This window comes from Bradyrhizobium sp. in8p8 (genome assembly GCF_000426845.1).
GTDB classification, from domain to species: domain Bacteria; phylum Pseudomonadota; class Alphaproteobacteria; order Rhizobiales; family Xanthobacteraceae; genus Bradyrhizobium; species Bradyrhizobium japonicum_C.
In genome coordinates this window covers 1-57,671 of record NZ_AUGD01000008.1, presented here as the reverse complement: position 1 = coordinate 57,671, position 57,671 = coordinate 1, and the positions used below count along the sequence as shown (strand labels likewise).

Below are 57,671 nucleotides of genomic sequence, written 5' to 3'. Positions count from 1 at the left end.
CGAGAACATCGACTTCTTCGGCCGCCTGTTCGGACACGGCAGGGCGGAGCGGCACAGGCGCATTGCCGGCCTGCTGCGCGATACCGGGCTCACGCCCTTCTCCGACCGGCCGGCGGAAAAACTCTCCGGCGGCATGAAGCAGAAGGTCGGCCTGTGCTGCGCCCTGATTCACGATCCCGAGCTTTTGATCCTGGACGAACCGACCACCGGAGTGGACCCGCTGTCGCGGCGCCAGTTCTGGGAATTGATCAGCGCGATCCGCAACAGCCGGCCCGGCATGAGCGTGATCGTCTCGACCGCCTACATGGAAGAGGCTGCGCAGTTTGATTTCCTGATCGCGATGAATGCCGGCCGCGTGCTGGCGACCGGCACGCCCGCCGAACTGAAGCGACAGACCGGCGCCGATACGCTCGACCAGGCCTTCATCCGTCTGCTGCCGGAAGCGGATCGCGGCAACCATAGCGACGTCGTGATTCCGCCGCGCGGCCCGGATCATGATGAGATCGCGATCGAGGCCGATCACCTCACCCGGCGCTTCAACAGCTTCGTTGCCGTCGACGACGTCAGCTTTCGCATCAGGAAGGGCGAGATCTTTGGCTTCCTCGGCTCGAACGGCTGCGGCAAGACCACGACCATGAAGATGCTGACCGGTCTCTTGCCCGTCAGCGAAGGCACCGCGCGGCTGTTCGGCAAGACCATCGATGCCGGCGACATGTCGGTGCGGCGGCGCATCGGCTACATGTCGCAGGGCTTCTCGCTCTATTCCGAGCTAACGGTCGCGCAGAACCTCGATCTGCATGCGCGCCTGTTCGAGCTGCCGGCGGACACCATCACCGCCCGCATCGACGAGATGATCGCCCGGTTCGATCTTGCCGACATCGCAGACGCCCTGCCCGATGCGTTGCCGCTTGGACTGAGGCAGCGATTGTCGCTCGCGGTCGCCATGATCCATGCGCCCGACATCCTCATCCTGGACGAGCCGACCTCCGGCGTCGATCCTGTCGCCCGCGACCGCTTTTGGCAGATCCTGGCCGAGCTCTCCCGCAAGGACAACGTCACCATCTTCGTCTCGACCCATTTCATGAACGAGGCCGAGCGTTGCGACCGGGTCTCGCTGATGCATGCCGGCAAGGTGCTGACGTCGGACTCTCCCGCAGCAATCGTGGCTGCGCACGGCACCGAGACGCTTGAGCAGGCCTTCATCGCCTGCCTGGAAGGGGCGATCGCCGATACAGCGGAGCCGGCGGGGCAGCAGGCTGCAGCCCCGCCGCCGCCCCCGCCGGCAGTCGCCGCGCCGCCCCGGCGCCGCAACGCTGCTTTCAATCCGACGCGCATGCTCGCCTATTCCCGGCGCGAGACGCTCGAGCTGCGGCGCGACCCGATCCGCGCCACGCTCGCGATCCTCGGCAGCGTGCTGCTGCTGTTCGTGCTCGGCTACGGCATCAGCATGGACGTCGAGAACCTGACTTTCGCAGTGCTCGACCGCGACGACACAGCGATCAGCCGCGACTACAGCCTGCAGATCGCGGGCTCGCGCTATTTCACCCAGAAAGCTCCGATCGCGGACTACGCCGATCTCGACCGCCGCATGCGCGCCGGCGAGATCGGCCTTGCCATCGAGTTGCCGCCGGGATTTGGCCGCGACGTCAGCCGCGGCCGCCATGTCGAGATCGGCGCCTGGGTCGACGGCGCCAACCCGACGCGGGCCGAAACGCTGCGGTCCTACGCACAGGCGATTCATGCTACGTGGCTCGCGCAGAAGGGCCGCGAACTCTATGGCGAGGCGGCGGTCGCCGGCGCCTATCAACTCCAGTTGCGCTACCGCTACAATCCTGATGTCATCAGCGTCGTCGCCATGGCACCGGGCATCATCCCGCTGCTGCTGGTCCTGATCCCGGCAGTGCTCGCCGCGCTGGCCGTGGTGCGCGAGAAGGAGCTGGGCTCCATCGTCAATTTCTACGTGACGCCGGTGACGCGGCTGGAGTTCCTGCTCGGCACGCAGCTGCCTTACATCGTGCTGGCATTCGCCAATTTCCTGCTCCTGGTCGGCTTCGCGCTCACCGTCTTCGGCGTCCCCTTCACCGGGAGCTTTTCGACCTACGCGCTCGCCGCGCTGCTCTACGTCACGGCAACCACCGGCATGGGGCTGGTGATCTCGGCCTTCATGAACAGCCAGATCGCCGCACTGTTCGGCACCGTCCTGATCACGCTGATTCCCGCCATCCAATATTCCGGCCTGATTGATCCGGTCTCGTCGCTCCAGGGCCTGGGAGCCGCGATCGGACAGCTCTATCCCACCACCTACTTCGTCACGATCTCGCGCGGCACATTCTCCAAGGGCCTCGGCTTCGACACGCTCCACAACGATCTGCTGGCGCTCGCCGTCATGGTGCCCATTCTGGTGATCGCCGGCGCAATGCTGCTGAAGAAACAGGCCCGGTGACCATGCGCTTCGACAACGTGTTTCAGCTCGGCGTCAAGGAATTGCGCGGCCTCGTGCGCGACCCCATGCTGCTCGTCCTCATCTTCTATTCCTTCACGCTCGCGATCTATGCCGGGGCCAAGGCGCTGCCGGAAACCCTGAACCGCGCCGCGATCGCCATCGTCGACGAGGACCGTTCCCCGGTTTCGAGCCGCATCGAGCTGGCATTCACGCCGCCGTACTTTTCCGAGCCGCGCCTGATCTCGCAATATGAAATGGACCGGCGGATGGACGCGGGGCTCGACACCTTTGCGCTGAACATCCCGCCGGAGTTCCAGCGCGACCTCTTGGCCCGGAAGTCGCCGGCGATTCAGCTCAACATCGACGCAACGCGGATCTCGCAGGCCTTCAACGGCGGCGGCTATATCGAGCAGATCGTCAACGCGGAGATCGCGGAGTTCCTGGCGCGGGCGCGCAATGCGCAGACCGCGCCGATCGAGCTGGCCTTGCGGGCACGCTTCAACCCGGAGCTGAAGAAATCCTGGTTCGGCGCCGTCGACGAGCTCATTACCTCGATCACCATGCTCTCGATCATCCTGACGGGCGCGGCGCTGATCCGCGAGCGCGAGCACGGCACGATCGAGCATCTGCTGGTGATGCCGGTCACGCCGCTGGAGATCATGGTCAGCAAGGTGTGGTCGATGGGGCTGGTGGTGCTGGCGGCCTCCGCGTTGTCGATCGTCTTCGTGGTGAAGGGATGGCTGGCGGTGGCGATCGACGGCTCGGTCGCGCTGTTCCTGCTCGGCGCGGCGCTGCAGCTGTTTGCGACCACCAGCATGGGCATCTTCCTCGCCACCGTCGCCGGATCGATGCCGCAGTTCGGACTGCTCCTGATGATGACCCTGCTGCCGCTGCAGACGCTCTCGGGCAGCATGACGCCGCGGGAGAGCATGCCGCAATTCGTCCAGGACATCATGCTGGCGGCGCCCAACACGCATTTCGTGATGCTGGCGCAGGCGATCCTGTTCCGCGGCGCGGGCCTGGAATCGGTGTGGCCGCAGCTCCTCGCGCTCGCCGTGATCGGCAGCGTCTTCTTCGTGATCGCGTTGCGGCGGTTCCGGGCGTTTCTGACCTAGCCGTGGCGTACGGGCCAGAGATGATCAGCCCTGTCGAAAAGGGGCGAAAAACAACCCCATGCACAGTAGCGATCCCGTTGTTTTGGCTGCGGGATTTGTCAGAGCCGTCGGGCAAGCGAGCAGGCATCGCTCCTCCAGCCCCGCGTGCTGTCCCCAAAACAAACGTGCTGTCCCCAAAACAAAAATGGCCCGCATCAAGCGGGCCATTTTCGTCTCGGATCCGGTAAAATCCGAATTTGGTTGCGGGGACCTGCAACCATCTCAAATTGCTGCTCCAGACAGTGGCGTAAGGGACGCTAAGATTTTCTTTGATACCGGTAGCGAACCAGCGAACCAGTCTCATTTCAAGCGACAGAAGCGACGACCTGCTGGTTACGGTTCCAGCGCTTATGGCGGCGTTTCAAAGGCTTGGCTGCAAATTCCGAAGATCGAGCCCGTACTGGTCACTGTAGAGGTCCGAAGGCTCCTGCTTGATCTGCCGCCTTGCAACAATGTCTCGCCGGTTGGCCCCTGGTGGGTGCAGTTCGGACCACAACTCGGAGATGCTTTCCGCAGTTGCCCCGAAAACGCTTGCCCCGCTGGCTCGTGGATCCTTCGGAAGGTGGTTCGGACGGCGTCTCCTTTATCGGTAGTGCTGCTGCAGACGCGTTTTCGACGCCACTAAAGCAGCATGAAACCGGGAGTTGTCCACTTGAAGTATCCATCTGCGGTCTTGCGGCCGAAGGCCGTCGTCGAACCACAGATCGGAGGCTCACTAACGCGGGGAAAGCGGCTGAGCCGCAGCGATGCACTTTCAGAAGGAATGCCTGCGCGGGAAGTGCCAGTCGGAATCGAAAACAATTCCGAGCTATCGCTTTTCTGCCGGAACTGCATCCACAGCGCCCTTCGTAATATCGATATTGACGCTAGTCCGCCTGAACTCACGATGCAAATTTCCGGTGAACCAACACAAACACATTCTTATATCGCTAATGAACGACCAAATCGGGTATTTCCAGGTGGCCGGACGATTATTCTCGATCACGAAGTGCGCGACCCAAGCTGGACCATAGAAGAAGAGAAATGCCAGCAGCACGAACCACGCGATGCCGGTATAAGCTGCTGCAATAAGGCAAGCGAAGAACATCGACGTACCGAGGTAATGCCAGTATCGCGTGCTGGGCTGGCTATGCTGCGATAAATAGTATGGCCAGAATTCCTTATAACTTTTGATCAGCGCCATTGCCTAGGTTCTCCTCTAAAGATCAGACGTTCCGCAGCGCTGTGCTAACAAGTACCCAAGCACGCGTACGATGCTATCGCGACCACATGACGGAGATGTGACGCCGAACACCCGCATTCAGGCGCAAAGCGGAGTGAGGGCCATCACCCAATTCGACGCAGAGTTCGACACGGTCAGGACGAAGAGCTATGGGGTGTCGAGCAAGCCGTGCTCATCGTCGAGCGATGGATGTTGGGGCGCTTGCGGCATCGAATCTTTTACAGCCTTTTGGAAGTCAACGCGGCGATCACCGATCTGATGACGCATCTCAACGAAGCGCGCCCGATCCGCCGGTCGGCAACTGCTGGAAGAGGTTGATCACCCCGCGCTAAAGGTCCTGCCGGCCGAACCTTCGTGCCGCAGCTACGTGTTCTGGCGTCGGGTGCCGCGATGCAGTCATGCACTGTGGTTGGTCCACAGATTTGTTAACATAATTAAGGCCGCTACTCTCTCATCGGATTGACTCTCTGCGGATCATGAACCCAACGGGATCTTGATCGCAAGCTCGACCCGATCGGCGCGGAAACGCGTCACGGCGTACTCGACTGGTTTGCCGCCGGCAGCATCGACATTGACACTCTTAACCCTCAGCACCCAATGCTGAGGGGAAATGGCAAGCAGCGCGGCGTCGTTCGCCTCCACCGTCACGGTCGTGACTAGGCTCAGCACACGCTTTAGCTTCTTGGCCGTCTTGCGCGCGATCAGTGTGTGCAGCGAGCCGCCGTTGTACGCCTCGAACACCGCAGTGCCGATCGACCAGGGTAGAAAGTGTGAGATGACGCAGAACGGCCCGCCGTCGACGAGGCGCAAGGTCTCGATCGCGAAGACCTTCTCCCCATCGCGCAGGTTGAGGCGCTTAGCCACCCCTCCGCGGGCTTCGACAATCACCTTCCGAATGAGCTGACTTTCCGTGCTGTGCCCGGCTTTCACTAGGTTCTCAGTGAAGCGCGATGCGGCATCGACTAGATAATTCACGGGCTTGGCCACCACGAAAGTACCGGCTCCGTGCCGGCGGACGACGAGCCCCCGCCCCTCGAGCGTGTCGATGGCATGGCGCAAGGTGTGGCGATTGACGCCAAATCGCTCGGCCAGTTCGTGCTCGCCCGGCAGCCGCTGTCCCACTTCGTAGCGCCTGCGGATCTCTCGGTCGAACTCGTCGGCAATCTGGAGGTAGCGGGCGATCCCTGTCTCGGAGGTGATAGTACGGGTGACCATTTCGAGCGATTGTTCCCTTAGCAGGCCACCGACCTTACGCAGGTGGGCCGAGAGCAGGCTTGCGCCGTTCGTCCGCCTTGCTGACGGCGACGGGCTTTTCTAGCATTGAGTCGCGCCTCATGCGATGAGCCTTGCCGGAATTCGGGCTAATATCTTGTCGAAAAGTTTGACGGTGGCGAAGATGACGAAGATTGTACCGGACCTTGGTATGCTGGCCGATACCGCAAGCACCGAAAAGACCGATGACGGTCGCCATTCGCACATTGCGGTCGAGGCCGTAAAGCTTATCGACGATATAGGCAGGATCAACGGGGGGCCGGCAAGGCGCAAAACGCGAATTTTTGGGGCGCCGAGAGGCCGCAGTGTTTCCCGAAATTTCTTCTCGGCCACCTTAATGTCCTCTGCATAGAATTTGCCGCGAACGCCTGCGCCAAAACGCCGAAAGCATTGCACAGTTCGCTTGCGGCTTCCGGGGAACCCCACCGTCTACTATCATTCTCGCTGCTCCAAAGTTCATCTAGCGAATGTCAATCAAATTCCTTTTGAAGTTCTCCGACCTGCAGTGGAACGTATTCGCGCCCCTGCGCTTCAGAAGAGCGTCCTCGGGGTTGCCATCAGAATCTCATCGCGTGCCTCGCCTACGAGTCTTGGACGATAGTCAATCGCTGCGGGCGATCCGCTAGGCCAGATAGAGTCGAACCACGTGAGCACCCGCTCCCGTTCGAAGCGGACGGCCACAGCCTCGGCATACACACCGTCGACGACGGCGCCATATAATGAGGCAAAGGGGGCAGGGTACGTCGCGATGCGGGTAATGATCCCGCAGGGCTCCCCCGGGAAATGGCCAATGCCAGCGGCGCCGTTGTTCGCGAGCAGACGAGCGCGAGAGCCGGTCCTCAACTTCCGCATTGCGGGTCTGCCGGTATGCGTACTCGTAAGGATATCGACATTGCATACGGAGAGCATCTCTCTGAGTGACGCCCTCTGGCCGGGGGCATCGAGGCTTTCTCGAGCGAAAGCCCAGCCGCTAATCGAGGTTGTGTCGCCATGTACGATCCCGACTCGCGCCGCCCCAACCGCAACAACTAGCGTTTGCGGCAAAGCTCCGCAGCGCGCTCTCACCCCTGGGAGCGACTCAGCGGCACATTGCAGCGTAGCCATGATCGCGTCGGATCGTTTGATGACCCCAGGATCGGTATCGGACGGATAGGAACATCCGCACCCGGCGCTGCCTGCTCCTCTCGCCAGCTCCGCCTCGACATTGCCCTTGATCGCCGGATAGCGCGCGAGTCGCCTATCGAGCGCCCCGACATCATCCGTCCGCGCGTTGAGCCAGTGAGCGTCCCCATTGACGACGATTTCGACTGGCTCCGTCTCGGCCGTCGCGAACATCTCGATCGCATCGAGTGCGAATCGATTCCCGTAGAGACCGCCAACCACGTAGAGAACGTGGGTTTGTGACGCAGGAGGACCGTTCAAGGCATCGGCAGGAATTCGATAGTTCAACGGGCATGCGCTCACCTCCAAGACCTCACTCTCAACCATGCTTGACCCTTACGATATTGCGTTTGCTCATGCTGCAGGCCGATGCGCTGACATAGGTCTGTCGTGTAGCTCCGATACTGATACAAACTGAACAGTGGATTTCCGCACATGCCGCGCTTGTTCATTCAGGCTGATGGAGCACGGTAGATGTTTCTGAACCAAAAGCGCGCGATGAGGCTGCACTCTACTCTTGCCCACCTGCGGGCGACTCACCCAACGGATCAGCAGCTGGTTGATGGCGTGATCAGAGCGTTCAGCTGCGATCTTCTGAAGCAGCGCGCGACGCAATTGTCTCAATCCGCGAGCACTGCTAACCCGCTTGCAGCAGCGCTCGCCGATATTGTCACGCGCTGTCATGTCATCAATTATATCGTGGTGTTGAATGATCGGCGGGTGATCGCGCTCGAGAACAGGATTGCTAACGCCATTACAGCATCGGATCTTGCTCCGAGCGCGCTTGAGATTGCAAATGCTGTAGCCCAAGCGCTGGAGTGCTATCTCGATGCCCGGATCGCAGGCATGGTCGACGGACCAGCGTGAAACTCTGGCGCTAACGACCGACCGATTGATCCTCATGAATGGTCCTCCCGTGAAGTCGAATATACCACGATTTGAAGCTTGGAACTACGTGCGCGTTCCTCTTCGCAGGAGAACCTCCATAACCACAAATGCTGGCGAGACAACGATGGTGAAAATGACAGTCAACGCAGCGGCAACGCGGATGTCGAAGTCCATGAAGGCGCCGAGCAGCGCGACGCTCAAAGGGCGGTAGTCCGCCGACGAGAGAAAGAGTCCAGCATTGACTTCCGCGATCGAGACGACGAACACAGTCGTAGCTCCAACGATGGCGGCTCGCGCGATATTCGGGAGGATCACCAGGAAGAACGACTGCAACTGGGATGCACCGAGCGTCCGCGCTGCCGTCTCCAGCACTCGAAAATCCATCGCCGTAAGAGCGGCGCCGATCGGCCAGACGGCAAATGGAAACGCGAGCACGACGTGCGCGAGAACAAAGATCGAGAAAGTGCCAGACAGGGCTGGGTAGAGGACAATAAGGCCGATCGCCAACGCCATCGGCGGCAGGATGATGGGAAGCATCAAGATCTGCTTGACCATAAGCATGGTCGCTCCGGAGTATCGGGCGAGCGCATATGCTGTCGGCACCGCCAGCACGGCGACGATCGCCGTGACCAAGGTCGCGAGTTTCAAGCTGAATGCGATCGCGGTCCCGCCGAACTTCAGCGCCTCCCGGTAGGCCTCCGTTGACGCACCCATGAGACCACGGCTGTCCCAAACCTCGGTGAATGAGCCCACAGCCAGCATCACCAACGGCGCAATCAACAGCATCGGCGGCACCCAAACCAGGATCGGCGCGACGCCCCGCCACGCAGCAACAGCGCCCTCACGCAGGAGGCGCCCGACAACGCCCTGCTCCGACCGGGCAATCGTAACAGCGTCAGGCCGGGCAATCAGAATAGCAGCGTCAGCTGGCATGACGAAGCGCTCCCCGAACACCCTGGACGTGACCGTTGATGCGGATGTGGACCGTCTCCCCCTCCCTCACGGCGTGGGTCTTGCCCACGTCGAACATCACCTCAGCCCCTCGGCTATCGCGACCAGTGATGCGGCGACGATTTCCCAGAAAGCGAGCGCTCGTCACCGTCACGACAAGGTCGGCTTCCGCCGCGCTCGACACGACCGTCACGTCCTCGGGACGAAACAGTTCCATATCTTCGATTGAGGCAGACTCGGGCACAAGGAAGTTCGCCTCGCCGAAGAAGCGCGCGACCATCGCGCTCGTCGGCCTATGGTACATATCTTCGGGCGGTCCGCTCTGTGCAATCTGGCCATCGAGAAGAAGCACAATCTCGTCGGCGAGGATGAAAGCATCGTCGCGATCGTGCGTGACGAGAACGGTCGGGACCTTTAGAGGCGCCAGGAGTGCGCGCAGTTCCTCTCGGATGCGACGGCGAAGCTCGACGTCGAGTGCCGACAGCGGCTCGTCGAGTAGTAGCACGTTGGGCTCGATCACGAGCGCGCGTGCAAGCGCAACACGCTGGCGCTGGCCACCCGACAACGTGGAAATGCTGCGATCCGCGAGGTGATCAAGCTCGACCATCTCAAGCGCTTCCATGACGCGCTCGTGTCGTTCCTTGGGTGGGACACTGCGCACGCGAAGCCCGAACTCGACGTTACCGAAAACATTGAGATGCGGAAACAATGCATGGTTCTGGAATACGAGGCCGACCTGACGCTTCTCTGTCGGAACCCTCGTGACGTCCATTCCAGAAAAGTGAACCTTGCCCGAGGTCGGCTCCGCAAGGCCTGCGATGATGTTGAGCAGCGTGGACTTCCCAGAGCCCGATGGACCGACTAGCGCCGTGATTCGCCCCGAATGAAAGCTCGCGGTAATACCCTTGAGCACCTTCGTGCCACCAAAGCTCTTGTGAACATCCAGGAGATCGACTTGCATGGTAGAGTTCCTATCTAGCTTGCGAAGAGAAAAGCTCAAGATCCGGATAGTTTCGGCGCAGCACCATCAAGACAAGGATCACCAGCAGGCACAGCGCAATCGCCATTGCAGATGCAATGCCAAAATTGGCAAACCCAGTGAACTCCTTGAAAATGATAACAGGATAGATCGCGATTTCTTTGGCAACCAGCAGCGCTATTCCGAATGAACCGACTGACATCAGGAAGGTGAGTACGAAGGCCGCCGATAGTGCCGGCCGGAGTGTTGGGAGGATCACCATGACAGCGATCTGGAGCCTATCGGCGCCAAGTGTCCTGGCCGCGCGAATAAGGTTGGGATCCATGTTCTCGATCGCTTGCGCGATTACAAGGGCGGAACGCGGGATCTGGAATCCGAGATAGCCCAAAGCCAGCCCGCTGATCGTGTAAGCAAAACCCCGGGAATATTCGCTCGAAAATAGGATGCCCTCAGCGACAGGAATCAGCCCCGCATTGCCGAAGAGGACGAGTATGAGCATGCCATAGACAATGCTGCCGAATGCATAGTTCATCTGGCAGAAGATCCGTAAGGCGGTCGAGCCCACGCCGCCCGTCCCGATCCGCCATGCCGCCGGCAAAGCGATCCCCACAGCGATCAATGAGGTTATCGCGCAAAAGGCGAGCGTGGCCGCAAGCGAACTCACGTAATAACTGCCCGCCAACACGATTCGGTAATTCGCCAGTGTCCAGCCGGCGCTCTCATCCCTAAGACTCACTAACAAAAGTTGTCCAAGGGGTGCGATGAGCATAGCCATAGTGACAAGCACTAGCATCGCTACCGCGAAGTGCCTGGTGATAGCTCTGCTGCCCATCGCACCCATCTCTGGTTCCTGTCAGCTCGTTCGGCCTACTTCGCGAGCTCAGCGGACTTGAGCGTGCTCGAAAGGTCGCCACCGCGGCTCACGATATCGGTGAACGCGCGCTTCAGCTTTGTCACCACGTCAGCCTGGTGTTGCAAATCGAGAGCAACGACCTTCTCTACCTTAGGCATGACGTTGGCCACATCCGGAGGAACCGCCCCAGCGATGGCGGGTCGGAAATACGCCCGGGCGATAATCTCCTGCGCCTCGCTCGACAGTAGCCAATCAAAGAACGCCTTGGTCTCCTCAGGCATCGGCGCGCCCTTCGCCATCGACATGCCGACGTTGACGGACACCACGCCCTCCGAGGGGATAACGACGTCGACTGGCGCACCCTTCAACTTGTCGATGAGGATGTTCCCTTCGGCGTCGATCGTGATGGGGCATTCACCAGTTGCGAGCCGCGGCGCCACGATCTCGGTACGGAACTGCTGGCCATTCTTCTGGTAATCGCGCAGCCACGTCATGCCGGGAGTAAAATCATCCTTGCTTCCGCCGAGGATGAAGTTGATGCCATACATGAAAACCGATGCTGTGCCGGACCATGTCGGATCCATCGAACAGACGAGGCCCTTGTACTCTGGCTTCAGAAGGTCAGCCCAGCCCATCGGCGCCTTCAGATTGCGCTTGGCCAGAACATCTTTATTGACGCCGATCACGATATAAGCCGAGCCTACCGCCCACCAGTAACCTGCGGGCTCCTTAAGCGCCGCCGGAATCGCGTCGAAGCCCTTCGGCTTGTAGGGAACGGTCAAACCGGCCCGCTGCGCTTCGACCGCGATATCGAGAGCCCAATAGGCACCATTGGTCTGCGGGTTTCCGGCCTCCGCCTTCATCGCAGCAAGGGCAGTGCTCGAGCCGTTCTTTAGGTCGCGCGTGAGCTTGACGAGACCCTTCTTATCGTAGCCATCGGCCAGACCTCCCCAGTCCATGTACTTGCTAGGTAGATCGTAGATAGTCAGTAACTTCTGGGCAAGCGCCGGTGTGGCCGCGTAGGCCACAGCCAGAATAGCCAGCGTGCAACTACCCAAGAAACGTGTCATGGTTCACCTTTGCTGTGAGAGTCGAAAAGAACGGCGTAGATCGGCGTCAACTACGTTGAAACCGCAAATCGTGATAAACAATCTGTCCCTTAGCGATTGTTGCCTGAACAATCGGAAAGCCCATTTCCATCCTGACCACGGCGAGGTCAGCGCGCTTGTTGGGTTCGATGCGCCCGCGGTCGACGAGCCCGAGGGCATCGGCGGCGTTGGCCGCCAGCAACGCTGCGAGCTCCGGCCAGCTCACAAGTCGTTGCCTCAGCAGAAGGCCGCCAGCAGTCAAGAGAGAGGGGAGGTGATAGTCGGAGCAGAGGGAATCGAGCGCCAGCGCTTCGAGCGCGTCGACCGCATTGAGGTTTCCGCTCGAGGACCCGCCGCGCACGACGTTGGGCGCGGCCATGCTGACCTTCAGCCCGAGCGACTTTGCCTTCTGCGCCGCATCGAGGCGGACTGGCATCTCGGCCAGCCTACAGCCGTGCGCCGCCATGATCTCGACCTTCTCCGGAGTGTGGTCGTCGTGCGAGGCGATTAGCAGCCCAAGCAGCCGGGCCCGTTCACATACCCGAGCAACATGATCCCACTTGAGATGCTGGCGCGCTCCTTTCTCGGCGAGAATTCGGTCGAACTCCTCCTCGTCCGCCGCTGTGAGCTGGCGGTTAAGCGCCTTGTAGGCTTCAGAGGTCGCAAACTGCCCTTCACCCGGCGTGTGATCCATCAACGAGACGGCTTTGACACGCGGATGTTCGAGCGCAGTAAGGGTGTAGGTCGGATCTCCGGTGATCTCGTAGCGCAGATCGACCCAATGATCGACCAGTAGATGCTCGGCCTCGGCTAGCCGAGCTATCGAGTCCATGATCTCGCTCGACAATCGCTTGGACCGACCTTTGCTCTCCTCTTCGAAATATGCAATGGCATGAAACTTGGTCGTAATGCCCCAACCTGCGGCATTCTTGTCCGATTGAATAAGCCCGAGGTCAACCGGCATCCGACGCGCCGAGGCCTTCGGACCAAGCGCGCCGATCTCGAACTCGATGTCATCACCGTGAAGGTCAATGATGCCCGGGATCACATGCCCGCGACCAGCATCGATCACCTGGGTGGCTGACCCAGAGAACCGTTCGCCAATTGCGGCGATTTTGCCGTCTGCCACACTGATGTCGCCTTCGATAACGCGATCAGGCAGCACGATGATTGCGTTCTTGACAAGAATGTCCATACCAAAGTCTCACAGTTTACCGGAACATGCATTTGATCACGTAGCTTGCAACACCTCTGAAAACGTCCCAAACGCCTTCATTCGAGCGTCATCGATGACCATAACGCGATCGGCGAGTTGCTCGGCAGCGGCCATTTGATGCAAGATTGTGACGAGCGTACCTCCACCTGTCCGAGAGCGATGCCGCTGAAGCATGCCAACGACTTGTTGCATCATCCGCGGGTCAAGCGCGCTCACTGGCTCGTCCATCAGAAGCAGGCTCGGATTCCTCACCAGCGCGCAAGCGAGGTTGAGACGTTGGCGTTCGCCGGGGCTGAATGTCGAAGGAAAAAGCGGAAACAGCTTTCGCTTGATCTCAAGCTCGTCGAGTAGTTCCTCGGCACGCGCCCGTGCTTCTGCTTCCTCGAGCCCTGCTTCGATCCCGGTGGCGGTGACCACGTCGATCGCAGGCACGCGTGGCACGACGTGGATATGCTGGGGCAGATAGCCGACGCTGCGACGACGCAGCGCGATGAGATCAACGTCCGAGAGACTTGCAAGCTCAACACGGGAGCTCTCGGGCGACGGCTGTATCACAATCGCTCCGCTGCTCGCGCGGTACGCGCCAGCGAGCAACTTGAGTAGCGTCGACTTGCCAGCCCCCGTCTTTCCCATGATAACAAGCGAGGCGCCATGCTCGAGCGCGAATGAGGTCTCATGAAGCGCATTCAGCCGCGTCCCGCCGACCAGATGCAGCGTAAACGTCTTAGAAAGTCCGCTCACCTCGATGCAGTTCGACATAGGCGCCTCACGTGGTCGACGAGTGGATGAGAAGTTGGCTGTACGGCGCCTGCGGATCCTCGATGAGCTGCTCCACAGTCCCTCGCTCGATGACCCGCCCCGCTTTGAGCACGAGGGCGCGCGTCGCAAGCAGCCGCAGGACGTTCCAATCATGCGTAACAAGGAGCGCGGCGAAGCCGTGCTCGCGCTGCGCCTTGCGAATGAGGTCGAGCGTTCGCGCTTGGACCGAAACATCAAGCCCAGTGGTCGGCTCGTCGAACAGAATCACGGACGGGCGATGTACCAAGGCCTTAGCAATCTGAACTCGCTGCTTCATTCCGGCGCTGAGCCTACCCGTCCGGACGTCCATCAGACCCTGTAACTCCATGTAATCGAGCAGATACTGCGCGCGCGCGCGCATGTCGCCGATGCAACGCTCACCCGACGCCAGCAGCCGCTCGACCACATTGCCGCCCGAAGATATGCCCATGAGCAGGCCGCGGCTGGCATCCTGGTAGACAGTAGAAATGTGGACGTTGCTGAGATGCCGCTTCTCCTGGTCGGATGCCGAGTAAATCGAATGGAGCCCCCCGCGCCAGTTTGCCAGATGGGCCGCCCCGTAGTCGGGCACTGCCGCGAGGCTGAGGAGGTCCACCAACGTGGTCTTGCCGGCGCCGCTTTCGCCGACGATTCCGACTATCTCACCAGGAAAGAGATCGAGATCGAGACCACGCAACGCCCATACCGTCCCGCAATTCGGACACGCGTTGGCGTCAATCTCGCCCCACCTCGATTCGTCAACGCACTGTTCACATCCAGGGCCGAAGCGCTTGGTCAGCTTCCGGATACTCAGAAGGGGTTTCATGCGTTCGCTTCCTGCACGAGCGCCGCCCGCTGCTTTTCACACCAATTGCTGTCGGAACAAACCCAGGCTGGACTGCCGTCGTCGCGCCAGAACTGCGTCAGAAAGCTGTGCGAGGAGCCACAGAGATGGCACGCAGCCCCCTCGAACCGCTCTACCCGGAAGGGATGATCGGTGAAGCCGAGGGGCTCGACACGCGAATGCGGTGGAATGGCGTAGATGCGCTTTTCGCGACCGGCTCCAAAGAGCACGATGCCAGAACAGTCGTGGAGCTTCGGAAGATCCCAGCGCGGCACGTGAGTCGGATCGAGCACGTAGCGCCCGTTGATTAGAACGGGATAACGACCGCCGATCATGATCTCGTGATTGTCAACAATACTCTCGTAGAGGCGTAGCCAGAGCTTCGAGTAGTCAGCCTCGGCGTGCATGCGGCGCGCGACGGCCTCGTTGGTCTCGAAGAAGCGCAGCGCATCGGGAAACGCGGATTGCAGAACGAGGATCTGGCCCAACCGGAGCCCTTCCTCGGGAATGCGGTGGCGCGACTGGATGAGCGTTGCCTCCGCGGGGTCATTTGTCGTTGCGTTACTGGTGACATCGACAATGAAACGCCGGAGGTTGACAGCATTGACTGTCTGGTCATCGCCTTCGTCGAACACTTTGACGACGTCGTCGGCGCCGATCAGCGACAACGTGATCTGCAGGCCGCCGCTGCCGAAGCCCCGCGCAATCGGCACCTCCTCCGAAACGTAGGGCACCTGATAGCCGGGAATACACACGGCCTTCAGTACGGCCTTGCGCACGCACGCCTTCATGAACTCGTCGAGATAGGCGTACGGCAAACTCGTTGCGGGCGTCATCACGAGCCGACCTCCTTCGAGACAACACTCCCCATCAAGCGCACCTTGGCTGAGGTCACTGTGTCGGCCCCAGATGCCGGAAGGTTCCCTGATTCTGCTGCGGCCTGCGCCTCGGCCGCAGCATTGACACGATCGAGTATGGACGTGAACAGCATATAGTGCGGTAACTTCAGGTGATCGACGAAGCCCGAGCTCTCGACGCCATCGATGTGATAGAGGACAAACTCCTGGTCGTCGGCGGGGCCTTTCGCCTGGGGCTGCGAGAGATTTGCATCGAGCACCGACATGGCGATAGCCTTGGTCTCGTTCTGCCCAAACGATGCACCATAGCCGAGCTCAAATTGCGGACCGCACTTGGTATTGTGGGAGCTGATCATACCAACGCCGGTTGCTATCGACTCGCATTCGGTGAGCAATATCTCGCCAATCGAGACCTCTTCGCCGAGTTCAGGATGGATCACGCGAACCGGAACAAAGCCGACCCGCAACTCGGCGATGGTCGGATGAACGTGCCCATAGCCTCGGAGAGAGCTGTAGGCGAGCGCGGTTAGCGCGCCCGTCTCGCCGCGTGCGAGCGCCTGCAATCGGGCGCTGCGCGCCGGGCGCGGAAAGCGCATCGGCCGCATCGTGATGTCGTGGATCGGCGCATTTTCGCTTGAGTCCGGCAACGGCGCGACGAGGCCGCATCGCCGAAGAACATCGGCAACTTTTGGCATGGCGGCCGGAAGCTGTTGCAGATCCGGATCGGCTGCCAGCTCCACACCGCCTGCCTGCTGGTTGGATCCCGACTGCAGCGCTTCCTTCAAGAGCCGCACGGTATAATCGCGGGTGGGTCCGAGAAATTGGCCACCTGGTACCTCCTTGAACGCAGCAGATATCCGCCGGATCGCCCGCATCTCGGCGGTATCGGCTGGCAGCGTAGTACCCCAGCGCGGCAGGCAGGCGCGGAAAGCGCGCAGCAAGAACGCAGCCTCCATAAGATCCCCTTCAGCCTGCTGGATCGCAATTGCGGCGAGCCGCGGTGCATAGATCCCCGCCTCGGACATGACCTTGTAGACGGCGAAGCGAAGCCCACCTTCGATCGCCTCAGGTTGCGGGGCGGAAAGATCGTCTCGCTCGGGGTGAACAAGTCCCTTCCGGAACGCATCGATAAGGCCCTCGGCCTCGCGCATAGCGCGTTCACCACCTCTGACCACCGAATAACCCATATTACATCTCCACGATTGAAACCGTTGCGCCGCGCGGAAGGCCAACGATTGTACCGTTCTCGGCCAAAAGAACGGTATCGAAGCCCAAAGGAAACTCGGCACACGTTTCAGCGCGCGCTGTGAGCGCGCGTGGTGTGAGACCAGAGCAGGTGAAGGTCGAAGCCTCCGCGAGCCCGCCCGTCGAGACCTTAACGGTGAACATCGTATCCGGCTCAGTAGGTCCACCGACTTTGTGCTCGCCTAATTGAGGAACAAGCACGATTAGCGTTGCGCCCTCGTCCGGGAACATCGGAGTTCCACGATTGACGTTGGGTATCACGTCGCAAAGCTCCGAAGAGGTAGCGATGACGAGCGCGCTCTCCTCGATACTGCCGGCACTCCGGTCTGCTGCTTGACGCAGTATTGAGGCGTGCGCGAGCGCCGCCTCCGTCATATGCACAGCATCTGCCGCACTTGAGCATGCCCACAACACATTGAGGGGGGCTGGATTCGCCAATCGTCTCAGCTGCCCAGGAAAAGCAAACGCCTCGAGGACACAACGGAAGGCGGCCTGAACAGCCATCGGATCGTAGCTCGTGACCTCGCTAATCATGATCTTACCGGTCACGCGTGTAATCGGATGCCGAGTAGGCCTCGACGATCCCACCCTCAAACCGCACCCGGGTGCGAGCGACGGCCGCCCCCTGCTGTTCTCTCAGCTCGGAAACCACCTTCATCTCACCCACTAGGCGATCGCCTATCCGCTGGGATCTGTTGCCGTCAGCCCCACATAACGCCAGCACTGCTGCGGCGGCCACGGCATCCTGCGGATCCTCCCCGACCCGCAAGGCATAGCCGCGGATCCCTTCGACCTCGACAACAGCCTCAACAGCTGCGACTTCGCCGAGGTAGAATGTGGATCCCATTACCCCTTCGCGCAACGCCTGCATCAGGCGCACGCGGCGAGCTGGCTTAATGTGGACGATGCGATCAACCGCGACGCGCTCTTCGGCTAGAATGGCTGTGAGCGCAGACGGCCGCGCAGCCATGCACATCTCGAAGGTGCGTTTCATTCCGTTACGTTCCATTACGTTCCCCGACTCCCGACGGTCGCTTCAACTTGTCTAGACCTGTAACGGGATCAGATGTCAGGCATGTGACCGAGCTGGCCACGGTTTCTTTGGACACGATATTGTCCAACGAAACCGACGAGGAATGAAGCTCACGAAAGATTGCTCGGGGCGGCTGCCGGTTCTCGACGCCACCGCTGTGGCCCGTTATGCCGGCAACAAGCCTGAACTGGCGGCGTGGACCAATTCGCTTCTGGCGCGGCGTACTTGAGCGGCGATTACTTTTACGGTCCATCAAACGAGGAATATCCACCGCTTATGACGTGACATTTCGCAATCGCTTATAACGGTCTGGTTGCAGGTTCGAGTCCTGCCGGGCCCACCATGAAATTAATCGCTTATGGGGTAGCGACAAGGCACAGCATCGTCCCGAGGGATTGCAACGGTGCCATCGTGCTCGCGGCCTTCAAGGGAGGAGCGCTCGCGCGCCGGCCTGGCGGCCGCTCTTGACCGCCGCTCTGCGCGACGGCGGTGCGAGTCTTGGCCGGGACGGAGGAATGGTCCGCGTTGCGACCGAACAAAGGAATATCGGAAGGTTTGCAGGCTTGCAGCAAGATCAGTCCTCCCTGCTGGTCCAAAGAGGCACGGCCTTTCCGATGATCGCGCTTATCGGCAGCACCCCGAAATATCGCCAATCGAGCGAGTCCGCCGACTGCCAATTCATGAGGAAGACTTCGCCGTCGGCGATGACGCGGCAGCCCTGCCAGATGGGCATCGGATAGCCGCGACTGTCGTGGTCGCGTGCCGCACCCATCTCGATCTGGTCCACCGTGACGGTGAGATGGTCACGGCAAACCGTCTGGCCAGGAAGCGCCAGCACGCGCCTCAGCGGGAGAACGTGCTGGGGCAGATAGCCGCCATCGGCGAGAAAGGTTGCGAGCGGTTGAGGTGCCTTGATCGCGACCAGTTCGGTGACGAACAGTCGGCTTCAGCCGATAGAGACCGATGGGCACGCTGTCCGATCGCGGTAGGGACGCTCATTGCTGAGCGCCCCCCGCACAGAACCGTACGTGCGGCTTTCCCGCATACGGCTCCCACCTCGGGTGAATGACGGCAAACTTGCCGTATGCGCTCCAGCGCCTGTGACACGCTTGTCCGGCTCGGCGTCCGGGACGTGCTTTGCTGGCCCGCATTCCCTTTGGTCCCTGCCCTTGGCTCCACCGGCTCCGCAGCGGATCGCTCCGCCTCGTTCGTCGGTTTCACAGCTACTATGACGGGGTCTGACTTCTCACACTCGTTCATCATCGGCTACGGCTCCTCGCCTTCCCGATGCGGACCTTGGGGCATAAAGCCATCGGTCGAACGTGAGACCTCCCAGGTTCCGACGCGTTCCTTTCGTGCGTGATGACGCCTTCGATCACGGCAGAGCGTCAGCCCCTCGCATAGCGGGACCGCACATGTTGCCTTCGACGTTGCTTACCGTCTCGGCCTCTGCGATTTTATGGCTTTCGCGGCTCAATCGCTCACCCCACACGATCGCTGTGTACGCTTCGCAGCCGCCGTCACCGGCGACCACGCAACACTCGCTACCGGGCGCCCGCTACGGCTTACCCGCACCGGTCTTCCACCGGCTGGACCGCGCCAGCTTTCCTGGCGCACAAGCATTCCATATGAAGAATGCGGTCGGTTTCGTGCCGATCGAGGACAGCAAAGTCATCGCTGCCGCCAGCGTTGCGAAAAGCATCACTGCGCGGCCGGTCACGGCGCGATCCTCCGCCGCTTCAGCCACACCTGATGACGCGACCGCGTGTAAGCGCGCGGAGCTTCATTGACGGACAGGCGGTTGTGGACGTGGTGCCAGTAGTCGGGCGCGGCGTCGGCCGGGTCGATGCCAAGCCCCTCAACGGCGTCCACAATCTGCAGCACGCGTTCGACCTTCGGCCAGCCGGACGACCGCAACAGGATATCGCCGCCGGGCTGCACATAGGGCACAGTCGCGCGGGGCTCCCCGGGACCGACGGCGCGCAGAATGTCGATACGCGAGATGAGGGTGCCGAAGTCGTTCGAGGTCCAGCGCACGAAGGCGAAAATGCAGCCCGGCGCAAACGACAGGATGCGCCGCCGCTGGTCCAGAATCTGCTCCCGGGCATGGCGACCGAAGCGAATCCAGTTCTCGATGCGCTTCTCCAGCCACAAGAGCTCGACATGGGTGAGATCACTCATGCCGTTCCTCCTTCCGCCGAGAAGGTTGTGAGCCTCGTCCGAGGACGGTCCCGGTGCCGGGATCCGAGGTCGAGGTCTTGGCGCCGCGGTCCGCCCAGGCTTTCAGGTCCTCGAGCGCGTAGACGACGCGTCCGCCGAGCTTCCGGTAAGCGGGACCGGTACCGTAGGTGCGGTGCTTTTCCAGCGCGCGGCCGGACAGGCCGAGGAATCGGGCGGCTTCGGGGTGCGCATGTATGGCGGCGGCAAGCCCGCTTTCGGATCGGACATCCGAAAAACTCCGCAATCTCGTGGAGCGCCCGCGAGGGCTACCATCGCATTTGCTCTCGTCTATCGTGACATTGGTATGTGGACCGACCGCGAACTCGCCTACCTGGAGCCGTAGGAAGCACGGGCCGAGGCTGCCCGAGCAGAGCGTGCGCCGCCGCTGGATGGCCAACTGATCGCTGACATCATCCACTGGCACCACAAGCTCACGGCGTATGCCGGGCCCAATGCCACGATCATAAATGCGGTACAAAAGGCTGACTGGATCGATGCCACTGAGGGGCGCGTGCGCAAAGGACTGTCGCGGGCACAGATCGCGGCCGTCTCCGCCGCGATCCCGCCGCTCGGCTTTGCCGACACGCTTATGCGGCTCGCCGCCGATCTCAACCATGGACGCAAGCTCGGCGGGTTGTTGCGGGTGCTCTCCCAAGTCTACAAGTGGTGACGAACATGCAATTGAATAGCGCGATGGCGGGCAGCGCTGCGATATTTGGAGTCTCCGCGCCGCCCGCCATCGATCATGCCCTATCCTGCGGCGTTTCCTGCAAGATGGTGGGCGCATCTGTCGCCCGTTCCACAGCGAATGCCTCCTTTCCCTTTGCAGCCCAGAGCGCTCTCGCCTGTTCGCCTTGATTGCTTTTGAGCCTGTCTGCCATCCAGAGCAGCGCGCCGAAGATGATGGCGCGATCATCGCCGGTCAGGTCCACGATCCTGGCTTTGACGACAAGGCCGCCCAATTCGATAAGGTGCCGCGTGCGCTTGCGGCGCTCGACCTGCCAGGTGCGCATATCATGCCGCGCCCTTGCTGCCTGTTGACGGTGGCGCGCCGCCCGGTTGCGCCCGAGCGCCGCCAGTGTGGCGCTCAGCTGCCGGTGCAGTTCGCCGCACCCGGCTCTGAAAGAACGCAGCTCCTCGCCTGGCCCACGCCTCCCTCTTTCCAGCATCTTTGGCCTCAGTCAGCACGATCAGCGCGCCTGCCAGCTCATCGACGTTGAGGCTATCTGCCCCGGTGGCGATGACCAGCTCGCCGAGCTGCTGCACCTTGCGGCTCTTGAGGTCGCGCGCCTTGTCCTGAAGCGCTTTCAGTTCCCCGTCGAAATCCCGCGGCTTGCGCATCACGTCCTCCAGCAATGTTGATGAGGGGATGATAGTTGAGCCCTGGGCATAATGCTGTAGGGTCGCCGGGACGGTTTGAGACGGTGTAATCCCGCCCGAGAATTTTTCGAGGGAGGGCGCGCTTATACGTCGTTCCGACGTGCGCTCTGCCGTGCCACTGATCTGATCGCGATGGCGATCTATCATCTTCACGTCAAGGTCATTGGCCGCAAGTCCGGCTCCAGCGCGGTGGCGTCGGCCGCCTACCGCTCGGGCTCGCGGTTGCGCGACGAGCGCCTAGACCGCAGCCATGACTTTTCCAGCAAGCGCGGCGTCGTCCATTCCGAGGTGATGCTGCCGGAGAATGCACCGGAGGCGTGGAGCGACCGCGAACGGCTCTGGAACGATATCGAGGCATTCGAAATCCGCAAGGACGCCCAGCTTGCCCGCGAAGTGGAATTCGCCCTTCCGCGCGAGATGACACAGTCACAGGGCATCGAACTCGCCCGCGACTTCGTACAAGCCGAGTTCGTCGATCAGGGCATGATCGCCGATCTCAACGTACATTGGGACATCGGTGAAGACGGCCTGCCCAAACCCCATGCGCATGTCATGCTGACGATGCGGGCGGTGGCCGAGGACGGCTTTGGCCCGAAGGTGCGGGACTGGAACCGCACGGAGATGGTCGAGCGCTGGCGCGAACGCTGGGCCGAGCTTGCCAACGAGCGGCTAGCCGAACTCGACATCGACGCGCGCATCGACCATCGTAGCCTGGAAGCACAGGGCGTCGCGCTGGAGCCGCAAAGCCAGATCGGCGCGTCCGCGCTTCGCATTGAGGATCGGGGCATCGAGGGCGAGAGGATCGAGGCCGACCGCGCAGAAATGCATCGCGAGATTGCGCGCGGCAATGGCGAGAGGATCATCGCGAATCCCGATCTGGGGCTGGACGCGATCACGCGGCAGCAATCGACCTTCACGCTCCGCGACATGGCAAAGTTTGCGCACCGGCATAGCGATAGGATCGAGCAGTTCAACGAAGTTATGGGCGCGATGCGCAATGCCCCTGATCTAGTCGAACTTGGCAAGGACGTTCGCGGCGAAGATCGCTTCACAACTCGCGCCATGATCGAGGCGGAACAGCGCCTGCACCGCGCCGCCGAACTCATTGCAGGACGCGAGCGCCATGAGATGAACGACACTCACAGGCGGGCGGCGTTCGAGCATGCAGAAGTGCGCGGTCTCGTCCTTTCGGGCGAACAGGTCGACGCTCTGGCGCATGTCACGGACGGGCGCGATCTCGGTGTTGTGATCGGCCATGCCGGAACGGGAAAGAGTGCGATGCTGGGCGTGGCGCGGGAGGCATGGGAAGCGGCGGGCTATGAGGTGCGGGGCGTGGCGCTGTCCGGCATCGCCGCGGAGAATCTCGAAAGCGGATCGGGCATCGCGTCACGCACCATCGCCAGCCTAGAGCATGGCTGGGGACAGGGCCGCGACCAACTCACCGCGCGCGATGTTCTGGTGATCGACGAGGCGGGCATGGTCGGCACGCGGCAGTTGGAGCGCGTGCTATCCCATGCTGCCGAAGCTGGCGCAAAAGTGGTGCTGGTCGGCGACCCCAAGCAGTTGCAGTCCATCGAAGCAGGCGCGGCCTTCCGGTCGATCCATGAGCGTCATGGCGGCGCGGAAATCGGCGAAGTGCGCCGTCAGCGGGAGGACTGGCAGCGCAACGCAACGCGCGATCTGGCGACCGGCAGAACCGGCGAATCGATCCGTGCCTATGAAGCGCATGGCATGGTGCATGAGGCGGCGACAAGGGATGAGGCGCGCAACGATCTGATCGACCGCTGGGACCGCGACCGGCAGTCTGCGCCGGAGCGCAGCCGGATCATCCTCACCCACACCAACGACGAGGTCCGCGCACTGAACGAGGCAGCGCGCGAGCGGATGCGGGCCGCCGGCGATCTGGGCGATGAGTTACGCCTGACGGTCGAGCGCGGCGCGAGAAACTTCGCCAGCGGGGATCGCGTCATGTTCCTGCAAAACGAACGAGGCCTTGGCGTCAAGAACGGCACACTCGGGACCATCGAACAGGTGAGCGCGCAGTCCATGACCGTTCAGACCGACGACGGCCGATCCGTTCGCTTTGACCTCAAGGATTATAACCGTATCGACCATGGCTATGCCGCGACCATTCACAAGGCTCAGGGCATGACGGTAGATCGCACCCATGTGCTGGCGACGCCGGGTATGGATACCCATAGCAGCTATGTGGCCCTGTCACGACACCGCGATGGCATCGACCTGCATTATGGCCGCGACGATTTTGCCAATCCGGACCGGCTCGTCAGCACCCTGTCGCGTGACCGGGCCAAGGACATGGCCTCAGACTACGAGCAGCGTGATCCGGCCCAAGGCTATGCCGAGCAGCGCGGGATCACCTTCCGCGAGCGCGTGGCCGAGATCGTGCGCAAGGTCGTGCCCGAGAAGCTACGCAACATGTTCGACGGCCTGCGCCCGTCCGCGGATCGCGCGCTCGGGCCAGATAGGGAGGAAGCACACCGAGAGTCTCCTGCGGCAACGAGAGAGACTGTCGATAATCGCGAGGCGGCGTTGCGGAACGCCCGAACCGACGCCCTCAAGCGCCATGCTCGCGCCGTGGACGCCATATTCAGCGCCCAGGATGCGGGCGGCAAGGCCAGCCCCGAGCAGGTGAAGGAATTGCAGGAGGCCCGCAAGGTCTTCGAGGAGTTGCGGCCCTATGGCTCGCAAGACGCCGAAGCCGCCTACAAGAAGGATCCGGAACTTGTCCGTGAGGCGGCCGGCGGCCGGGTCAACCGCACCATCCGCGCTCTCCAACTCGAAACCGAAATCCGCACCGATCCGAGCCGCCGGGCCGACCGTTTCGTGGACCGCTGGCAGAAGCTCGACCAGAGCAGCCTACGCCAGTATCAGGCGGGCGACATGGCCGGCTACAAGACCACGCGCTCGGCAATGGGCGCCATGGCCAAGAGCCTCGAACGCGATCCACAACTGGAATCCATACTCGCCAACCGCAAGCGGGATCTCGGCATCGCGTTCGAATCAGGCCGTCGGCTCGGCCAGGAGTTGGCCTTCAGCCACGGCATCGACCTCGGCAGAGGCCGGGGCCTCGGACTTTAACTCCGACTATTTTCGGCCGGCCGCACGCCACCGTACGACGACGCAAAAAAAGCGATTGCGCGCGCATAACTGCTTGCTCTGTCTGGATCAGGAGCAGTCAGCAGGGTGCAGCGTTACCATGCCCGAACCAGACCGGATCATCCGCCTTAAAACCGTCCTTTTCCGAACCGGGCTATCCCGGTCGACCATCTACCGCAAGATCACTGAGGGGACATTCCCACCCCAGATCAGGATCAGTATCCATGGCGCTGGCTGGCGCGAATCCGACATCAACCGCTGGATCGCCGATCCGGTATCGTGGCGTCCGAAAGGCCAGTTCGATGAGGTCTGTTGAGGCCGTTGCGGACTTCGAGAAGGCCGGCGTCCGGTCGCTCACAGCATCATCGGAGCAGCTTGAGTTTCTATTGCTGTCCCCTTGCTAGCGGGGAGCGGCGGGCATGGCCTGCTTACGGGGATGGGACCGGAGCGCCACCATCCCGTCAATGCCAAGCCGCTCTCGCGGTGGCGCTTCGCGCCAGCATTGACTGGATGTCGTCGCCCCGGTGATAGCTTATCAGGCAGACCAGGGGGGATTGGAGGCGCGATCGCGCTCTCATCTCGGAATGGGATTGGCAGCTGTGAGTAAGCCCGCAAGTGAGCCCTCCGCCGCTAATTGGATCAATAGCTTGACGTGCTGATCGGCGCCGGGAGCCCGAGCCGATTAACAGTTTTGGGAAGAAACGGGCTTGGGGCTATCGCCGTACCCAGGGGCTATCAATATCCCAAACGTATCACCTGCTTGTCCCCCATAGAGCCAGACCGGCGCCATCCCTCTCCGGGCTCGCGCGATTCGCGCGCTCGCTTCGCGGTTTCCGGCCTTGACCGGATGGCGCCGGCCTGGCGACGGCTCGGCAAGCAGATAGGAGATAGGGATATCCCGCCGCTAATTCGACGCGATTTTCCACGAAACTTCGCTTTCGCCGAAGCTCCAAAGGATTGCCGGGTCCAAGTAGAAGGAACCCCGACGGGACGAAAAATGATGACCGCGAAGTTATCATCGACTTTAAGATCAACCGAAGCACGCAAGTATTTGCACGACACAGAAGTGCGATACCGCGCTCCAGTACCAGAAATTATTCGGCCGAAGCCCCCGGCCCTATCCAAATCCTTCCAGCTGATTTTCGTTGTGACTGCCAATCGTAGCGCTGATGGTGCTCGGGATCCTCACCGTGCAATCGGTCTTATGTGGCGCTGCGATGAAGAAGCTGGTTACTCCAGAGCAAACGGATATCGCCCGGTTCACGGAACCGGAGTTGGCGCTTGCGTCAAAGAGCTTGAACTGCCCCGATCCGCGCCTCGTCGAATTTGTGCGCCTATTGGCTCGCCACGCCGCGCGGGAATTTTACGGAAAACTCATCGAGGAGCGTCGTCCGAAACGCTCCTGATTGGCAGGAGATCGTTTCATGAAGATCGCACTCTACGCCCGCTACTCCACCGACAACCAGCGTGACGCTTCGATCGCTGACCAATTTCGGGTCTGCCGCGGGTACGCCGAAAAGCAAGGCTGGCAAATCGTTGACGAATATTCCGACCACGCAATTTCCGGCGCGTCGCTGCTGCGCGCGGGCATCCAGGCGCTGATCGCCGATGCTCTGCGGGGTCGGTTCCAGATCGTGCTCGCCGAAGCGATGGATCGGCTTTCCCGCGACCAGGAAGACATCGCCGGGCTTTTCAAACGAATGGTTCACGCCAACGTAAAGATCATCACCCTGTCCGAGGGTGAGGTCACGCATCTCCATGTCGGTCTCAAGGGCACAATGAATGCTCTCTTCCTAAAGGACCTCGCCGACAAGACGCGCCGCGGGCTACGTGGCCGTGTCGAACTTGGCAAATCGGGCGGTGGGAATTCTTATGGCTATGATGTCGTCAAGCAATTTCAGGAAAATGGTGAGCCTATCCGAGGCGACCGCGTCATCAACACAGCAGAAGCCGAAGTGATTCGTCGCATCTTTCGCGACTATGTCGTCGGCAAATCAGCAAAGCGTATCGCTGCCGAATTGAACAAGGAGGGTATCACAGCGCCAAGCGGCGGCGACTGGGGCTTCAGCACCATCAACGGCAACGCCAAGCGCGGCAACGGCATCTTGAACAACGAAATGTACATCGGTCGAATAGTCTGGAACCGACAACGCTTCGTCAAAGACCCGGACACGGGTAAACGACAGGCGCGACCAAATCCGGCCGCGGAGTGGATAGTACAAGATGTGCCAGAGTTACGAATCGTCGACGACGAACTTTGGGCGTCCGCGAAGGCAAGACAGACCGCTATCAAGACCAAGCGCGGAGAGGACGGCCGCGAAGTGCAGAACAGTTTCCGCGACCGTCGGCGACCAAGATACATATTCTCCGGCTTGATAAAGTGCGCCTGCTGCGGTGGTGGATATGCCATGATCTCGGCCGACCTCATCGGCTGCTCGACAGCCAGGAACAAGGGGACCTGCGAGAACCGGAAAAGTATCCAGCGAAAACGGCTGGAGGAGCGAGTATTCAACGCTCTACGATATCATTTGATGGACCCTACGCTGTTCAAGGAATTCTGCGACGAATTCACACGCGAGATGAACCGCCTTCGGATGGAGGGCTCTGCCACGATCGAGGCGGCACGGTCGGAAGTGAGGCGGATCGAGCGTGAGCTGGATAAGCTGCTCGAATTGATTCTCAAGGGCGGAGCGGCGGACGCGATCAACGCCAAGATGGTCCAGCTCGAACACCGAAAGGCTGCACTTGAGCGGCAGCTGGCCGATGCCGAGATCCCGCCGCCCCTTCTCCATCCCGAGATGGCGACATTCTACCGGGAACAGGTCAGCACCCTCCACACGGCGCTACAGGACGATTCCGAGGCAACCCGGCTTCAGGCCGGCGAGGTTCTGCGGACCTTGGTGAAGGAGATCCTGCTCACGCCCGAGGCCGGCGACTTGAAGATTGACGTCCGGGGCGATCTAGCCGGAATCTTGGCCGTTTCCCTCAAAACGAAAACCCCGACCACAGGGGCCGGGGTTTCGCAAGTCGAGATGGTTGCGGGGATAGGATTTGAACCTATGACCTTCAGGTTATGAGTATGAATTTCACAGTTTCCTGGGCTTATCCCAAGACTTCCAGCTTTACCTAAGTCTCTCAAAATACTACTGAACTCAGGCATCGTGATTTCCCGAGATATCCTGCCATTCCCATCACGGTGGCGACTCGGTGGCGATTCTGAGGGGCAATGTGCCGGTATTGAAGCTGACGAAAAGGACGATCGACGCGATCTCGCAGGTCGAGAAGCCGACCATCTTCTACGATAGTGACCTGACCGGCTTTTGCATCAAGGTGCTCCCCTCCGGCGTCAAAAGGTGGTGCGTCGAATACCGCAGCGGCGCCGGCGGGCGAAGTGTCGGCAAGACCCGGATGGTGCTCGGATCGACCTCAGCGATGACTCCAGACCAGGCTCGGCTTGCGGCCAAATCCACGCTCGCCGCGGTGGCCCTCGGACAGGACCCCGCCCGCAAGCGCTCGACCGAGCGCGCCATGCCAACCTTCGCCGACTTCGGCGAGCGCTACCTCAGCGAGGAGGCCGAGACAAAGCTCAAGCCGCGCACGGTCGTGAACTACCGCATCTATCTCCGTAAGCACGCCGCTCCCCTCCTCGGCACCCGCAAGCTCGATGCGCTCGACAGCGCCGACGTTTCGAAGATGCACCGGAAGATCGGCAAGGAGACGCCAATGACCGCGAATCGAGTAGTCGAGTTCGTCGGGTCCGTCTTTCGGTACGCTGCCGTCTGCGGCCTCGTCGCCAAGGGACACAACCCCGCCAGTCACGTCCAAGCCTTTCGCGAGCAGCGCCGCGAACGGTTCTTGAGCGCTGCGGAACTCGGCCGCATGGGGGATGCCATTCGTGAAGCTGAAACGATGGGCATCCCCTGGTCTGTGGACAAAGACCAACCAAAGGCGAAGCACATCCCGAAGAACGGGCGCACCAAGATCGGCCCTCATGTCGCCGCCGCCTTAAGGCTTTTGATCCTCACTGGCGCCCGGCTTCGAGAAATTCTTGAACTCAAGTGGGAGTATGTCGACCTCCAGCGCGGACTGCTCCTGTTGCCGGATAGTAAGACGGGGCGGAAGGCGATCATTCTCAACGCGCCTGCAGTCGACGTCCTCTGCAGGGTCCCCAAGGTCGACACTTACGTGATCGCGAGCGATATTGCCGGCCAACCTCGACACGACCTCAACAAGCCTTGGAAACTCATCAGCATGCGCTCCGGCTTGGGCGGGGTCAGGATCCACGACCTTCGCCACACCCACGCCAGCTACGGCGCCGGCGCGGGCTTCGGGCTTCCGATCATCGGTAAACTTTTGGGACACTCGCAGCCAGCAACGACGGCGCGATATGCGCATCTGGACAACGATCCCTTGCGGAGGGCCTCAAATGAGATTGCCGCGCAAATCGCCAAGGCAATGGGTGAGCCAGTCGAAGCTGCTGCAGAATTTGGACTTACTAGCGCTGAAAGCGACGTATGAGCAATAAGGAAATCCAAGGGCTTTCCAGCGAAGATGCATGGTGTTGGCTGTTTGGCGTAGAGGAATACGAGAAGCTCGCTCCGCGCTGTCGCCCGCCGCGAGTGCTTGATATCGACCGAGAAATTCAAGGTCTTATTGCTCGGCAAAATAGGAAAACAGCGAAGATCCGTCTGAACATGGACAGATCGACCATCGCGAATATGCTGTTTTTGATCGACGATGATGACCTCGACCCTTTTTTTGCTGGCCGTCACCTGCTTTGGCGCTCTCTGGTTGCAGCCAATCGTGTGCTAGCTGTTTCCGAGACAGCTCAAAAACAGACAATGCGAATCGAAGAACTGACGGCAGCCGCCGATGCGCTTCAACGGAAGATCGAGACGATCGATAAGCTTGATATCGTCAGTCTTTTCGATAATCCCTATAATTTGGACGGCTCGACTTTCGAGGCCGACGATTTCACACAACGTATGATGTTCGCAGAGATCCACAATCGCGAGCTAAAGCCTCTGCTATCTGAACTTCACTATCGCCTCGGCAATCTACGTCGGGATGGCCAAGCCGAAATCGCGCGCCTAACACCAAGCTCAAATAGGGGAGACATTTGGCGACAGACGCTCGTTGAAGGTATCGGATATACTTGGCGGCTCATGACCGGAAGCAACCCCGCGCGAGGTGGACCATTCGAGGACTTTGCCGAGGCAGCTTATCGCAGCGTTGGTGGGACCGATTCAGTTGAACGGCAAATTCGGACCGTTCTGGATAACGTGGCCAAGCGCCCGGAGTATGACCAATTCGATCGCGACAGCTTTCGGTCCGTTGCCAATGACGATGGGTACGTTCCCGTAACGGAACATCGCGATGGTCATCGGGTCGTTCAACGCAGCGCCGCTTGGGCGCCGTATTATTTCGATCCTTATCTGGACAATCCAGACTTCGAGCCTTTCGGCGAGGACGCCGAGGCTGTTCAGGCTGCTCGGAGACGACGGGCCCAAAGCCGGACGGAATAGAACGTCCGAATATTCGTCATCCGTCCAGGACGGATCGATCTCATTTTTTTCCGGTGTTCCGCATCTGCCAGATCATTCCTCTAGCGATCTACAGGTCTCCCATCTTGCATGGAGAGACCTATGACTGATTCAACACCTGCCGCTGGCCAACGATCGGTTTGGCTGACTCGTAAGGAAGCCGCCCGCTATTTGAGGCTCGGCGAAAGCACCTTGGCAAAGCTGTTTGTTTCCGGGACCGGCCCTGCCGCAATCAAGGTCGGGCGCTCCGTCAGGTATGGTTTGACCGACTTGGACGCGTGGATGAGCTCTCGCCGGCGACGCTCGACGTCAGACGCCGGTACCTCAGCGGTTTGAGGGCACGCCGATGACGCAATACGAAAAGACGATGAGGGTCGTTGACCTTATTGAGGGCAACCTTCCTCCCGAAATCGACGAGATCAATACCTGCCATGCTTTCACCCTTTGGGGAAGCAAAGCGGTCGTGGTCTACTGCGATCCAACAGGCTCCTATCAGTTTCGGTCCGTTGATGCATTCAGTGCCTGGTTTGCCAATCGACGCATCCAGGTCACTGACGCCACGGGTGCTGTCCGGTCCGTTGCCTTGGGAAAAGCCTGGCTGACGCATCCAAAGCGCCGGCAATATGCTGGACTGGAATTCTTCCCGAATCCCGATGGTGCACCGGCCAAGCCAAATCACCTCAATCTGTGGCGTGGTTTCTCCGTAGCCGCCTCACCAAACGGCACGTACGGCATCCTGAGGGATCACCTTTTCAACAACATCTGCAACGGCGACCAGCGGCTGTACGACTACGTATTCGGATGGTTCGCCCACATCATTCAGAAACCTAGGGAAAAGCTGGGAACTGCCCTGGTTCTTCGGGGCAAGATGGGATCTGGCAAGAGCAAACTGGGAGAGGTCTTCGGATCGCTGATAGCGGCCCACTACGTTCAAATTGATAGTGGGCGCTACGTCACTGGTCAGTTCAACGGCCACATGGCGCATTGTCTTCTTTTGCAGGCGGACGAGGCTGTGTGGGCGGGCGACAAATCGGCTGAGGGACGATTGAAAGGGTTAATCACGTCCGAATATCAGATGATTGAGAGCAAGGGCCTCGATGCCGTACGGATGCCGAACTACGTTCGATGCATCATGACTTCAAACGAGGGTTGGGTCGTTCCCGCGGGAAAGGACGAACGGCGGTTCTGCGTACTGGACGTGCACCCGCGTTGCGCTCAGAATCACTCGTACTTCGGGGAGATGGAGGCTGAGCTCAACAACGGAGGGCGCGAACGATTGCTTTTTGATCTTCAACAATTTGATCTCTCAAAATTGAACTTGCGCAGGATTCCGAGAACGAAAGCTCTGCTCGACCAGAAGCTACTCTCGCTCGATTCGGTTGAGGCCTACTGGTACGGAAGGCTGGTCGATGGGACGACAACGAGTGATGTGCACGAGTGGCTCGAAGAGATTTCGACAGATCTGCTCTTCGATGATTATGTCAAGCGGTCCTCGCAAATCGGAGAAAGGCGAAGAGTTGCCAAACCGCAGTTCGGCGAGGCGATTATGAAGCTGGGCGTCACCAAGCGAAGGCCCGTGCAGCGGGTGGAGCAGGGAAAAGCCTTGCGTCAATACCGATATGTGTTCCCTTCGTTGCAAGAAGCGCGAGCCAAGTTCGAAGAATTGCTCGGGCAGCCGGTTGATTGGCACGCGCCTGACGAAGAGGCCGGCGAGGGCGTGCCGGTTTGATCCTGCTTCTCTGCATCACCGCCGCCGTCCAGGCGGTCCGAGCCGTCCATTATCTTAGAGATCGGTCACGCCGGGGCGAGCTCGCTCCGGCTACCGACTCTCCTTATTCTTAGACGGATAGGACGGGTTGGACCTATGCTTTGTACCGCAGGGCATTTGACGATAGAGCACTCCGCCCGGTCGTAGCCCGGATCAGACGAAAGGGGGCCGCCGGTCTTATTGCCGAGCCCGCCGTACGTGGGTTGAAGCAGCAGATGGCCCAGATGGTGCGCCACGGCGCCCTAGTGGTGGATAACTCGTCGGTCATCAGCATCCGCTGCCTGCCTGGCAACAGTGCGGCACCAATGATGGGTCGCGATATCCGGGAGGCGACCGACCGCGAGCCTTATCGTTCGCCTGGGAAAGCCTAACGAACTGCGGCGTCTTCGCAGCAGCTTAGCGGCGCCACAGGCTTGCCTGCGTCGCCGGTGCTGAAGCGAAGGCCGCAATGGCCCGTAGGCATCCCGCCCAACTCGCAGCCGAGGTCCGCTGCGTTGCGAACAACGAACCTAGCAGCCAATGGCTGCTCGTGCATTGCTCTCAGGTTTACTAAGATGTTCTTGGTCGGAGCGGGTCCCTCCCGGACCCCACCCGGTACGGCCCTAGCGCGCCCCAGAAATCCGCCAGCCAGTTCGGGTAGTTCTTGGGTTGACACGGTTGACAAGTTGACACGCCAGCGCCCTGCATGGCTCTCAGATCGAAAGATCTCGCTGAAGACGCGAGCCATACTTCCGAATTTTTGCATTTCTCTCGCCGGAGGGAGAGGAACTGTAATCCAACATTCTTCATCTTTTCGAAGAACTACGTCAGCGTACTCTGCTCCCAGTGTAAAATCGTAAGATTATCGTTATCAGCGGCGCGCTAACCGCTGTGAAGCCACCGCTCGCCGCGCTAACTCATCCTGCGAACGCCGGGAAACCGTTCGTCTAAAGCTCCGGTGGGCGTCAACATCGCAAGTTCCGCGTAACGACTGTCCAATAGCCGCGCAACGGTATGCGGGTCGAACGACCTTTCGCCATCGAATGTAAAGTTCTCAAGCAATTCATGCACAGCAATCACAACTAGGTTTGTTACGATAATATGTAGAAGTTCTTCGTCCGACAAAGCCGCTTTAAACGCGGCCGTACGTTGGTATCTAATGGTCTTGGTCTTGCCCGTTGTCCTCTCCGGCGCGGTGTACTCGATGAGGAGATCTCCGAAATCACCGCCGGGGTTAGGTCGTACGCTCAGTACCATCGTCCAAGGAAAGTAATCAGAAAGCGCTATCCTTGCTATGATTCGTTCGACGCGCGTAACGAGGGGAATATCGTCGACAGGACTCACCGTGAAATCCGTCGCGGTGGCGACGCCCGGCATCAGCGCGGTAAGAGATTGAGGTGTAGTCCTCTTGCGCAGCAAAACGGACCAACCAAGCGGGCGATCATCATCGATGGTGGAGTCAAAACGGAACTGCTTGAGCTCGAGCAATTCGAAATAAGGATGATGCTCTGCTAGCAATTCGGCTGCCGTAACTCGCGCCGGTCCCCAGCGCTCAGCATGCTCCGGATTGCCAACCAGCGTTACGAAAAGGGCCTTTGGCTTCATCACGCGCCAAACGATCTCCATATATCGCTTCAGGGCATATTTCCTGATGGAGTGGTAGACGCCACTGTCAAAGACGAAGGAGAACTCCTCGCTATAATCCGTTAAGGTCAAAAAATCTGCGGTCCTGAACGCGACGCTTTGCCCCTGCTCGTCCGCGAGCCTTCGCGCTTCCTCAATGGCAGCCTCGACAAAATCAATTGCGAACACGGAATGGCCTTGCCTTGCCATAAAGAGCGCGTTTGCACCTGTTCCGCATCCGATGTCGAGCACACGGCTTGGCGGAAGTTTCAGTTGCTCCAGGCGCGAGAGGAGCTCCGGAGAGGGAACGCGCGTGTCCCATGCGCATTGGCGGTTTCGATAAGCAGCCTTCCAACTTTCTTGATATCGATTGCTCATCAGGCGCCCTCGCGATTTAGCGGCTATAGTTTTTTCAACTCATCGTGGTACGATGGTAATTCGACGACACAACGGCAAGCGGAGTATCAACATACCGAGCCCATTTCCTGAGGCATCGCCACGGATATGGCTAATCCCCATTCTCTCTCGCCGAGAAGCCGCCGAGATGGTTGAAATCCTGCGCGCTATTGGCGACTGGAATCCAGCAAGAGTAGGCGGCCCGGCTGGGGAAAGAATAGTGAAGCGGGATGTCCGTCACTGCATGACGATCCCTGCAAGGCGCTGCCCGCCGATGGTTCATGATATTCCGGAGACTATTTCGATTGCCGCAGCACGCATAGGAAAGGAACTATCGGAGCTGCAGATATCTGCGACAACAATTGTTAAGTATGCGTCCGGCGGCTTCTATGTCGACCATACTGACTCAGACCCATCCAGCACGAGACTTTTCAGCATCGTGACGTATTTGAACGACGACTTTATTGGTGGCTGCACCGTGTTTCCTCGAAGAGGTATCAGTCTGAAGCCATCTCCAGGGCAGGCTATCCTCTTTCCGTCGGACGAAATTCACAGGGGCGAAACTGTATTGAGCGGAGAAAAGTATATCGCGACAAACTGGCTCTCACGTGCACCGGGTGCCTCGTGAGTGAGGCATTTCAGCCGTCTTTTGCAATGTCGGGTTGATGTTATGCCACGTTAGCTCGCCAAGAAGCTGATCGTTGAACGCGCGGAATTCAGAACTGTAGTGCTCGGCCAAGTCGGCGGCCAGCCCCAATCTGTGGAGCATCTCAAGTACCATCCCAGTGTAAGCGATGTGATTGATTTCATCTTGAATGAGCCGGGATGTAATTTGGTCAACACGGCTCGCCTGACTTCTCGGACAGTACGCCATAGCCCAACCACGCATCATCGAAAGGTGCACGCGGTTCTTGACCTCACCAATATTGATCCGAACGACCTCGGACACGACGCGAGAAGCCGCGGCTGAGCCCCTTTTCGATGAAACCCGCTCGAGTGGGTTGTTGTGCTCCAATGATGCTCGCGCCGTCAAGTCTTGAGGCGCTTTTGGAAACACGTGGTCTAAAAGTTCGAGAAAATATAGGATGTGTCGAGCTTCGTCGCGTGCGTGCTTCCAAACAACGGGGAGAGCTTTCGGCAAAAGAGGCCCGATTTGGTCAGCTAGGACCGCTAGCCGTCTGGCTCCATCTCTTTCTTCAGAAGCATAGGTGAAGAAGGACGCAGCCAACCAATCCGGATTGCCGGCAAAGCGATCATACGCCGTCGCATACCACTGTTCGCCATAGGGAGGCGGCGAGCTTTGGCAAGCGTTCGAAAGAGCGGTCAGGAACGTAGGCATCGCCTTATGGCTTTTGGTCGGAAGCGCCCAAAGCGTTTGTTCATAGAGCTTGTTTTGCACTATCGCTACCTTCTCTCACGTGGTTCAAAACCCGACGTTCCACACAACCTGCTTGGTGGGACAGACGCCTTGGGCGTCTACCGGTTCTGTTCCCCTCCCTAGTCTTCGTCCGGAGTCGGCGGCCAGTTGTGCATGAATGGTGATTTGAACTCGTGCTGAATCCCCGTGATCATCAACTTTCCGTCACGGACGAATCCCTTAATCGCGGTAGTCGCTCCCTGCACGGTCTGTAGCTTTTGCAAATCCTCAGCTGACAAAGCGAACTCGACAGGTTGAGTGTCTTTATTCGACGCGGTTGCCATCAAAACCTCCTGCATTTTGGGATGACGTTAAGCGAGTATCAGTGCAGTGCCTATTCTCTCCCCTGACTACCTCGCCAGGCAATCTTTAAGCGTCTCCAGATCGTCTCGATCAATCGACAGCCGGCAGTCTAGGTCTTTCGCAGCTTCTCGAAGTTTTTTGTTGAGACCTTTTAGGGTGCCCGTGTGTCGCCCCTGATGAGCGGATAGAAATGCCGGATACAATGGCGCCTTATCGATTGTTATCCCGCGCCGCGCCGGCAAGAGATAGCGGGCGCTATAAGGCCACTCCGGGGCCAGAATTGCAGAGTAAGCGTCTTCCGAAACTGTCCGCTTAACAAAGGCAAGCGCGAGCGCCTTCTTGTCTTCAGGCAACCCAGCGTCGATAGCCAATGCATCGACCCAACCGACGCCCGGCTCGGACTGCCCGGCCTGCATTTGCGGCAAGGCACGCACCGCAATGTCGCTTTCGCGAAGGCAGCCCGACGTCGGAAGGCAACCATCGGCGGCTTCGCGAAGTCCGTAGTGAATCGTTTCTGAATAGCCAACAAAAGCCGCAGCCTGGCCACGTACGAATGCTCGCGCGTAGTACCCCGCTCGATCATGTAACGCGCTACTCCGGCAGAATCCTAGCGGACACATAGCAAGTATCTCTTGGAGAGCTATGACCGCCTTGCTATCCAACGCAGAGTTGGACATGACGAACTTCTGCGCGTCGTCGACCCCCATGGACGACGAAAGTGCCGTTAGGTACCACTCACCAAGCGTAGATTTGCCCTTGAAATCGACAAACAGGCCCTCCTTCCGCGCTGCTAGTACTGACCGCAATTCCGTCCACGTGCGCGCGGTCCGAACTTCATCGTCCCACTTGCGGTAGAATAGAAAATTGCCGCAGAGCCAACGCGGCACACCGTATATCTTGCCTCCACGCGTGACTGCTTCGATCGCCTCACGAGCAAAATCTTGAAATGGCAATTCAACCGTAGCTATTTTTCCAACGGCGATAAAATCGGCAAGCAAGATGGTATCGATCTCATAAACGTCGGCCTCGACGAAACGAAACCCCTCTTTCGCAGCGTCGTCATCGCTGTAATAATTTTTGGTAGCGTTCTTAGTAGACACCAACACCACATCCACGCCTGGATTCTCGCACTCAAAGATCTCCTCGATCATTTGAAAAAGCGCAATTCGATCCGGTGTGTACGGGTAAAAGGCGACGCGTAGCGTAATGGGCTCGACCGGCCGCCCGGGTTTGCAGCCGCGCTCGTTTTCTGCGGCCCTGGCTGAACTTGGCGCCAAAGCGTTCGACAATAGCAATAGCAATACCAAAAGATAAATAACGCTCAACCCACGCGAATTACAGCGTGCGAGCATCTTACTCTCCTCTGAAGCCCGCAATAAGCCCAGATGTGTTCCATCAACATTGCAACCATTGACAACGCCTGTCAAGGGAACGAGCGTCGCTCAGAGAAACGTGACGGGGCGGCCAATCAATCAGGCATCGGCTGGTTGACGCGCTTACTATTGATGCAAGATTAGAAGGACGTAAAAGGAATCTAGCGCTCGCCTTCATTCGGCGCGCCGTCTCTGGATAGTTCAGCGCTGGAGTCAGAGTGGCGCTACACTTCACGCTATCTCTTACCCGCTCGAGACGGACTTGCTGTGTCAAAATCGCCGCTCTATCCGATTTCTCGAAGGCGAATGGGATAGAGCAACTGTTAGCTTGCTGGGGTTGAAAAAGGGCTGCGGGGAGATAGCGGAGAAGGTAAATTGCGCATTTCAGCTCGAAGCTGATTATCAATCTTGTAAATAGGTAGCCCTAGACAGAGTTGCAGAATGTGTGGAGCTGGGCAGGTCGCCTTGGAAGCGTGGAACCGGAGTTGGGCGTGAAGAAGCATTCTCATCGGGTTTTAATAGCGACACTATTGCATCTTGCCGCTAACAACTCGACTGCCGAGGCACAGTCCGCGTCAAGAGTAGCAGAGGCCCGCCGCGCTCTGTCTCAGATCGAACTCGCAAGAAAGAATCTTTCCGAAGACTGTGGAGGGGACGTTATCGCCCAGAATCGCGGGGACGTGTTCTGCGCAAAATATGGGCGAACATCAATCGGAGACGCGTGGAACAAGCATCTCGACGCGGTCGGATTTCCAAGTAGCTTTGATGAACGAGAGGCATTGGCGAAAATTCTAAATCTCCCTAGCGGAGAATCGTTAGTGTTAGTGTCGGGAGCGGCCGATGACCAGAAACTTCAGCATCTTGTCAGGGCATTGCGACATATCATAGGCCCATAATCGGCGTGAAAACACTTCTCGGTCCCGCTTGGGGGTATCGCCGGTCGCTCTGCGCCGGTCGAATGGTGCTTCATTTGCTGAGTTTGGACGATTGGCCGTGAATTAGGCGCGCCGCGTTGGACTCATTCAGGGTAAACGGCGGCGGCGACGTACTGACTGGTTATGCAGGTCAAGACTCCTTCGAATGTGGCTTCGGAAGCGACACCGCTGATTGTTCGTATCACCCGGAGAGCGCCGGCGACACGATCATCTGAACGCGCAGGCCAACACGCTTCACGGTGGCGGCCGCGACGACACATTGAGCGGGCGGTTGCCTGTCATGCTGCATGTTCGCCAATAGTGGGGCAGAAACGGTTATCCGGGACAACGCGAACCGACAGCTGCGAATGCTTCGCCGGCGCGCTCAGTTTGGAAATCAACATTTTGCTCTCCTGAAAGCCCAATAAACTTGACCGATAATTCCTTCACCGACGAGATCAAGTTCATCGCCGCCCTTCTATCCTGAGAACGAAAGTGATAAACGCCTCCACGAGGGGTGCTTAGTTGGAACGTCTCCTTTTTTTGTCCTGCGATAAACGTGAACTGGCGAGTGTCGTTCGGACCGTCGCCGGTAATGTCTGGCCCCCAAAAGGCCAAACCCAGAATGGCTTCGCCGCGGCTCAAGCAAGTATAGATGAGATGAAAATCACGACCGCCAACAGCTCTGAGATCGGCACTTTCCGAGCTCTGAATATACTCTAGGCGCCAGTCACCAACGCGCGTTGGACGTGAACTATCCTGAGCTGCTCCATCAACCGCAAAACAAACTGCGTAAGCGAACAATATCAGTGGAAAATACGCTAACTTCCTCCACTTCATGGGTGCTCCATCCGCTAGTCAACGGCCTACCCTATCGCATATCAACGATACAACGATCAGTTGCAGATATCTATAGGCGAAAACTGCAATTCGGTGGCTCGAACCTCGGCGTCCCCACTCGGGAACGAACCGCACCCGAACCCGTGAACATGCCCACCGAACGCTGCGGGCGCCGGGCGAAAAATTGCGGCTGAGCAATAGCGGTACACTCGTCGACCGACTCGACATCAAACTAGCCGCCGGCAAGCATCTTCCAGCATCAGACATTCGATGAGTGACCGCTTGACAGCGGTCTGCAGTCTCGACGTCTTCCGCGGACGTAAAAGGCGAGGCGAGGCAGCTGGTAGGCTTCAGACATGAATTCCGGCTTTGGCGCTTCAATGTAAAGCGCAACACTGCTAGCTTCACCGTGTGGAGGAGTGGCCGTGACTGCACTCGTGATCAAGTTGCTTTTGGCCGTCTTTGCATTTGTAACCGCTGTTCTAAGTGTTTCAGACCTAAAGACGGTTCGTCCGCAAGAAGAATACGTCGTTCCCCCTCCGTGGTGGAGACGTGTCACCATCATAGGTGTGGTAAAGGTCGCTTTTGCCGCTGGCACGCTGCTCTTGTTGGCAGCGGGTGAGTATTTGTCCTATCGGGCAAATATCGACACTGCTCAAAAAAGCGGTAACCAAACTCGCGAACTTCAAGACCACATGGCGGAGGCCAAAGCAGCGGCGGCCGCTAGCGTGCGAGAGATCTCGCGATTGGCACGAGCGAATAAGAATCTGGTAGCGGCACTGGACACGTCCCTAGTGCGCGCCGGTACAAGCCGGATCAGCGATAGACGCATCGATTCTCAAGTCAATCTCAATTTCGAGACCGGCGAGAAGTTCGTACCCAAGAGGGCAGACCAGATAGAATGGAGCTTCATTTGCGCGAATGGTCGGTTGCCGGAATTACCAGGAGCTGGCCAGAATGGCGATTGCGCCGATATCGGCTATGGCGCTTTGGGTGCCAACGCTGACCGTATTCGACTTCGTTCAATGACGGGAAAGCAGACTTACTTCGGAACCCGTTCAACCGGTGAGCAGATGTTCTATGAGCCGGTGGATTCAAGTCGGTGTCCAAGAACCAGTTCGGCCATGGCCGAGGCACGATGCAGCCTTGAAATCACGGTCATGCGCGAAGCACGATGGAAATTCCGCGACCTACAGCAGAGGAGCGAAGAACAAACTCGAGTAGAAATTCCAGAGGAAGCGGAAGATGCATGCCGACGCTATCAAGCGCTGTATGGCGAGCGTTGCGAAGATGTCGTCGCTCCCAGAAAGTGATAGAGAGACTCTCACCGATACGCCTTGCCGCAGCTAGGCTCGCAAAAATCCCGATCAGCTAGGGCCCCGCATGCTCACCTACTCGATTTTTACGAGTTCAGTCTGGGCAAGGTCGCTAAAGATCGTCACACGTGAGGTCTGCACTCGCAACTCTTTCGGGATGCGCGCCCCTCGTTCCGTGCGCCTCGATCCATCGTGATTAAGCTCAAACGCTAGTCGAACACATGCTTCTATGACGGCCCGTATCGAAGAAATCGCATATGGAAAATTATAGAAGAAGCCGGCCTCTGGCTGACCTCACAGCGATTTGGCCAGTTCCAAGTACCGGCAATATGCGTTCGCCAGCTGCATCTGCCGCGGCGTGCGGCATTCGGCTTCGAACACACGCGGCGATGCCACCAGGACGCAAAGGCATTTTGCCCGCGAGGTCGCCACATTCAATCGATTCAAACTGTACAGCAACTCCATGCCTCGCGGGGCATCAGCGTGGCTCGACGTCGTCATCGAGTAGATCACGATCGGCGCCTCTTGCCCCTGAACCTTGTCGACCCTGCCGATGCGCGCGCCTGGGATCGCTTCCTGCAATTGTACGGAGCGATGATCAGAATATCGCTCAGCGTGACGGGTGCCTCCGCGCCCTTGTTATCGACCCAAGTGGTCCCGCTGCTGAGGATCTCCGCGACCAGGACGCGAACCTGTTCGACCTCCTCCGACGAGGAATTCTGGTTTCCCTCGTGCGGCACCGCCAGGTAGCGAAGTCCCGTACCGTTCGCCCGGCTTTTTGACTTGATCAACTGCCGTTCCAGGCCGGCCCGCGAATGGAGGCGATTGTCATAGAAGAGTTCGGACGTGAACGCACAGATATCGGGGTGCATTCGCCAGGTCTCTTCCCGAAACAGCCCTCGATCGTCGCGTGCTCTCCTAAAATGTGATCCAACGCCGAAACCGCGACTACATCAGGATGGCTGCCTTGGATCGGTTGCTCCAATTGCCGTGGATCGCCCAACAGCACGATGCTCTGTGCCGCCTGCGACACCGCCAGAACGTTGGCCAGCGACATCTGCGCCGCTTCGTCGAACAAGACATCGACGATTCCAGTGGCGTCCAGACGCGCCCAGAACCAGCTGGTGGCGCCTCCGACCTGGCAGGTCGTGCTTAGCCCATCGATGAACTCTTGATTTTGCTTCACAAACTGAAGATACGGGAGCGACTTTTCGTCGTCAGAGACTTTTTGGATGCACTGAACTGCGACCTGGGTTTCGGCCGCGGCTTCGAGGGATTTATACAGCATGTGGCGGAGGACTTTGTGGCTGTTTGCCGTAACCCCCACCTTTAGCTTTTTGCTGGCCAGCTCGCGGATCGTCTGCGCACCGATATGGTCTTGCCAGCGCCCGGGGGACCCTGCACAGGGAAGGCGCTTTGATCGAGCGACAGGGCGATCCTTCTCGCCGAATCTAAAGCGTTCTCTCCGCTCTTGCGCAGCTCACCACTAACGAGACGCGGTGCGATCTTGAGCAAAAGATCGCGGGCGGCCCGCTAGTTTCCGGAGCCTTCGATTCCTTGTCTGCAACATGCTCGCCGATCTGAAAGATTGTGTCGGCAAGGACCTGATTGTTGATGAATGTGTGGGCGAAAACCGCCTCAGGATGAACGCCGGCCGTATCCTTCCGCTTTTTGATGTCGACGGTTCGCTCATCAAACGAAATTGCCACTACCGTCCCAAACTTATCACCACCTACGCACTTGAGGTCGGCGTCGACCCGAATATCCGTTTCTTGAGCCGAAAACCGGTAGCGGTGGACTGGCGTTTTGGAAGTAACGCCCACAGTTCCCACATAGGTCAGCTCGGCCAAGCCCGCGCGCTCATGCAACAGTTCTTCGGCCGGCAAGTCGCTCAAGCGAAAGAACTCCCACCAGACCGCCTTGTTCCCTTGTTCTCCCGTCCAAAGAAATCCAACAAGTAGGCGAGCAGCCAACGCGCCTGCTGTTCTGCACTTCGTTGGGTGACGTCGTCGGGGACACCATCCGTCAGCTTCGGAATGAGGGCTGCAACCTTACGCTTCCAGTCACTGAGATCCTCGCTGATCTCGACGGGCTTAGGCTGAGGTCGGTCGATCGCCTTCCCGCGGCTAATCTGGCTAGCAAATGTTCGAGCCAGTCTCTTAGCTCAGAGACTCAAAAGGTAACGAGGGAGCGCGCGAAGCTCCTCCGCTGTCTCCACTTTGCCGAAGCCTCCTCGGAGGAATGCAGCAGCATAGCCAGCTCTTGCAACTGCACTGGACGAAAGATCACCGTCGGGTTAGATCCGGCCCCCCAAAACACAGGGTGACGGATCTCTATCCGCTCTTCGCGAGCCTCTGATGAAGTGGTCCCGTACAGAAGAATGCTTTTCTGATTCGGAGAAGACAACGCGTACATCGACAGTTGGTAGAGCCAATCGGCAGGATAACTTTTTTCCCAGACGTCACGGTACTTTGCATCCAGAAAACCGATCAGGCCCTTAGCACTGAACAGTGCAAAGTCAGGCCGGGGTCTTGGCAAGGGGCGTCCTTTGGGGTTTCCCAGCGGTGCGTATGCGAACATGCCTTTGGTCGCCTGCTCGTCCCTTATCGAGAGATCATCAAGGTTTTCGTGCAAGAATCGTGAAAGCAGACGCTGAAAAAAGAGGTTCATGTCAAACAAAAATCCGGGGGTGCGGTGAGAAGACGTCTCCGTCTCAATTGACGTGCCGTGCATTCCAAATAGAAGTCGAATGAGCGTCAGTGCAGGCCTACTTGTTGCCGTGAGACGCGTCAGCCCCCGCTCAACCTCGTCGAGATCACGCCCCTGGAGCGGAGCTGTTTCGACGGCGTCGAATGCTTCGCCCAACCTCCGAAGGCGTCGATATAAATCCCGATTCGTCGTCATGCTTCCTGCGAGATCGAGCCCCGACCGCAAAACCCGGTTCAGCTTCCAATTGGCATGCCGCTGGAAGTGCAAACACGGAAGCGTTCCATCCAAGATCCCCCCGCGAGATGCGATCTTCTCGACGAGGATTCGCCCTCTGGGACTTATGAGCATTTCTGAAGCTGAAATATACCGGCGCAGCAAACCCCGATGCAGAAGTTCCTCAATCTCCGCCGCTAGCAACGATATGAGAATATCGTGGATACCGTATTGCGCTGTCGGAGTGAGGGTCTGCCCAATCACTTCGAAGTCACGCAGACCATAGGCGTAACGAACCAGCGACGTGAGGGCCAATCCCTGCAGCTTGGGATTGATGTTAATCCGAAGGGGCCCTACGGCGATGTGCCCCACAAAAGAAGTCGTGGAGACTTCGAGACCCTTATATCCCTCTCGGACGTCGACCTGCCTTCGAATTGCAAGCGCTAGGCTTTGTGCTCCGAGATTATTCCCAAGCGTCGTGCCCACGAGTTGCGGACGTGAAACAGCCTCGACGCGATCCCACTCATTTAGCGTGATGGGAGTGAGTTCGTCGTCAGGTTGAGGGTACTTGAGCATCGTCGGCTTCATCAGCGGCCAGATCAGCCGCATCCTCATCCTGCTCTGTGTCTTCAACTAGCGTCAACGATTGCATTTCTTCGTACGCAAGAGCCTGAAGCAGACTGTCCTCATTCTTTGGATCGAATATTTCATCCCGAATTCGGGCGCCCTGGACATCGACCAGGCTTGGCCCAAGAATGTCGCTCAACACGCTAAAGTCGTCGTAGCAGTACTCCTCAAGAAGCGGGATAATGTCCTCACGAAGTACACGCGAGAACTCCGCAACAGACATGATGGGCTGACCGAGCAAGTATGCGTGCCCAATCTGAAGGTTGCGCGCGTCGCGCTTCAGATGCCGGCGTAAACGGGCATTAAGCGCGTCGAGCCAGGGGCCAAGCGGCAAGTCGCCCACTGCACGTCTTTCAAGTAGAGAGCTATCCGGCATCAGCTCGATGAATCCGAAGCGCCTTCTAAGCGCGACATCTAACAGCGAGATCGACCTATCGGCAGTGTTCATCGTGCCGATGACGAAGACGTTAGGCGGGACGGAAAAGTGTGATCCGCTGGGAAGCGTGACAATGCTACTCCGCTTGTCGTGCTCGAGAAGCGTTATCAACTCGCCGAAAATTCTAGGGACATCACCTCGATTAATCTCATCCACAACGAGGAAGAAGTGCCTATCGCTGGCCCTTTCGGCATCGGCGCATAATTGCTTGAAAACTCCAGCGCGCCGTTCAAAGAACAGATGCCCCGACACCGTCTCGGGTCGCAGGCCTTCTATGAAGTCCTCGTAGCCGTATCCGGGATGGAAGGTGCATTTTCGCACCAGGCCTTTCGGATTCTCGATCTCAGCTCGCTCGGGCTCCGTAAGCATCGAAGGGGTCTTGCCGAATCGCTGGCGCGCGGCAAGCTCTGTTGCAGCTCGAACCGCGAGATAGGTCTTGCCAGTTCCAGGCGGACCGTAGAGAAGTACTTGCCCTTTGCGACGCAGGATGCCTTCCACCCTTGCCGCGAATGGATCTAACGGCGGCAGCTGCGTTACAGCAGTAGCTGCCGCAGCGCGCGCTGTATTCCGCCGACTGACAGGTGAGCTCGAGGCTCCTCCAGAAAACATCTTGCGCTCAAGTGCAAGTAAATTCTCACCATTCCTGCCTAACTCAAAAACCGTGGTGCGTGGCCCTTCTGGCTGTGGCAATTGCCACGAATCGAGGAGAAGCCATTGAACCGGGCGCTTGTGGGGGAAACGGAGCCCGCGTTCGTATTCATATGACCCACTGACTCGCCCGATACCAAGCACCGTTTGTCCTTCGCAGGCCAACACAAGATCGTTTTCGACCATCTCGCGTACGAACTTGACTACCTCGCCAGCCTTACGAGAGGCGACCCCCGGATTCGAGTAAGCAGGAACCAGCCATTCCCTAATCCTATCTCTGAGATTGACCTTCTCCTCGCCGAGATGTGCAGAGAGATCTGGAACGGAATTTGGCCAACCAATTGAAACGTAACTGCCATCGCGCATAGAGGACCATTGGCTGTCGCCGTCACTTCCTTCGGTCGTTCCAATGCGCCAGAACCGATGGAAGCCTCCCGTCCGTCGGTTGAGTGCTGAGGTCAGGCTACTAACGGGAACCCCGAGCGCGCGCGCTATTCCCACGAAGCGCCCCGCGCAAATAAAGCGGGGTGCACCGCCATCAAGTATCCCCACTCGGTCGGGCGGCATCTGCAACAGTTTGTACAGATGAAAACGCTGGTAACGCGGACTATGGTAGTCGTCGAGCTTATCAGGGTGTGTCAAAAACCAATATTTATGTGACCAACCGTTGCCAGAGAGTTCCGGCGCGGCACGCTCCATGAGCCCTTGAAGGCGACCATAAGTTTCGTCTGAATGATCAATCGAACTCAGTTCCGCCAAGAGTTTGTCAGCCGCTAACAGCTCGTCACGTTGTCGCCTGGCTATTTGGATCGCTTCGTCCATCGTGATGACCTTCGGGCTCGTGCCTTTGCCGCCCATCCAGGCTCCATCGGTCGGCCTCTGGTACAGGCCGAATTTCAGTGCTGACCCGCCCCCAATTCCGCCAAATGCGTTGGTGGCGAACGACCCGTCGTTCATGAACTCAAGCCAGTAACTCAAACAGCGGGACTCGCTACTCTGGCGCCCGTGCATCGTCTTAAGGAGAGCTTCGCCATCCAGCCTTTGAAGCGCATCCGGACCAAATCGTTCGCGGAAATTGCGGATGTACTCGTCATGCTGCTGAGAGGTGATTATTTCGCCTGCCGCTTGCCCACGATCGATGGCGCTCCTCAGGTCTTCCAATAACTGCGGCTCGATATTCATAATTGGTTTTCCGATTTTGATTTTTCTTCGCGGTCCCTGATGCAGGTCCTCTACAGCGTAGAAGCCCTCTCCAAATATCTGCAAAAGGCGTTCACAAGCTGCATTTGCCCCGGCGTCCGGCACTCGGCCTCAAATACTTGCGGTGAGGCAACAAGAATGCACAGGCCCTTTGCCCGTGACGTAGCGACGTTGAGCCTGTTGAGACTGTATAGAAATTCCATGCCCCGGGGAGCGTCGGTGTGACTGGATGTTGTCATCGAGTAGATGGCGATTAGTGCCTCCTGTCCCTGGAACTTGTCGACAGTGCCGATGCGCGCTCCCGGCAATCGCTCCTGTAGCTCGAAGACCTGCGCGTTGTAGGAAGCGATGATCAGAATATCCTCCAGGCCGATGGCAGTTTCCTTCCCTGTCCCGTCGACCCAGGTTGCTTTGCTGCTGAGGATCTCATCGACCAGTCTTTTGATTTCGTCTGCCTCTTCGGGAGAGGAATTCTGGTTACCCTCATGCTGTACGGCAAGATAGCGAATGCCGGCTCCGTTCACGCGGCTCGATGACCTGATCTCTTGCCGTTCCAGCCCCGCACGCGAGCGAAGTCGGCCTTCATAGAAGAGCTCGGATGTGAAAGCGCAGATATCAGGGTGCAAACGCCAGGTTTCCTCGAGGAAAAGTCCGCGATCGGCCTCAATCGTTGCGTGTTCGCCGAGTACATGATCAAGCGCCGACACAGCAACGCCATCCGGATGACTCCCCTGCATTGGCTGCTCAAGTTGCCTCGGGTCGCCCAGTAGAACAATGCTCTCGGCCGCCTGTGACACAGCCAGCACGTTTGCCAATGACATTTGCGCCGCTTCATCGACGAACAGAACATCCACAAGGCCTGCCGCGTCCGGGCGCGCCCAAAACCAGCCGGTAGCACCACCAATCTGGCAACCATTGCCGATCCCGGTAATGAAATCTGGATTCTTGGTCGTCAGCTGAAGTCCCGGAAGAGAGGTCGGCTCATCCGAGACCTTTTGTATGCCCTGGAGAGACAATCTCTGCTCGCCAGCCGCTTCCAACGACTTGTCCAGCAAGTGACGAACGACCTTGTGGCTGTTGGCCGTGACGCCGACGGTCCGCTTGTCGCGCACCAGTGCACAAATCTTGCGCGCGCCGGCATGGGTCTTGCCAGTCCCAGGCGACCCCTGCACCGGGAAGACACTCTGATCAAGCGAGAGCGCCGCGCGTATCGCGGTTGCCACCGACGGCTCACCAACTTGCTCTAACAGGCGCCCGCTAAGACGAGAAGTGACTTTGAGCAGCAAATCGCGAGCGGCACGATAGAGGCCCGGCCCGGTGATGCCGTGGTTCGCCACGTGCTCGCCGATCCGGAAGATCGATTCTGCGAGAACCTGATTGTCGACGAACTTGTGCGCAAACACAGCTTCGGGATGAAAGCTGGCCGTGTCCTGGCGCTTCTTGATGTCGATTGTTCTGTCGTCATTGGAAATCGCAACGACACTCCCAAGCTTATCGCCTCCAACACTTTTCAAGTCGTCATTGGCGCGAACATCGGTTTCGTGGACCGTGAACTTGTAGCGATGGATCGGCGCCTTCACCGTCCCCCCAAATACGCCGAGAAAGGTCAGCCCTCCCATGGTCGCCAGTAGGTCCGAGTAGAGGCTGAGCTGGAGGACCGTGTTGCCCTTGGTCTCGCGCGCGAGCTTGGTGTCGGTGACCTCGTAGGACCAGGCGCCCAAACCGCTCGGTATCTCGACCCGCCGCAGCACGTCGGCGCGACCGCTCCAATGCCCATCCCGCAACGCCGCCTGAACGATCACCGCATCGCCACGCGCCATCGCCTGACGCGTTTGGCCAACCGAGGCGTCATCGATGCCAACGCCGGCAATGACGGCGACGGAGCTGCCCTGCTTGGCGAGATGGTCGACAAAACCCTGCTCATGCGTTTTGCCGCGCTCCACCAGCGCATCGAGGGTCGGATCATCGCGGACCTTCGGTTTGGCTAGTTCGCCCTGGAGTACCCTGAGGTCAAGGTGTGTGAGGTAACGACAATTCAGGTGCCCAACCAGGTCGCCGGCGCTGAAGACGATTGCTGCATCGTTCTTTTGCATCTGCCCCCCGAAACTGCTGCCGGGACCCAAGGGACACGACACAACAAAGACACCGGCCTTCTGACGGGTGCAAAAGCCCTGCGGAAGTAGGGCACGCAGAGAGCGGTTCGACGGAGTCGAGCCCACGCCGCCAAATGTGTTTGCATTCAAGGGCTAGCCCGAATTTTCTCGCCGCGCAGTCCCCTTCGAAACCCTCTCAATTATGGCCGGTCGAATATAGCTTCCAACAAGTACTTCAATCTCATCACCCTCCTCGGCGCCGAGCAGCGCGGAAGCGACTGGCGTGAGATGATGAACCATGCCTTGAGAGGCGTCAGATTGTCGCTGGCTGATCGTTACGTTGATGACCTTTTTGTCGTCTGTCAGATAGCGAAATCTCACGGTATCACCGATCTCAATCCTACGCTCATCACGAAGGCTCAGCGCCTCCTCGAACGGAGGCACAACAAACGGGCGCCCCTGCTGTGCGACAGGTCGCCTAACTTCTGCTCCACCGACCTTTCGATCGAGCGGAGGCTGCGGCGCTTTGGTGAACTCCTTCTCGCGAAGCTTTAGAGCGGCAAGCTGATTCGCTATTGCCGCACGGAGCTTTTCCGCTTCCTGCCGAGGATTGTTGAACCAATCCGTCGACCAAATTCGATGGAGCTTCCAGCCTAGCCCCTCCAGAATTTCCTGTCTTAGCCGATCACGATCGCGCGCTGACTTGGCCGAATGATAGGTTGCACCGTCACACTCTACCCCGAGAACAAACCCGTGGGGCCAATCCGGATGATGGATGCCGATATCGACAAAATAGCCAGCCACGCCTACCTGCGGTACTGGTCTGCAGCCCATGGCTCGTATCTGATCAGCGACAAAGACCTCGAAGTCCGAATCTGCTTCTCGCTCGGTGATATCGCCAGCATCGAGAACACCGCTTGCGGAATACTCAAGCCAACGCTTGAGCATATGCGCGCCAGGGTTGCTGCTCTCCTCCGCCTCGATATCGGCAGCCGTCATAGACGAGAACGTAACGATCTTCTGCTTGGCTCGAGTGAATAGAACGTTCAAACGTCGCTTTCCGGCAAGCCCATTTATTGGACCAAAGCGCTGCATTACGCGAGCACCCGGCTCCTCCGCTCCATAAACTGTTCCGATAAATATGACGTCGCGCTCGTCACCCTGTACGTTCTCAAGATTCTTGATAAAGAACTCCTCAAGGCTGTCGTTGCGGTCCTTCCAAGTATCAAGATACTTTTGAATCGAGCGATTGTGCGCGATGGCGTACTCGAACTCCTCGATGATGAGATCCCGCTGCTTCTGATTTAGAGTAACGACGCCGAGAGACCTATCAGGGTCCGTCTGTATAAACTCGACTATGGCGTCGATCATGGCCTTCGCTTCAACAGGATTGGTGCCGGCTTTATAACGGCCATTCACATTTCTAAACTCCACCCCCATACGCGCGATTGTCTCCCTGGGAGACGGAAACACGATCAGCGCGTCATCGTAGACCAACTTATTCGAGAATTTGATGAGACCGGAGTGGCGAGAACGATAGTGCCAGCGCAAACGCCGAGCTGGACGGAAGGCGCCATTCGCCATTTCCAGCACTGACTCGTTAAGGACAGCTTCATCCTCGTCCGCTTCCTCGTCTTCGATCACTGACTTGAAGAAATTACTCGGCGGAAGTTGATTGGTATCCCCGACAACAAGCACCTGCGAACAACGCAAGAGGGGACCGATCGCAGATTCGGGAGGCATCTGGGAAGCCTCATCGATGATGCAAAGGTCGAATTGGACGCTTCCTTTCGGCACGTACTGGGCGACCGCGAGCGGCGACATCATCCAGCACGGTTTTAGCTCGATCAGCGCCTCCCCAGCGCGCTGTGTCAAATCACGGACCGGTATAAATTTCTGCTTCTTGCTGATCTCATTTTCTATCAGCGCCATATTTGTCCACGTGGACTTCCTACCCACCCCATTTCCCATAGGCGGGCGCGCGGTTGCTTTCAACTTCGCGCGAAGCTGTGTGCGCGACAACCGAATGATCTCACGGTCCTTGTTAGCGAGAGAGGCTCTCAGCTCTTCCAGCTTTGCACCCCGATAGCGGCCAAGCTTGTGGCCCAGCTGCGCAAACACAGCTTTAGCCAGTTGACGGATCGCGAGCGCTTCAGCCTGGGAGCCAAGCCCGCCCAAAGAACCTTGCTCTAGCCTTTCTTGAATAAGTGGCATTAGGCCTTCGGGACCAGCATCCACGAGGGCGGTTTCAAAAGCCGCGAAGGCGAACAGGCCATCTCCATCCAACGATGCCTGCTCGAGTACCGCAGCCAATTCTGATAGGCTGCGGCCGCGAGTTAATGCATGGACCTCAATCTTCGCAACCTCGCCCAATTTGCTTAGTGTACCCGTCAGCTTATCGTCTGCAGACAGTGCGACACCAATCGCACGCGAAACCTCCGCGGGCTCCCCCTGGTCAAGAATGCTCCGAAGTACGGGAACGTGATTCGCGATTGATGTGGCCCACGCGATCAGCTCCTCCAAATCCTCTCGTGGCGTCTTGTGTCCCTGAAACTGCTCAATCAGAAGCTCACGTACAGGCTGATGATCGTCTAGCCTCTGACGTTCCGATAGCAGTGCTTCCAATCGCAGCTTCACATCCCGAATCTCGGCAAGACCGATCTGCTGATTTCTTATGACCTTGGCGATAGGTCTAAGCTCAGTGACGGCTCGCTCGAGGCGAGCTGCCTCATGTTCAGCAGCAGCAATCCGATCGTCAAGAGAAGCGAAGGTGATCGGAATGCCGGTTTTAGGAATTGGCGGCAACAGCTCCAGTTGATTCAACGCGCCGCCATGTAGGAAATCGCGCAATGAGGTGTGCTCATGGCCACCGAACTCTACAGAAAGCGCCTCGAAGAATCGCGCCGCGCGAGTGAACGGCTCGAAGTCGGTATCAAGACCACGATAGTAGAGCCCAAATAGGCCAGCCGCTTCGGATTGCCGGACGAACTCGCCTGACTTGAGCCGGAACGTAATCAGCTCATCAAGCCTTTGGACCGCATCTGCCCTGGAGTATTTTGGCGAGCGCGAAATCGCCATGAATATGCGCTTAGCTTCGCGATACTTGGACGAGAGAAATCCGAAAGGTCCGGCAGTTCGAAGGATCGTCGCGCAAGCAACGAGCCGGTCGGTTGGAAGGTCAACGGAGAGAGACACGCGCTCTGATAACCTAGTCCGCTGAGCCTGTACCTGCTGCCCCTCCTCGCACAACCTACGTAGATGATAATGAGAGTTAGCTTCCGCGAGCTTGCCACTACGCATGGACAGCGCTTCACGGCCAACTTCCCGACATAGAGCGTGCGCCCTGCCGACGTCGTCTAAAGCCCAATTCTTCGCTGGTTCGTGAGCGGTGACGAGCGGAGCGAGTTTTTCTGCTATTTCGCGCGCCCTTTTGGTCGACTCTCGGTTCGCTTGTAACGCCTCAATCAGCGCGTCTGGGTCAATGCTGATGAGCGATCCGCGTTCACAGATATGCTCAAGCTGCCTAATCTTATCCAATGCCGCCGCGTCCGGCACCTCCGACAGCTCAGAAGAGAGTCGATCTGCAGATGCCCTTAGGTCAGCACATTGCTTCAGGAATGAAGCTAGTAGCTCCGCTCTACCCTCAGCAAGTATGTTCCGAACGAGCTCTGACGAATGCTGCCGCAGGTGGTCCACGCACGCGGCAAGTGACTCGCGAAGCGTCTCTAGGCTAGGCCGCGCTTCTTTTTCGAGACCCCAAGGCTCGAGCGCTTTGAGCGCCGCAGCCAGCCCCAATGCTTCGCCCGAAGCTCGCTTGGCGATTGCACACGCTTCTTCTACTGTGAAACGCTCAGGGTGAACGAGCCGCGTATCCTTCCAACTTGGCCCTGAAATGAGTGTTTCGGCATGAGCCTTTTCAATCTGCAGACCAAGCTGAACGTATCTAGCCAACCCCGTTGCTGTCTGCATTTCTGGCCGGAGCTTACAGCGCTCGAGGGTCTCGTTCGATATCCCGGACAGGCGATCGCTCGTCGCAATGCTTTTGCCGAGAATGGCATGAACCGTCAGTCCGGATTGACCAAACTCTGTCGTAAGTAGATCTATGTAATCTGCAAGCTGTTGCCGGATCCGACGGTATTCTTCGATCTTGCTGTCGTAGTCCCGAACAGCCGGCGTTTTCTGAATATCAAGTCGAGTCCTTACCGACTCAATTACCTGTTCACGCGTCGACTTCTCAGCCTGAAGCGGCAATAGGAACTCACCAAGACCAACCGCTTCGAGTCGGGCTTTGACCACGTTCAAAGCTGCAAGCTTCTCCGCCACGAAGAGAATCTTCTTGTTCGCCGCAAGAGCTGCCGCGATCGCATTTACAATGGTCTGTGACTTGCCCGTGCCCGGCGGGCCCTCAACAGCAAGGTTCCTACCATCGGCGAGATCAACCAAAACACTGAACTGCGATGAGTCAGCATCCATAACCAGGCAAGGCACCTTGGCCTCAATTTCCGGCTCATCAACCCCATATTCTTCTGCAAAGGGAGAAGCACCCGCGGATTCGGAGCCGACAAGAAGTGACTGCACGACATCGTTTTGCGGAAACCCCGACTGATTAGGGTCAAGGTCGTGATACATCGCCATTCGGGCCGAGGGAAAGACACCAACGGCTACCTGGCGTCTAATCCGCCATTTCTTCCCTTTGGGGAGAACTTTTCCGATCTCGGCTAAGTAGGCCTCAACTGAGGCGCCCTCGAGCTTTGGCATTTCGATCGAATAATCGAGCCTCAGCTTCTCGGCGAGGACGGCATTTAACTCCGGCTCATCCCCCGTGCCAGCAAGGAAGTACTTAGCACCGTGCGGCGTTCGTGTGCGTTTCACTTCCACCTGCAAGAGGACGAGGGGCGCGAAAGAACTTTCGCTCCGCTCGACTTCCGCCCATTCCAAGAACCCGAAGGCAACCTGAAGCACGTTCATACCGGTTTCCTGCAGCCAGGTCCGGCTCTTGGAAATAATCGCGTTCAGCTTGCGCTCCAGATCAGGAGGAAGCAACAGCGTCTGAACCTTATCGTCGGTATGGCGTCCGTCTGTATGCTCGGCATCGATCGATGGCAGATCGTAGGAAGGAAGTATCCCGTTGTTCTTTGCATGCTGGCTGAGATTCGCCTCGGATTTCTGCGCACGAGGAGCCATTCCGAGTTGCTGCCTCAGCCGATCCCTTAAATCGCGATCCGCGGCTCGGGTCTTATCGAGATAGTCATCACCATCTCGATCCACAGCCTCCATGGCCTCGACATAGGTTTCGTCTGTTAGCCGCGCATTAATCAGTGCATCCCTGAATGCAGCCGTCTGCTCATCACGTGGATCCTCGTCGATGGGAGGAAGGGGGACGAACTGCAGCTCATGGCCATTACACAACTTGAAGAACAGCACGTCTGGAAGTTCATCTACCGTTCTCAGATGGGAATTCGAGCGCGGCCCCAATTTGGTAGAAATGAGCGGATTGCGACGACTGAGATCGAGCAGCTTTGGACGAAGATGCTCGATTCTCGTGCGGACGAGTGCATCTAGTCCGTCAGAGCTGGACGGATTCCCCATGGAACAAGCCTCTAAATGCGCGAAATCTCACCGCCACTGGAATGAACCTGCGGCGCGGTGTTGAGCGGACGACGGCCTGTTCGAGCAGCCGCAATTGGCTGCGTTGAAGTGAAAAGCCCCGGACTGAAATTCACGATAGCAGCCCCCAAAATCCGCAGTTTGTTCCGCGAGTTATCCTTGGTTGTTTAGTTTTTAAGGCCCAGCTAAGCGTTGTGTCCAGAAATTTCTTGCGCATCCACGACGAAAGTCGATCCGTGAAAACACGGCCTCGGAAGACCTTTCCGATGCTCGCCAAAAAGGGCAACCGTCCCAGACTCGGGTGGGGTGCTCTCGGGTACCACCGTGTTGCAACTAACGTGACATTCCGACGCGACGAGATTCTAAAGCGTTGGACGATACAAACAATCCGCGAACCTCTATCAAGGACTGAAACGAAAACACGAGCGAAAAGGAAGCTTACGCTTAAGGTCGAAGCAGCTCTAGCCAAGATGACGCACAAGGGGTTGAGCTTGGCCCAGAATAAGCGCGGACTCTCGGATGCCGATATCGCCGAATTGCTCCTAGAACGGTGGCACGACGAGGGCGATACGGAGGTTCGCGAGTTCGAAGCCGTTAAGAAGCAGGTTTGGCGCTACTACGACAGACTTAGGACATTGGCGAATGCTTAATGTCCCGGGACATTAGAGCTTAGTGTCCCTCCGCAGCGATTTCCCTCAGCTATACGCTCCGACATTCAGGACGGATCCTGATGTCTCTGAAACGGAGCGATTATGACATTCAAAGATCAGTCCGGCGCTGGAGCAAGCCCGCCGGACACTTGGCTGACCCGCAAGCAAGCGGCGGCTTATTTGAAACTCGGCGAAAGCACCCTGGCAAAACTGTTCGTCTCGGGCGATGGCCCACCCGCCATTAAAATCGGCCGGTCAGTCCGCTATTTGGCACTCGACCTGAATGTGTGGATGAACTCCCGGCGCCGGGCATCCACCTCCGATACGGCTGCCGCTTAGCGAATTGCTAAATCAAAATCAAGCGCAGAAGCCGCGCAGGTGGGCGACCCACGCCGTGAATACGACGCGCCCGCTGAGCGGGACCTCGCTGGAAGCGATCAAAATACCGAGGGGTACTATGTCTACGTCGACCAAACAGATGAACGAAACCCAACTCGACGAGGTGAGCCGTCAAATCGCCGACTGGATCACGTCCGATGCAATTCATGACTTTGGTCATGAACCACCCTTCCCTACCGATGGGGACTTCCATCTGTCGAATGATTGGACCGCCGAAGAATGTTTTCGGGACGCTCCGAGTGAAGGGCCGCCCGAGTGGCTGATGTCGGTGCCGCCAAACCTGGGCGACAGTTCTACTAATATCAGCGCCGACGCCTCTGCGACTGCGGGTCCCCCGGCGCCCCCCATTTCGAAGGTGCCCGATCGGGAGACCCTCGCAGCCTGTTCAATGCTCGATCAGTCGGATACCGACAACGCCAAACGTCTCGAAGCTTATTTTCCAGACGAATTGTTGATCATGCAAGCCGCTGGCATCGCCGGCGGCGACAAGTTGGCTTGGTCGGGTCGACATTGGGACATCGACAACGGGGAGGCTTACGCATGGATGATGGCCCAGGCGGTTGGAGACTTTATCCAATTGGAGGCTGATTTCTTTAGGCCTTCCGACGCCGAACAGAAGGCTATCGATGACGCTGAAAAGGCTGCATCCGAGCTTAGCCGCACGCCAGATCCCGACGAGACATCAGCGAAGGCTCTGCACGAAGCTGTGAAGTCGGGAAAAGTCGCCCGACGTTCGTTTGCGGCACGAAAAGTAGCTCATAAGAGATTTGGCGTCATCTCTAAAAATGCCCCGCGCCTCAAAGCTATGTTGGAGTGCGGTGCGCCGCGATGGCGTAAACCTGCAGAAGAGTTCAATGCGAGCGCACTTTCGCTTGCAACGCTGAGCCACACGCTGACGTTTGTTCAAGAAAATGACCTTGAATGCCCGGACGAGCATTCAAGCCGCATGGTCTGCCGCGTCATTGCCCAAAAAGGACACCGGAAGTCCGATTATATCACGGCGCTGGTTCCCGTGAATTACGACGCGTCTGCCCGCGCTCCATTCTTTGAGAGCTGGATCGAGAAGATGATGCCGGATCCGGAGGCTCGTCGCACCTTGCAGCAATACTCCGGCATCAGCATTTTGGGTGTGCCGTTGCAACGGTTCATGTTCCATTACGGCGAGGAGGCAAACGGAAAGAGCGTTTATCTCGAGATGCTCGTGAGGCTGCTGGGGAAGAGTTTTGCCGTCGGGTTGCCAACTGAATCAATCATCGGACAAGGCGAACGTAGCGCTGGCGGCGCGTCACCGGACCTCATTCGTCTCTTCGGCAAGCGGATGGTGCGTGTATTGGAACTGCCCGAAGGCAAACCGCTGCAATCCGAATTGATTAAGAAACTGACCGGTAGCGAGGAAATCCCAGTTCGAACGCTGTTCAAGGGCTTTATTGATTTTATGCCGCGAGCGAAGCCGCACATAAGCGGCAACGGTCTCCCGAAGATCTCTGATACATCTAACGGCATCTGGCGCCGGATGCTGCTGCTGAAATGGCCGGTGCAGATCGCTGAAAAGGATATGCGGGATCCGGAGGAAATGGTCGGCGAAATGCTCAAGGATGCGTCCGGCATCCTCAATTGGCTGTGTGAGGGAGCAGTGGATTTCCTCCAGAACGGGCTCTACGTCGCTCCGAGCGTCTCCGCCGCGACCGCGGAGTATCGCAGGGAAATGGATATCGTGATGCAATTTGCGGAAGACTGCCTCGAAAGGGTTGATGGTTCCAAAGTGCAGGCGCGGGCAATGTATGAGGCTTTTCTGGAATGGTGCCGGGCAAATTCAAAATCGCCGGTCTTCGAGACGAAGTTCGGTCGCGACATGAAACGGCATTTTGAACGTGATGACTCCAAGCGGCTGCGTTTCTACATCAACGTTAAGCTCCGGGACGATCGCCCACGCGCCGAAGTGAAGAGTTCTGATCCGCGCGACGACGTCGTTCCAGTCTAATTCGTCGATAAATGCGATAGTATGCTGAGGGTTTTGTAGAACCCTCGGCATACAATAAGCATCGGCCTTACAGGGCTTTGCGGTATGCCGGCGAGGGTGTGACGGTTTCCGCGCAATACATATAGAACCGAACATCTTTCCACGTGGTCGGCCAACTTCGTTTCTCTCTACGTTGCGAGAAAAACTATCGCGATTATCTCTAGGAATGAATTTCTTGAGGGAGAGGCTACGTTTTCAAAATGTTACGTCCCGCGAGGGTTTACCGGATACTACCGACAAGGCCTCGCAGACTAGCGAAGGGGGAACCGAGCGATAGCCATATAAAAGGCGAGGGTCTGCCTGCTCTCCTGCAGCATTCTTCCATAAGTGGTGTTTTGTGAAGTCGAGGTCAATCCTCGTCCTTCTCCGGCGTCCGCGGCGCATCAGGACTTTGAAACAGTTCCCGCAGACTAGATCATGTATCGCTCGGCGGGTGAGTTCGTGCTCGGGCACAGCGCTTAGTGGGCCAGCTCTGGCAATTGCAAATCTGCGGGCGCGGGGTGCAAGACCGGTCGAAGGGTCCTTCCGCGGCCCCCTCCCCCTACGGCCCAAGCGCGCCCCAAAAATTCGCCAGCTAGTTCTGGCTGTTCTTGGGTTGACACGGTTGACAGGTTGACACGCAAGCGCCTCGCAGCGCTACTCAGTCAAGAGAACACCTAGCTGGAACATGGAGCACGCCCTGGGAGTGCTGCCGTTCTCTCACTGTCGGAGAGAATAGGAAAAGCTGCTCAGCCGCTGCGCCGCAAGTACCTTCAGGTGCGAGAGAAATGGGGTCTCTCGGCATTTGACTGTTCGGAATTATTGACCTGAGCCCCAACTTTCATCCACCGATGAGTAGAGTCCCGGTGACATTTGAGCCCAATGGGCTCGGTGAAGCAACGGGGTGGGGCGCGGAGC

46 protein-coding genes and 4 pseudogenes (1 of these 50 running past the window's edge) are annotated in these 57,671 nt (G+C 58.5%); 20 read left to right on the top strand and 30 right to left on the bottom strand.

Annotated elements, in window-relative coordinates:
- Both rbbA and K408_RS0120405 read left to right on the top strand, forming a co-directional pair.
- Window positions 1–2,443, top strand: the 3' portion of a protein-coding gene (gene rbbA / locus K408_RS0120410) for a ribosome-associated ATPase/putative transporter RbbA (RefSeq protein ID WP_024340630.1). Its footprint begins 332 nt before the window's first position; the window shows 2,443 of its 2,775 coding nt (coding positions 333–2,775); its start codon lies beyond the left edge, outside the window; its stop codon occupies window positions 2,441–2,443.
- A gap of 2 nt (window positions 2,444–2,445) precedes the next feature.
- The gene (locus tag K408_RS0120405; protein ID WP_028145946.1) at window positions 2,446–3,558 is read left to right on the top strand and encodes an ABC transporter permease; all 1,113 of its coding nucleotides are present in this window, start codon (window positions 2,446–2,448) and stop codon (window positions 3,556–3,558) included.
- A gap of 847 nt (window positions 3,559–4,405) precedes the next feature.
- On the opposite strand, the gene K408_RS38360 is transcribed toward K408_RS0120405, so the two are convergent.
- A complete protein-coding gene (locus tag K408_RS38360; protein WP_024340631.1) occupies window positions 4,406–4,780 on the bottom strand; it encodes an Mpo1-like protein in 375 nt (124 codons plus the stop codon).
- A gap of 195 nt (window positions 4,781–4,975) precedes the next feature.
- On the opposite strand from K408_RS38360, the pseudogene K408_RS41170 reads away from it, so the two are divergent.
- A pseudogene (locus tag K408_RS41170) lies at window positions 4,976–5,198 on the top strand (IS21 family transposase); the annotation flags it as partial.
- A gap of 95 nt (window positions 5,199–5,293) precedes the next feature.
- Here the strand turns inward: K408_RS41170 and phnF are convergent.
- Complete coding sequence (gene phnF / locus K408_RS0120395) at window positions 5,294–6,034, bottom strand: phosphonate metabolism transcriptional regulator PhnF (protein ID WP_024340632.1); 741 nt, start codon at window positions 6,032–6,034, stop codon at window positions 5,294–5,296.
- 181 nt (window positions 6,035–6,215) lie between these two features.
- On the opposite strand from phnF, the gene K408_RS43470 reads away from it, so the two are divergent.
- Window positions 6,216–6,443 (top strand): hypothetical protein, encoded by a 228-nt coding sequence (locus K408_RS43470; RefSeq protein ID WP_155248552.1) that lies wholly within the window; start codon window positions 6,216–6,218, stop codon window positions 6,441–6,443.
- A gap of 179 nt (window positions 6,444–6,622) precedes the next feature.
- Here K408_RS43470 and K408_RS43465 read toward each other — a convergent pair whose 3' ends face one another.
- Window positions 6,623–7,579 (bottom strand): hypothetical protein, encoded by a 957-nt coding sequence (locus K408_RS43465; protein WP_024340634.1) that lies wholly within the window; start codon window positions 7,577–7,579, stop codon window positions 6,623–6,625.
- Between the two features lie 147 nt (window positions 7,580–7,726).
- Between K408_RS43465 and K408_RS0120380 the strand changes: the two genes are divergently transcribed.
- Window positions 7,727–8,119, top strand: a complete 393-nt coding sequence (locus tag K408_RS0120380) for a hypothetical protein (RefSeq protein WP_024340635.1) — start codon at window positions 7,727–7,729, stop codon at window positions 8,117–8,119.
- Between the two features lie 84 nt (window positions 8,120–8,203).
- Here K408_RS0120380 and K408_RS0120375 read toward each other — a convergent pair whose 3' ends face one another.
- From K408_RS0120375 to K408_RS0120325, 11 genes are read right to left on the bottom strand one after another with little or no spacing between them, the layout of a single operon-like run.
- Window positions 8,204–9,073 (bottom strand): ABC transporter permease, encoded by an 870-nt coding sequence (locus tag K408_RS0120375; protein ID WP_155248553.1) that lies wholly within the window; start codon window positions 9,071–9,073, stop codon window positions 8,204–8,206.
- Complete coding sequence (locus tag K408_RS38350) at window positions 9,063–10,052, bottom strand: ABC transporter ATP-binding protein (protein WP_024340637.1); 990 nt, start codon at window positions 10,050–10,052, stop codon at window positions 9,063–9,065. Before K408_RS38350 ends, K408_RS0120375 begins: the two co-directional genes overlap by 11 nt.
- Window positions 10,053–10,062: 10 nt before the next feature.
- Window positions 10,063–10,911 carry an ABC transporter permease gene (locus K408_RS0120365; protein WP_024340638.1) on the bottom strand — a complete coding sequence of 283 codons (849 nt, stop codon included), beginning with the start codon at window positions 10,909–10,911 and terminating at the stop codon, window positions 10,063–10,065.
- 26 nt (window positions 10,912–10,937) lie between these two features.
- A complete protein-coding gene (locus K408_RS0120360) occupies window positions 10,938–11,993 on the bottom strand; it encodes an extracellular solute-binding protein (RefSeq protein WP_080654898.1) in 1,056 nt (351 codons plus the stop codon).
- Between the two features lie 46 nt (window positions 11,994–12,039).
- Window positions 12,040–13,206: an alpha-D-ribose 1-methylphosphonate 5-triphosphate diphosphatase gene (locus K408_RS38345; protein ID WP_024340640.1), complete on the bottom strand. Its 1,167-nt coding sequence runs from the start codon at window positions 13,204–13,206 to the stop codon at window positions 12,040–12,042.
- Window positions 13,207–13,242: 36 nt separating this feature from the next.
- Complete coding sequence (locus K408_RS38340; RefSeq protein ID WP_024340641.1) at window positions 13,243–13,986, bottom strand: ATP-binding cassette domain-containing protein; 744 nt, start codon at window positions 13,984–13,986, stop codon at window positions 13,243–13,245.
- Between the two features lie 7 nt (window positions 13,987–13,993).
- Window positions 13,994–14,830 (bottom strand): ATP-binding cassette domain-containing protein, encoded by an 837-nt coding sequence (locus K408_RS0120345; protein ID WP_024340642.1) that lies wholly within the window; start codon window positions 14,828–14,830, stop codon window positions 13,994–13,996.
- Window positions 14,827–15,684: an alpha-D-ribose 1-methylphosphonate 5-phosphate C-P-lyase PhnJ gene (locus tag K408_RS38335; RefSeq protein WP_029674230.1), complete on the bottom strand. Its 858-nt coding sequence runs from the start codon at window positions 15,682–15,684 to the stop codon at window positions 14,827–14,829. Before K408_RS38335 ends, K408_RS0120345 begins: the two co-directional genes overlap by 4 nt.
- Window positions 15,684–16,892, bottom strand: a complete 1,209-nt coding sequence (locus K408_RS38330) for a carbon-phosphorus lyase complex subunit PhnI (RefSeq protein WP_024340644.1) — start codon at window positions 16,890–16,892, stop codon at window positions 15,684–15,686. Before K408_RS38330 ends, K408_RS38335 begins: the two co-directional genes overlap by 1 nt.
- A 1-nt stretch (window position 16,893) precedes the next feature.
- Window positions 16,894–17,499, bottom strand: coding sequence for a phosphonate C-P lyase system protein PhnH (locus K408_RS0120330; RefSeq protein WP_024340645.1), 606 nt, complete (start codon window positions 17,497–17,499; stop codon window positions 16,894–16,896).
- The gene (locus K408_RS0120325) at window positions 17,489–17,944 is read right to left on the bottom strand and encodes a phosphonate C-P lyase system protein PhnG (RefSeq protein WP_024340646.1); all 456 of its coding nucleotides are present in this window, start codon (window positions 17,942–17,944) and stop codon (window positions 17,489–17,491) included. Before K408_RS0120325 ends, K408_RS0120330 begins: the two co-directional genes overlap by 11 nt.
- Window positions 17,945–18,086: 142 nt before the next feature.
- Here K408_RS0120325 and K408_RS43935 point away from each other — a divergent pair, with 142 nt between their 5' ends.
- Entirely contained in the window at window positions 18,087–18,212 is a 126-nt protein-coding gene (locus tag K408_RS43935; RefSeq protein ID WP_283805279.1) for a hypothetical protein, read from the top strand.
- Window positions 18,213–18,557: 345 nt separating this feature from the next.
- On the opposite strand, the pseudogene K408_RS38325 reads toward K408_RS43935, so the two are convergent.
- From K408_RS38325 to K408_RS38320, 3 genes and pseudogenes are all read right to left on the bottom strand, one after another.
- A pseudogene (locus tag K408_RS38325) lies at window positions 18,558–18,963 on the bottom strand (S26 family signal peptidase); the annotation flags it as partial.
- A gap of 736 nt (window positions 18,964–19,699) precedes the next feature.
- Entirely contained in the window at window positions 19,700–20,164 is a 465-nt protein-coding gene (locus K408_RS0120305) for a DUF2840 domain-containing protein (RefSeq protein ID WP_024340648.1), read from the bottom strand.
- Window positions 20,157–20,431, bottom strand: a pseudogene (locus K408_RS38320) (helix-turn-helix transcriptional regulator). Before K408_RS38320 ends, K408_RS0120305 begins: the two are co-directional and overlap by 8 nt.
- 283 nt (window positions 20,432–20,714) lie before the next feature.
- Between K408_RS38320 and K408_RS42790 the strand changes: the two are divergent.
- Complete coding sequence (locus K408_RS42790) at window positions 20,715–20,873, top strand: hypothetical protein (protein WP_196232384.1); 159 nt, start codon at window positions 20,715–20,717, stop codon at window positions 20,871–20,873.
- Window positions 20,874–20,946: 73 nt separating this feature from the next.
- Here K408_RS42790 and K408_RS0120290 read toward each other — a convergent pair whose 3' ends face one another.
- Window positions 20,947–21,216, bottom strand: coding sequence for a conjugal transfer protein TraD (locus tag K408_RS0120290; protein WP_024340649.1), 270 nt, complete (start codon window positions 21,214–21,216; stop codon window positions 20,947–20,949).
- Window position 21,217: 1 nt separating this feature from the next.
- Window positions 21,218–21,544, bottom strand: a complete 327-nt coding sequence (locus K408_RS0120285) for a conjugal transfer protein TraD (protein ID WP_024340650.1) — start codon at window positions 21,542–21,544, stop codon at window positions 21,218–21,220.
- Window positions 21,545–21,715: 171 nt separating this feature from the next.
- Between K408_RS0120285 and traA the strand changes: the two genes are divergently transcribed.
- From traA to K408_RS38305, 8 genes are all read left to right on the top strand, one after another.
- On the top strand, window positions 21,716–24,682 hold the full coding sequence (gene traA, locus K408_RS0120280) for a Ti-type conjugative transfer relaxase TraA (protein ID WP_024340651.1): 2,967 nt from the start codon (window positions 21,716–21,718) through the stop codon (window positions 24,680–24,682).
- Between the two features lie 118 nt (window positions 24,683–24,800).
- Window positions 24,801–25,016 carry a helix-turn-helix transcriptional regulator gene (locus K408_RS0120275; protein ID WP_024340652.1) on the top strand — a complete coding sequence of 72 codons (216 nt, stop codon included), beginning with the start codon at window positions 24,801–24,803 and terminating at the stop codon, window positions 25,014–25,016.
- A 901-nt stretch (window positions 25,017–25,917) separates the two neighbouring features.
- The gene (locus tag K408_RS38315; protein ID WP_155248555.1) at window positions 25,918–26,106 is read left to right on the top strand and encodes a hypothetical protein; all 189 of its coding nucleotides are present in this window, start codon (window positions 25,918–25,920) and stop codon (window positions 26,104–26,106) included.
- 18 nt (window positions 26,107–26,124) lie between these two features.
- A complete protein-coding gene (locus K408_RS0120265; RefSeq protein ID WP_024340654.1) occupies window positions 26,125–27,777 on the top strand; it encodes a recombinase family protein in 1,653 nt (550 codons plus the stop codon).
- Between the two features lie 130 nt (window positions 27,778–27,907).
- Complete coding sequence (locus K408_RS38310) at window positions 27,908–29,218, top strand: tyrosine-type recombinase/integrase (RefSeq protein WP_245265905.1); 1,311 nt, start codon at window positions 27,908–27,910, stop codon at window positions 29,216–29,218.
- A complete protein-coding gene (locus K408_RS0120255) occupies window positions 29,215–30,225 on the top strand; it encodes a hypothetical protein (RefSeq protein WP_024340656.1) in 1,011 nt (336 codons plus the stop codon). Before K408_RS38310 ends, K408_RS0120255 begins: the two co-directional genes overlap by 4 nt.
- 108 nt (window positions 30,226–30,333) lie before the next feature.
- Entirely contained in the window at window positions 30,334–30,579 is a 246-nt protein-coding gene (locus K408_RS41165; protein WP_080654901.1) for a helix-turn-helix transcriptional regulator, read from the top strand.
- Between the two features lie 10 nt (window positions 30,580–30,589).
- Entirely contained in the window at window positions 30,590–31,972 is a 1,383-nt protein-coding gene (locus K408_RS38305; RefSeq protein WP_051350482.1) for a primase-helicase family protein, read from the top strand.
- A gap of 930 nt (window positions 31,973–32,902) precedes the next feature.
- On the opposite strand, the gene K408_RS40325 is transcribed toward K408_RS38305, so the two are convergent.
- Window positions 32,903–33,991 (bottom strand): class I SAM-dependent methyltransferase, encoded by a 1,089-nt coding sequence (locus K408_RS40325; protein WP_024340659.1) that lies wholly within the window; start codon window positions 33,989–33,991, stop codon window positions 32,903–32,905.
- Window positions 33,992–34,157: 166 nt separating this feature from the next.
- Between K408_RS40325 and K408_RS41160 the strand changes: the two genes are divergently transcribed.
- Window positions 34,158–34,637, top strand: a complete 480-nt coding sequence (locus tag K408_RS41160) for a 2OG-Fe(II) oxygenase (protein WP_196232383.1) — start codon at window positions 34,158–34,160, stop codon at window positions 34,635–34,637.
- On the opposite strand, the gene K408_RS42160 is transcribed toward K408_RS41160, so the two are convergent.
- From K408_RS42160 to K408_RS42155, 4 genes are all read right to left on the bottom strand, one after another.
- Window positions 34,614–35,408, bottom strand: a complete 795-nt coding sequence (locus tag K408_RS42160; protein ID WP_155248557.1) for a hypothetical protein — start codon at window positions 35,406–35,408, stop codon at window positions 34,614–34,616. The genes K408_RS41160 and K408_RS42160 overlap by 24 nt on opposite strands.
- Before the next feature lie 98 nt (window positions 35,409–35,506).
- Complete coding sequence (locus tag K408_RS0120225) at window positions 35,507–35,710, bottom strand: hypothetical protein (RefSeq protein ID WP_155248558.1); 204 nt, start codon at window positions 35,708–35,710, stop codon at window positions 35,507–35,509.
- Window positions 35,711–35,776: 66 nt separating this feature from the next.
- Window positions 35,777–37,081 (bottom strand): type 2 periplasmic-binding domain-containing protein, encoded by a 1,305-nt coding sequence (locus K408_RS0120220; protein WP_155248559.1) that lies wholly within the window; start codon window positions 37,079–37,081, stop codon window positions 35,777–35,779.
- 1,271 nt (window positions 37,082–38,352) lie between these two features.
- Complete coding sequence (locus K408_RS42155; protein WP_155248560.1) at window positions 38,353–38,856, bottom strand: hypothetical protein; 504 nt, start codon at window positions 38,854–38,856, stop codon at window positions 38,353–38,355.
- Window positions 38,857–39,281: 425 nt separating this feature from the next.
- Between K408_RS42155 and K408_RS42150 the strand changes: the two genes are divergently transcribed.
- Window positions 39,282–40,169, top strand: coding sequence for a hypothetical protein (locus K408_RS42150; protein ID WP_155248561.1), 888 nt, complete (start codon window positions 39,282–39,284; stop codon window positions 40,167–40,169).
- A gap of 297 nt (window positions 40,170–40,466) precedes the next feature.
- Here the strand turns inward: K408_RS42150 and K408_RS43460 are convergent.
- Both K408_RS43460 and K408_RS43455 read right to left on the bottom strand, forming a co-directional pair.
- Window positions 40,467–41,044 (bottom strand): annotated as a pseudogene (locus tag K408_RS43460) (AAA domain-containing protein).
- Entirely contained in the window at window positions 40,960–41,460 is a 501-nt protein-coding gene (locus K408_RS43455) for a DNA2/NAM7 family helicase (RefSeq protein ID WP_024340665.1), read from the bottom strand. The pseudogene K408_RS43460 and the gene K408_RS43455 overlap by 85 nt, the downstream one beginning before the upstream one ends.
- Window positions 41,461–41,740: 280 nt before the next feature.
- Here K408_RS43455 and K408_RS43450 point away from each other — a divergent pair, with 280 nt between their 5' ends.
- Window positions 41,741–42,133, top strand: a complete 393-nt coding sequence (locus K408_RS43450; RefSeq protein WP_245265906.1) for a hypothetical protein — start codon at window positions 41,741–41,743, stop codon at window positions 42,131–42,133.
- Between the two features lie 211 nt (window positions 42,134–42,344).
- On the opposite strand, the gene K408_RS0120195 is transcribed toward K408_RS43450, so the two are convergent.
- The 4 genes from K408_RS0120195 to K408_RS0120180 form a co-directional block, all read right to left on the bottom strand.
- Window positions 42,345–43,703: an McrC family protein gene (locus K408_RS0120195; protein ID WP_024340667.1), complete on the bottom strand. Its 1,359-nt coding sequence runs from the start codon at window positions 43,701–43,703 to the stop codon at window positions 42,345–42,347.
- Complete coding sequence (locus tag K408_RS38285; protein WP_024340668.1) at window positions 43,648–45,987, bottom strand: AAA family ATPase; 2,340 nt, start codon at window positions 45,985–45,987, stop codon at window positions 43,648–43,650. Before K408_RS38285 ends, K408_RS0120195 begins: the two co-directional genes overlap by 56 nt.
- A gap of 50 nt (window positions 45,988–46,037) precedes the next feature.
- Window positions 46,038–48,098, bottom strand: coding sequence for an AAA domain-containing protein (locus K408_RS0120185; protein WP_028145944.1), 2,061 nt, complete (start codon window positions 48,096–48,098; stop codon window positions 46,038–46,040).
- Window positions 48,099–48,251: 153 nt separating this feature from the next.
- The gene (locus K408_RS0120180; protein ID WP_080654903.1) at window positions 48,252–53,687 is read right to left on the bottom strand and encodes a DUF4011 domain-containing protein; all 5,436 of its coding nucleotides are present in this window, start codon (window positions 53,685–53,687) and stop codon (window positions 48,252–48,254) included.
- Between the two features lie 770 nt (window positions 53,688–54,457).
- Here K408_RS0120180 and K408_RS41150 point away from each other — a divergent pair.
- Window positions 54,458–54,694, top strand: coding sequence for a helix-turn-helix transcriptional regulator (locus tag K408_RS41150; RefSeq protein ID WP_080654904.1), 237 nt, complete (start codon window positions 54,458–54,460; stop codon window positions 54,692–54,694).
- Between the two features lie 118 nt (window positions 54,695–54,812).
- Complete coding sequence (locus K408_RS38280; RefSeq protein WP_024340672.1) at window positions 54,813–56,735, top strand: DNA primase family protein; 1,923 nt, start codon at window positions 54,813–54,815, stop codon at window positions 56,733–56,735.
- The last annotated feature ends 936 nt before the right edge of the window (window positions 56,736–57,671 follow it).

Excerpts from the sequence above, each read along its gene's own strand:
- K408_RS0120405 (WP_028145946.1), top strand. The coding sequence starts at position 2,446 with ATGCGCTTCGACAACGTGTTTCAGCTCGGCGTCAAGGAATTGCGCGGC.
- K408_RS38360 (WP_024340631.1), bottom strand. The coding sequence starts at position 4,780 with ATGGCGCTGATCAAAAGTTATAAGGAATTCTGGCCATACTATTTATCG.
- phnF (WP_024340632.1), bottom strand. The coding sequence starts at position 6,034 with ATGGTCACCCGTACTATCACCTCCGAGACAGGGATCGCCCGCTACCTC.
- K408_RS43470 (WP_155248552.1), top strand. The coding sequence starts at position 6,216 with ATGACGAAGATTGTACCGGACCTTGGTATGCTGGCCGATACCGCAAGC.
- K408_RS43465 (WP_024340634.1), bottom strand. The coding sequence starts at position 7,579 with ATGGTTGAGAGTGAGGTCTTGGAGGTGAGCGCATGCCCGTTGAACTAT.
- K408_RS0120380 (WP_024340635.1), top strand. The coding sequence starts at position 7,727 with ATGTTTCTGAACCAAAAGCGCGCGATGAGGCTGCACTCTACTCTTGCC.
- K408_RS0120375 (WP_155248553.1), bottom strand. The coding sequence starts at position 9,073 with ATGCCAGCTGACGCTGCTATTCTGATTGCCCGGCCTGACGCTGTTACG.
- K408_RS38350 (WP_024340637.1), bottom strand. The coding sequence starts at position 10,052 with ATGCAAGTCGATCTCCTGGATGTTCACAAGAGCTTTGGTGGCACGAAG.
- K408_RS0120365 (WP_024340638.1), bottom strand. The coding sequence starts at position 10,911 with ATGGGTGCGATGGGCAGCAGAGCTATCACCAGGCACTTCGCGGTAGCG.
- K408_RS0120360 (WP_080654898.1), bottom strand. The coding sequence starts at position 11,993 with ATGACACGTTTCTTGGGTAGTTGCACGCTGGCTATTCTGGCTGTGGCC.
- K408_RS38345 (WP_024340640.1), bottom strand. The coding sequence starts at position 13,206 with ATGGACATTCTTGTCAAGAACGCAATCATCGTGCTGCCTGATCGCGTT.
- K408_RS38340 (WP_024340641.1), bottom strand. The coding sequence starts at position 13,986 with ATGTCGAACTGCATCGAGGTGAGCGGACTTTCTAAGACGTTTACGCTG.
- K408_RS0120345 (WP_024340642.1), bottom strand. The coding sequence starts at position 14,830 with ATGAAACCCCTTCTGAGTATCCGGAAGCTGACCAAGCGCTTCGGCCCT.
- K408_RS38335 (WP_029674230.1), bottom strand. The coding sequence starts at position 15,684 with ATGACGCCCGCAACGAGTTTGCCGTACGCCTATCTCGACGAGTTCATG.
- K408_RS38330 (WP_024340644.1), bottom strand. The coding sequence starts at position 16,892 with ATGGGTTATTCGGTGGTCAGAGGTGGTGAACGCGCTATGCGCGAGGCC.
- K408_RS0120325 (WP_024340646.1), bottom strand. The coding sequence starts at position 17,944 with ATGAAACGCACCTTCGAGATGTGCATGGCTGCGCGGCCGTCTGCGCTC.
- K408_RS43935 (WP_283805279.1), top strand. The coding sequence starts at position 18,087 with ATGAAGCTCACGAAAGATTGCTCGGGGCGGCTGCCGGTTCTCGACGCC.
- K408_RS0120305 (WP_024340648.1), bottom strand. The coding sequence starts at position 20,164 with ATGAGTGATCTCACCCATGTCGAGCTCTTGTGGCTGGAGAAGCGCATC.
- K408_RS0120290 (WP_024340649.1), bottom strand. The coding sequence starts at position 21,216 with ATGCGCACCTGGCAGGTCGAGCGCCGCAAGCGCACGCGGCACCTTATC.
- K408_RS0120285 (WP_024340650.1), bottom strand. The coding sequence starts at position 21,544 with ATGCGCAAGCCGCGGGATTTCGACGGGGAACTGAAAGCGCTTCAGGAC.
- traA (WP_024340651.1), top strand. The coding sequence starts at position 21,716 with ATGGCGATCTATCATCTTCACGTCAAGGTCATTGGCCGCAAGTCCGGC.
- K408_RS0120275 (WP_024340652.1), top strand. The coding sequence starts at position 24,801 with ATGCCCGAACCAGACCGGATCATCCGCCTTAAAACCGTCCTTTTCCGA.
- K408_RS38315 (WP_155248555.1), top strand. The coding sequence starts at position 25,918 with ATGAAGAAGCTGGTTACTCCAGAGCAAACGGATATCGCCCGGTTCACG.
- K408_RS0120265 (WP_024340654.1), top strand. The coding sequence starts at position 26,125 with ATGAAGATCGCACTCTACGCCCGCTACTCCACCGACAACCAGCGTGAC.
- K408_RS0120255 (WP_024340656.1), top strand. The coding sequence starts at position 29,215 with ATGAGCAATAAGGAAATCCAAGGGCTTTCCAGCGAAGATGCATGGTGT.
- K408_RS41165 (WP_080654901.1), top strand. The coding sequence starts at position 30,334 with ATGGAGAGACCTATGACTGATTCAACACCTGCCGCTGGCCAACGATCG.
- K408_RS38305 (WP_051350482.1), top strand. The coding sequence starts at position 30,590 with ATGACGCAATACGAAAAGACGATGAGGGTCGTTGACCTTATTGAGGGC.
- K408_RS40325 (WP_024340659.1), bottom strand. The coding sequence starts at position 33,991 with ATGAGCAATCGATATCAAGAAAGTTGGAAGGCTGCTTATCGAAACCGC.
- K408_RS41160 (WP_196232383.1), top strand. The coding sequence starts at position 34,158 with ATGGTTGAAATCCTGCGCGCTATTGGCGACTGGAATCCAGCAAGAGTA.
- K408_RS0120225 (WP_155248558.1), bottom strand. The coding sequence starts at position 35,710 with ATGGCAACCGCGTCGAATAAAGACACTCAACCTGTCGAGTTCGCTTTG.
- K408_RS0120220 (WP_155248559.1), bottom strand. The coding sequence starts at position 37,081 with ATGCTCGCACGCTGTAATTCGCGTGGGTTGAGCGTTATTTATCTTTTG.
- K408_RS42155 (WP_155248560.1), bottom strand. The coding sequence starts at position 38,856 with ATGAAGTGGAGGAAGTTAGCGTATTTTCCACTGATATTGTTCGCTTAC.
- K408_RS43455 (WP_024340665.1), bottom strand. The coding sequence starts at position 41,460 with ATGCTGTATAAATCCCTCGAAGCCGCGGCCGAAACCCAGGTCGCAGTT.
- K408_RS43450 (WP_245265906.1), top strand. The coding sequence starts at position 41,741 with ATGCTCGCCGATCTGAAAGATTGTGTCGGCAAGGACCTGATTGTTGAT.
- K408_RS0120195 (WP_024340667.1), bottom strand. The coding sequence starts at position 43,703 with ATGCGGCTGATCTGGCCGCTGATGAAGCCGACGATGCTCAAGTACCCT.
- K408_RS38285 (WP_024340668.1), bottom strand. The coding sequence starts at position 45,987 with ATGAATATCGAGCCGCAGTTATTGGAAGACCTGAGGAGCGCCATCGAT.
- K408_RS0120185 (WP_028145944.1), bottom strand. The coding sequence starts at position 48,098 with ATGCAAAAGAACGATGCAGCAATCGTCTTCAGCGCCGGCGACCTGGTT.
- K408_RS0120180 (WP_080654903.1), bottom strand. The coding sequence starts at position 53,687 with ATGGGGAATCCGTCCAGCTCTGACGGACTAGATGCACTCGTCCGCACG.
- K408_RS41150 (WP_080654904.1), top strand. The coding sequence starts at position 54,458 with ATGACATTCAAAGATCAGTCCGGCGCTGGAGCAAGCCCGCCGGACACT.
- K408_RS38280 (WP_024340672.1), top strand. The coding sequence starts at position 54,813 with ATGTCTACGTCGACCAAACAGATGAACGAAACCCAACTCGACGAGGTG.